General features: G+C 69.9%; 53 protein-coding genes (1 of these 53 only partly in view). 31 read left to right on the top strand and 22 right to left on the bottom strand.

Going from position 1 to position 55,808, the window contains the following annotated elements; genetic code table 11:
- Positions 1 to 64 precede the first annotated feature (64 nt).
- The 3 genes from MJ605_RS14140 to MJ605_RS14130 all read left to right on the top strand — a co-directional run bounded on the left by MJ605_RS14140 (position 65) and on the right by MJ605_RS14130 (position 4,901).
- A complete protein-coding gene (locus tag MJ605_RS14140) occupies positions 65 to 2,017 on the top strand; it encodes a serine hydrolase domain-containing protein (protein WP_243042178.1) in 1,953 nt (650 codons plus the stop codon).
- Between the two features lie 134 nt (positions 2,018 to 2,151).
- Positions 2,152 to 4,404: a DNA helicase II gene (locus MJ605_RS14135; protein ID WP_243042177.1), complete on the top strand. Its 2,253-nt coding sequence runs from the start codon at positions 2,152 to 2,154 to the stop codon at positions 4,402 to 4,404.
- A 143-nt stretch (positions 4,405 to 4,547) separates the two neighbouring features.
- Positions 4,548 to 4,901, top strand: a complete 354-nt coding sequence (locus MJ605_RS14130) for a hypothetical protein (RefSeq protein ID WP_243042176.1) — start codon at positions 4,548 to 4,550, stop codon at positions 4,899 to 4,901.
- A gap of 14 nt (positions 4,902 to 4,915) precedes the next feature.
- On the opposite strand, the gene MJ605_RS14125 is transcribed toward MJ605_RS14130, so the two are convergent.
- The 3 genes from MJ605_RS14125 to MJ605_RS14115 all read right to left on the bottom strand — a co-directional run bounded on the left by MJ605_RS14125 (position 4,916) and on the right by MJ605_RS14115 (position 8,087).
- Complete coding sequence (locus MJ605_RS14125; protein WP_243042175.1) at positions 4,916 to 6,172, bottom strand: heme biosynthesis protein HemY; 1,257 nt, start codon at positions 6,170 to 6,172, stop codon at positions 4,916 to 4,918.
- On the bottom strand, positions 6,169 to 7,254 hold the full coding sequence (locus MJ605_RS14120; RefSeq protein ID WP_243042174.1) for a uroporphyrinogen-III C-methyltransferase: 1,086 nt from the start codon (positions 7,252 to 7,254) through the stop codon (positions 6,169 to 6,171). The genes MJ605_RS14125 and MJ605_RS14120 overlap by 4 nt, the downstream gene beginning before the upstream one ends.
- 68 nt (positions 7,255 to 7,322) lie before the next feature.
- Complete coding sequence (locus MJ605_RS14115; RefSeq protein WP_243042173.1) at positions 7,323 to 8,087, bottom strand: uroporphyrinogen-III synthase; 765 nt, start codon at positions 8,085 to 8,087, stop codon at positions 7,323 to 7,325.
- 99 nt (positions 8,088 to 8,186) lie between these two features.
- On the opposite strand from MJ605_RS14115, the gene MJ605_RS14110 reads away from it, so the two are divergent.
- The 3 genes from MJ605_RS14110 (at position 8,187) to MJ605_RS14100 (ending at position 9,712) form a co-directional block, all read left to right on the top strand.
- Positions 8,187 to 8,669 carry a YiiD C-terminal domain-containing protein gene (locus MJ605_RS14110; RefSeq protein ID WP_243042172.1) on the top strand — a complete coding sequence of 161 codons (483 nt, stop codon included), beginning with the start codon at positions 8,187 to 8,189 and terminating at the stop codon, positions 8,667 to 8,669.
- A 52-nt stretch (positions 8,670 to 8,721) separates the two neighbouring features.
- Positions 8,722 to 9,135, top strand: a complete 414-nt coding sequence (locus tag MJ605_RS14105; protein ID WP_243042171.1) for a hypothetical protein — start codon at positions 8,722 to 8,724, stop codon at positions 9,133 to 9,135.
- Between the two features lie 133 nt (positions 9,136 to 9,268).
- Positions 9,269 to 9,712 (top strand): rhodanese-like domain-containing protein, encoded by a 444-nt coding sequence (locus MJ605_RS14100; protein WP_243042170.1) that lies wholly within the window; start codon positions 9,269 to 9,271, stop codon positions 9,710 to 9,712.
- Positions 9,713 to 9,805: 93 nt separating this feature from the next.
- Here MJ605_RS14100 and MJ605_RS14095 read toward each other — a convergent pair whose 3' ends face one another.
- Complete coding sequence (locus MJ605_RS14095; RefSeq protein ID WP_243042169.1) at positions 9,806 to 10,876, bottom strand: 2Fe-2S iron-sulfur cluster-binding protein; 1,071 nt, start codon at positions 10,874 to 10,876, stop codon at positions 9,806 to 9,808.
- 55 nt (positions 10,877 to 10,931) lie between these two features.
- Between MJ605_RS14095 and MJ605_RS14090 the strand changes: the two genes are divergently transcribed.
- The 5 genes from MJ605_RS14090 (at position 10,932) to MJ605_RS14070 (ending at position 16,635) form a co-directional block, all read left to right on the top strand.
- A complete protein-coding gene (locus MJ605_RS14090; RefSeq protein WP_243042168.1) occupies positions 10,932 to 11,372 on the top strand; it encodes a hotdog fold thioesterase in 441 nt (146 codons plus the stop codon).
- Complete coding sequence (locus MJ605_RS14085; RefSeq protein ID WP_243042167.1) at positions 11,369 to 12,310, top strand: serine/threonine protein kinase; 942 nt, start codon at positions 11,369 to 11,371, stop codon at positions 12,308 to 12,310. Before MJ605_RS14090 ends, MJ605_RS14085 begins: the two co-directional genes overlap by 4 nt.
- A 108-nt stretch (positions 12,311 to 12,418) precedes the next feature.
- Complete coding sequence (locus MJ605_RS14080; RefSeq protein WP_243042166.1) at positions 12,419 to 12,853, top strand: hypothetical protein; 435 nt, start codon at positions 12,419 to 12,421, stop codon at positions 12,851 to 12,853.
- Positions 12,854 to 13,934: 1,081 nt separating this feature from the next.
- Positions 13,935 to 15,107, top strand: coding sequence for a class I SAM-dependent rRNA methyltransferase (locus MJ605_RS14075; RefSeq protein WP_243042165.1), 1,173 nt, complete (start codon positions 13,935 to 13,937; stop codon positions 15,105 to 15,107).
- A 73-nt stretch (positions 15,108 to 15,180) separates the two neighbouring features.
- On the top strand, positions 15,181 to 16,635 hold the full coding sequence (locus tag MJ605_RS14070) for a DNA recombination protein RmuC (RefSeq protein ID WP_243042164.1): 1,455 nt from the start codon (positions 15,181 to 15,183) through the stop codon (positions 16,633 to 16,635).
- A gap of 599 nt (positions 16,636 to 17,234) precedes the next feature.
- Here the strand turns inward: MJ605_RS14070 and MJ605_RS14065 are convergent.
- Complete coding sequence (locus MJ605_RS14065; protein ID WP_243042163.1) at positions 17,235 to 17,657, bottom strand: hypothetical protein; 423 nt, start codon at positions 17,655 to 17,657, stop codon at positions 17,235 to 17,237.
- A 122-nt stretch (positions 17,658 to 17,779) separates the two neighbouring features.
- Here MJ605_RS14065 and MJ605_RS14060 point away from each other — a divergent pair, with 122 nt between their 5' ends.
- Entirely contained in the window at positions 17,780 to 18,658 is an 879-nt protein-coding gene (locus MJ605_RS14060) for a class I SAM-dependent RNA methyltransferase (protein WP_243042162.1), read from the top strand.
- Here the strand turns inward: MJ605_RS14060 and MJ605_RS14055 are convergent.
- Positions 18,645 to 19,511: an energy transducer TonB gene (locus MJ605_RS14055; protein WP_243042161.1), complete on the bottom strand. Its 867-nt coding sequence runs from the start codon at positions 19,509 to 19,511 to the stop codon at positions 18,645 to 18,647. The two genes, MJ605_RS14060 and MJ605_RS14055, sit on opposite strands and share 14 nt — an antisense overlap.
- Positions 19,512 to 19,654: 143 nt before the next feature.
- Here MJ605_RS14055 and folE point away from each other — a divergent pair, with 143 nt between their 5' ends.
- From folE to MJ605_RS13980, 15 genes are all read left to right on the top strand, one after another.
- Positions 19,655 to 20,257, top strand: coding sequence for a GTP cyclohydrolase I FolE (gene folE / locus MJ605_RS14050; RefSeq protein WP_243042160.1), 603 nt, complete (start codon positions 19,655 to 19,657; stop codon positions 20,255 to 20,257).
- 13 nt (positions 20,258 to 20,270) lie between these two features.
- A complete protein-coding gene (locus MJ605_RS14045; RefSeq protein WP_243042159.1) occupies positions 20,271 to 21,569 on the top strand; it encodes a hypothetical protein in 1,299 nt (432 codons plus the stop codon).
- The gene (locus MJ605_RS14040; protein ID WP_243042158.1) at positions 21,562 to 22,275 is read left to right on the top strand and encodes a hypothetical protein; all 714 of its coding nucleotides are present in this window, start codon (positions 21,562 to 21,564) and stop codon (positions 22,273 to 22,275) included. The genes MJ605_RS14045 and MJ605_RS14040 overlap by 8 nt, the downstream gene beginning before the upstream one ends.
- On the top strand, positions 22,268 to 25,060 hold the full coding sequence (locus MJ605_RS14035) for an AAA family ATPase (RefSeq protein WP_243042157.1): 2,793 nt from the start codon (positions 22,268 to 22,270) through the stop codon (positions 25,058 to 25,060). The genes MJ605_RS14040 and MJ605_RS14035 overlap by 8 nt, the downstream gene beginning before the upstream one ends.
- On the top strand, positions 25,060 to 25,392 hold the full coding sequence (locus MJ605_RS14030) for an EF-hand domain-containing protein (protein ID WP_425601014.1): 333 nt from the start codon (positions 25,060 to 25,062) through the stop codon (positions 25,390 to 25,392). The genes MJ605_RS14035 and MJ605_RS14030 overlap by 1 nt, the downstream gene beginning before the upstream one ends.
- A 131-nt stretch (positions 25,393 to 25,523) precedes the next feature.
- Entirely contained in the window at positions 25,524 to 26,873 is a 1,350-nt protein-coding gene (locus tag MJ605_RS14025; RefSeq protein WP_243042156.1) for a TCR/Tet family MFS transporter, read from the top strand.
- Positions 26,870 to 27,376 carry a DUF1993 domain-containing protein gene (locus tag MJ605_RS14020; RefSeq protein ID WP_243042155.1) on the top strand — a complete coding sequence of 169 codons (507 nt, stop codon included), beginning with the start codon at positions 26,870 to 26,872 and terminating at the stop codon, positions 27,374 to 27,376. Before MJ605_RS14025 ends, MJ605_RS14020 begins: the two co-directional genes overlap by 4 nt.
- Positions 27,377 to 27,455: 79 nt before the next feature.
- Positions 27,456 to 28,109: a DsbA family oxidoreductase gene (locus MJ605_RS14015; protein ID WP_243042154.1), complete on the top strand. Its 654-nt coding sequence runs from the start codon at positions 27,456 to 27,458 to the stop codon at positions 28,107 to 28,109.
- 114 nt (positions 28,110 to 28,223) lie between these two features.
- The gene (locus MJ605_RS14010; RefSeq protein WP_243042153.1) at positions 28,224 to 29,873 is read left to right on the top strand and encodes an NAD(P)/FAD-dependent oxidoreductase; all 1,650 of its coding nucleotides are present in this window, start codon (positions 28,224 to 28,226) and stop codon (positions 29,871 to 29,873) included.
- Between the two features lie 6 nt (positions 29,874 to 29,879).
- Complete coding sequence (dinG, locus tag MJ605_RS14005) at positions 29,880 to 31,982, top strand: ATP-dependent DNA helicase DinG (RefSeq protein WP_243042152.1); 2,103 nt, start codon at positions 29,880 to 29,882, stop codon at positions 31,980 to 31,982.
- Positions 31,979 to 32,542, top strand: coding sequence for a HutD/Ves family protein (locus tag MJ605_RS14000; RefSeq protein ID WP_243042151.1), 564 nt, complete (start codon positions 31,979 to 31,981; stop codon positions 32,540 to 32,542). The genes dinG and MJ605_RS14000 overlap by 4 nt, the downstream gene beginning before the upstream one ends.
- A 138-nt stretch (positions 32,543 to 32,680) precedes the next feature.
- Complete coding sequence (locus MJ605_RS13995; RefSeq protein WP_243042150.1) at positions 32,681 to 33,259, top strand: NnrU family protein; 579 nt, start codon at positions 32,681 to 32,683, stop codon at positions 33,257 to 33,259.
- Between the two features lie 70 nt (positions 33,260 to 33,329).
- Positions 33,330 to 33,527, top strand: a complete 198-nt coding sequence (locus tag MJ605_RS13990; RefSeq protein ID WP_243042253.1) for a hypothetical protein — start codon at positions 33,330 to 33,332, stop codon at positions 33,525 to 33,527.
- Complete coding sequence (locus tag MJ605_RS13985) at positions 33,528 to 34,121, top strand: DUF938 domain-containing protein (protein WP_243042149.1); 594 nt, start codon at positions 33,528 to 33,530, stop codon at positions 34,119 to 34,121.
- 53 nt (positions 34,122 to 34,174) lie between these two features.
- Positions 34,175 to 34,624, top strand: coding sequence for a YchJ family protein (locus tag MJ605_RS13980; protein WP_243042148.1), 450 nt, complete (start codon positions 34,175 to 34,177; stop codon positions 34,622 to 34,624).
- A gap of 44 nt (positions 34,625 to 34,668) precedes the next feature.
- Here the strand turns inward: MJ605_RS13980 and MJ605_RS13975 are convergent, their stop codons facing one another.
- From MJ605_RS13975 to gltB, 4 genes are all read right to left on the bottom strand, one after another.
- Positions 34,669 to 35,433, bottom strand: coding sequence for an NRDE family protein (locus MJ605_RS13975; protein ID WP_243042147.1), 765 nt, complete (start codon positions 35,431 to 35,433; stop codon positions 34,669 to 34,671).
- Positions 35,434 to 35,489: 56 nt separating this feature from the next.
- Positions 35,490 to 36,359 (bottom strand): methylglyoxal synthase, encoded by an 870-nt coding sequence (locus MJ605_RS13970; protein ID WP_243042146.1) that lies wholly within the window; start codon positions 36,357 to 36,359, stop codon positions 35,490 to 35,492.
- 173 nt (positions 36,360 to 36,532) lie between these two features.
- Positions 36,533 to 37,972: an FAD-dependent oxidoreductase gene (locus MJ605_RS13965; protein WP_243042145.1), complete on the bottom strand. Its 1,440-nt coding sequence runs from the start codon at positions 37,970 to 37,972 to the stop codon at positions 36,533 to 36,535.
- A gap of 136 nt (positions 37,973 to 38,108) precedes the next feature.
- The gene (gene gltB, locus MJ605_RS13960; protein WP_243042144.1) at positions 38,109 to 42,554 is read right to left on the bottom strand and encodes a glutamate synthase large subunit; all 4,446 of its coding nucleotides are present in this window, start codon (positions 42,552 to 42,554) and stop codon (positions 38,109 to 38,111) included.
- A 368-nt stretch (positions 42,555 to 42,922) separates the two neighbouring features.
- Here gltB and MJ605_RS13955 point away from each other — a divergent pair, with 368 nt between their 5' ends.
- Both MJ605_RS13955 and MJ605_RS13950 read left to right on the top strand, forming a co-directional pair.
- Positions 42,923 to 44,119: a murein hydrolase activator EnvC family protein gene (locus MJ605_RS13955; protein ID WP_243042143.1), complete on the top strand. Its 1,197-nt coding sequence runs from the start codon at positions 42,923 to 42,925 to the stop codon at positions 44,117 to 44,119.
- Between the two features lie 130 nt (positions 44,120 to 44,249).
- The gene (locus tag MJ605_RS13950; protein WP_243042142.1) at positions 44,250 to 45,584 is read left to right on the top strand and encodes a S41 family peptidase; all 1,335 of its coding nucleotides are present in this window, start codon (positions 44,250 to 44,252) and stop codon (positions 45,582 to 45,584) included.
- A gap of 40 nt (positions 45,585 to 45,624) precedes the next feature.
- Here the strand turns inward: MJ605_RS13950 and MJ605_RS13945 are convergent, their stop codons facing one another.
- The 5 genes from MJ605_RS13945 to MJ605_RS13925 form a co-directional block, all read right to left on the bottom strand.
- Positions 45,625 to 46,098, bottom strand: a complete 474-nt coding sequence (locus MJ605_RS13945; RefSeq protein WP_243042141.1) for a cupin domain-containing protein — start codon at positions 46,096 to 46,098, stop codon at positions 45,625 to 45,627.
- Positions 46,095 to 46,862, bottom strand: coding sequence for a twin-arginine translocase subunit TatC (gene tatC, locus MJ605_RS13940; protein ID WP_243042140.1), 768 nt, complete (start codon positions 46,860 to 46,862; stop codon positions 46,095 to 46,097). Before tatC ends, MJ605_RS13945 begins: the two co-directional genes overlap by 4 nt.
- Positions 46,849 to 47,202, bottom strand: a complete 354-nt coding sequence (gene tatB / locus MJ605_RS13935; protein WP_243042139.1) for a Sec-independent protein translocase protein TatB — start codon at positions 47,200 to 47,202, stop codon at positions 46,849 to 46,851. Before tatB ends, tatC begins: the two co-directional genes overlap by 14 nt.
- 15 nt (positions 47,203 to 47,217) lie before the next feature.
- Entirely contained in the window at positions 47,218 to 47,442 is a 225-nt protein-coding gene (gene tatA, locus MJ605_RS13930) for a Sec-independent protein translocase subunit TatA (RefSeq protein ID WP_243042138.1), read from the bottom strand.
- 66 nt (positions 47,443 to 47,508) lie between these two features.
- Positions 47,509 to 48,198, bottom strand: coding sequence for a lipid-binding SYLF domain-containing protein (locus tag MJ605_RS13925; protein ID WP_243042137.1), 690 nt, complete (start codon positions 48,196 to 48,198; stop codon positions 47,509 to 47,511).
- Positions 48,199 to 48,306: 108 nt separating this feature from the next.
- On the opposite strand from MJ605_RS13925, the gene hemH reads away from it, so the two are divergent.
- Both hemH and MJ605_RS13915 read left to right on the top strand, forming a co-directional pair.
- Positions 48,307 to 49,362, top strand: coding sequence for a ferrochelatase (gene hemH / locus MJ605_RS13920; RefSeq protein ID WP_243042136.1), 1,056 nt, complete (start codon positions 48,307 to 48,309; stop codon positions 49,360 to 49,362).
- Positions 49,363 to 49,364: 2 nt separating this feature from the next.
- Complete coding sequence (locus MJ605_RS13915; protein ID WP_243042252.1) at positions 49,365 to 50,210, top strand: alpha/beta fold hydrolase; 846 nt, start codon at positions 49,365 to 49,367, stop codon at positions 50,208 to 50,210.
- A gap of 19 nt (positions 50,211 to 50,229) precedes the next feature.
- Here MJ605_RS13915 and MJ605_RS13910 read toward each other — a convergent pair whose 3' ends face one another.
- The 7 genes from MJ605_RS13910 to MJ605_RS13880 form a co-directional block, all read right to left on the bottom strand.
- A complete protein-coding gene (locus MJ605_RS13910; RefSeq protein WP_243042135.1) occupies positions 50,230 to 50,727 on the bottom strand; it encodes a hypothetical protein in 498 nt (165 codons plus the stop codon).
- An 84-nt stretch (positions 50,728 to 50,811) separates the two neighbouring features.
- Positions 50,812 to 51,312, bottom strand: a complete 501-nt coding sequence (locus MJ605_RS13905) for a hypothetical protein (protein WP_243042134.1) — start codon at positions 51,310 to 51,312, stop codon at positions 50,812 to 50,814.
- Between the two features lie 199 nt (positions 51,313 to 51,511).
- Entirely contained in the window at positions 51,512 to 51,967 is a 456-nt protein-coding gene (locus tag MJ605_RS13900; protein WP_243042133.1) for an REP-associated tyrosine transposase, read from the bottom strand.
- A gap of 123 nt (positions 51,968 to 52,090) precedes the next feature.
- On the bottom strand, positions 52,091 to 53,788 hold the full coding sequence (locus MJ605_RS13895) for a dipeptidyl-peptidase 3 family protein (protein WP_243042132.1): 1,698 nt from the start codon (positions 53,786 to 53,788) through the stop codon (positions 52,091 to 52,093).
- 76 nt (positions 53,789 to 53,864) lie between these two features.
- Complete coding sequence (locus MJ605_RS13890) at positions 53,865 to 55,070, bottom strand: ABC transporter permease (protein ID WP_243042251.1); 1,206 nt, start codon at positions 55,068 to 55,070, stop codon at positions 53,865 to 53,867.
- 2 nt (positions 55,071 to 55,072) lie between these two features.
- Positions 55,073 to 55,807, bottom strand: coding sequence for an ABC transporter ATP-binding protein (locus MJ605_RS13885; RefSeq protein ID WP_243042131.1), 735 nt, complete (start codon positions 55,805 to 55,807; stop codon positions 55,073 to 55,075).
- A protein-coding gene (locus tag MJ605_RS13880; RefSeq protein ID WP_243042130.1) for an alpha/beta hydrolase crosses the window boundary here: on the bottom strand, positions 55,804 to 55,808 show its 3' portion. 1,579 nt of this gene lie beyond the right edge of the window; only the last 5 of its 1,584 coding nucleotides appear in the window; the start codon falls outside the window, past its right edge; the stop codon is at positions 55,804 to 55,806. Before MJ605_RS13880 ends, MJ605_RS13885 begins: the two co-directional genes overlap by 4 nt.

Here is a 55,808-nt window from a genome sequence, read left to right as displayed (position 1 = left end):
GCCTGGAACGGCACGGCATACTTGCCCTTCGCCTCGCCATCTCGGCCGCCACGGGAGCCACACGATGAATGCAGTCGCCGCCGGACGATGCCCGCATTGGCTGCATCGAGGCGTCGCCTGGCTGGCGCTGGCATGGGCGGCATCGGCGCAGGCGCAGGCACCGATCCAGATCACCCCGCTGCCGGAAAGCCGGGCGGCCACGGTCACGCCACTGGGCGCGCACGACTTGAGCGCGGCGGACGTACAGCCGTGGCTCGACGAACAGATGGCCAAGGGCATGGCTTCGGGCAATCTTGCCGGCGCCGTGGCGGTGGTGGTGAAGGACGGCAACGTGCTGGTGGCCAAGGGCTATGGCTATGCCGACGTGGCGGCGAGGAAGCCGGTCGACCCGGCCACCACGATGTTCCGCGTGGCCTCGATCTCCCAGCTGTTCACCTGGACCGCGGTGATGCAGCTGGTGGAACAGCACAAGCTCGACCTCGACGCCGACGTCAATCGCTATCTCGACTTCGCCATTCCGCCGCGCGACGGCAAGCCGGTGACGCTGCGGGACCTGATGACGCATACGGCGGGCTTCGAAGATGTGCTGCGCGACCGCTACGCGACCGACCCGGCCGCGCTGATGGGCAACGAGGCGTGGCTGAAGCGCTGGGTGCCCGCGCGGATCCATCCCGCGGGCGAGGTGCCGGCCTGCTCCGCCTACGGCGCGGCACTGGCGGGCTACATCGTGCAGCGCGTCTCCGGCCTGCCGTTCGACGCCTACATGGAGCAGCGCATCTTCGCGCCGCTGGACATGCGGCATGCCAGTTTCCGACAACCCTTGCCAGCGGCCTTGCAGGCGGATGCGGCGCCGGGCTACCGCCGCGCCGATGCGCCGCCGCAGCCTTTCCAGTTGCGCACGGCGGCGCCGGCAGGCGGCTTGTCGATCAGCGGCGGGGACATGGCTCGCTTCATGATCGCGCACCTGCAATTCGGCCGCGCCGGCGAGGCGCAGCTGCTGGAACAGGCCAGCGTGAAACAGATGCAGGGCTACCAGCGCACGGCCATCCCGGGCCTGCCCGGCATGGCGCTGGGCTTCATGCGCCTGGACCGCGACGGCCAGGTGATCCTCGGCCACGGCGGCGACCTTCCCGATTTCCACAGCCTGCTGGCACTGTTTCCCGAGCCGCACGCGGGCCTGTTCATCGCCATCGACGGCAACCCGGAACCGCGCCTGCTGCGCCGGCTGGTCGATGATTTCAGCCAGCGCTACTTCCCGCCGCTGCCGCAGCTGAAGCAGCCGACGCTGGCGACCGCGAAGCAGCACGCCGGGCAACTGGCGGGCCGCTATACGTCCAGCGTCACCTCGCGCAGCAACGTGCTGGCCCTGCGCGAGCTGTTCCATCCGGTGTGGATGCGCGTGGCGCCGGACGGCACGTTGCGCGTGCCCCAGCTCGGCACCGAACCGTGGCGCGAGGTGAAGCCCTACGTCTGGGTGGACGACGCCACGGGACACCGCCTGGCGGCGCGGGTGCGCGATGGACAGGTGCTCATGTGGTCGACCGATACGCTGTCGCCCGTGCAGGTGTTCCTGCCCGCCAGGGACTGGTCGCCGGCACGCGTGGCCCTCGTGGTGATGGTGCTGCTCGCGGTCTTCGCGCTGGTCGTGCTGTCCTGGCCGGTGCTGGCGCTGCTGCGTCGTCGCGGCCTGTCCGCCGCCCTGCCGGAAGGTGACGAGCGCTGGTATCGCCTCAGCCGCGCGACGCCCCTGCTCTACCTGCTGTTCGCCGGCGGCTGGTACCTGATGCTGCCGCGGCTGGGCATGCCTCGACTGGAGACGCGGCTGCTGTTGCTGCAGCTGATCGGCGTGCTGGCCGTGCTGGGCACGCTTCCCGTGGCCATCGAGGCATGGCGCGCCTGGCGCACGCGCGGCGCCTGGTGGCGGCGTATCAGCGGCAGCCTGTTGCTGCTGGCCTGCCTGGCCGCGATCGCCTTCATCGCGACGTTCCATCTGCTGGGCCCCCATTTCGATTACTGACCCACCCTTCCCTTGTGGGAGCGCACTCTGTGCGCGACTGCGAACCGTAGCATTGCCGCGCCATAGGCTTGTCGCGCACAGGGTGCGCTCCCACAGGGAAGGTCCAGGCATGCCAGGACCGCTACAATGGCCGGATGGATGTTTCCCACCTGATCGACAAGCTCAACGACGCGCAGCGCGAGGCGGTATGCGCGCCGCCCGGCCACTATCTCGTGCTCGCCGGCGCCGGCTCCGGCAAGACGCGCGTGCTCACCCACCGCATCGGCTGGCTCACCGAGGTGATGGGCGTGCCGCCGTGGGCCATCCTCGCCGTCACCTTCACCAACAAGGCCGCGGGCGAGATGCGCGCGCGCCTGGACCAGCTGATCCCCGGCCACACGCAGGGGCTTACCGTCGGCACCTTCCACGGCATCGCGCATCGCCTGCTGCGCCGCCACTGGCGCGAGGCGGGGTTGCCGGAAGGTTTCCAGATCCTCGACGCCGACGACCAGCAGCGCATCGTCAAGCGCGTGGTCGCCGGGCTGGGACTGGACGAGGCGCGCTTCCCGCCGCGCCAGGCCACCTGGCAGATCAACCAGTGGAAGGACGAGGGCAAGCGCCCCGACAACATCGAGCACCGCGACCACCCGATGACGCGCACCCTGGTGCAGATCTACCAGGCCTACGAGGACGCCTGCCGCCGCGCCGGGCTGGTCGATTTCGCCGAGCTGCTGCTGCGCGCGCACGAGCTGTGGCTCAACAACGCGCAGGTGCTGGAGCACTACCGGGAGCGCTGGCGCTACCTGCTGATCGACGAGTTCCAGGACACCAACACGCTGCAGTACGCGTGGATCCGCGTGCTGGCGGGCCACACCGGCCAGGTGTTCGTGGTGGGCGACGACGACCAGGCCATCTACGGCTGGCGCGGCGCCAAGGTGGAAAACGTGCAGCAGTTCCTCCGCGATTTCCCCGGCGCCAGGACCATCAAGCTGGAGCAGAACTACCGCTCCACCGCCACCATCCTCAAGGCGGCCAACAGCGTGATCGCGCGCAACGGCGGCCGCCTGGGCAAGCAGCTGTGGACCGACGGCGGCGACGGCGAGCGCATCGCGCTGTATGCCGCCTACAACGAGCAGGACGAGGCGCGCTTCGTGATCGAGCGCATCCGCGAATACATCGCCGAGCACGGCTCCGCGCGCGACTGCGCCATCCTCTACCGTTCCAACGCGCAGTCGCGCAATTTCGAAGAACAGCTGATGCAGCGGGACATCCCGTTCCGCGTGTACGGCGGCCAGCGCTTCTTCGAGCGCGCGGAGATCAAGGACGCGCTGGCCTACCTGCGCCTGTCGGCCAACCGCCACGACGATGCCGCCTTCGAGCGCGCGGTGAACACGCCGCCGCGCGGCATCGGCGACCGCACGCTGGACGTGCTGCGCCGCCGCGCCCGAGCCGAGGGCAGCTCGATGTGGGAGGCCGCGCTCGGCGAACTGGGCGGCAAGGAACTGGCCGGCCGCGCGAAGAACGCGGTCAAGGCGTTCCTCGCGATGATCGAGGACATGGCACGCGCCTTCGCCCCCCTGCGGGATGAGCCGGGAAGCCTGGCGGGTACCGCTCCGGATGCCGCCTCACCCAACCCTCCCCCCGCGGAAGCGATGACCCTCGCGGAGCAGATCGAGCACGCCATCACCCATACGGGCCTGCGCGACTTCTACGAGAAGGACGGCCGCGGCAACGGCGAGGCGCGGGTGGAGAACCTGGACGAACTGGTCAACGTGGCCAGCCGTTTCGAACCCACGCCCGAGGACGTGGAGGCGGGCCTCGGCGAACTGGCCGCCTTCCTCTCGCACGCCGCGCTGGAGGCCGGCGAGGGCCAGGGCGAGGCCTGGGACGACTGCGTGCAGCTGATGACGCTGCATTCGGCCAAGGGCCTGGAATTCCCGGTGGTGTTCCTGGTGGGCATGGAGGAAGGCCTGTTCCCCAGCCAGCGCTCGGTCGAGGACGAGGGCCGGCTGGAGGAGGAGCGCCGCCTGGCCTACGTGGGCATCACCCGCGCCCGCGAGCGGCTGTTCATCACCTACGCCGAATCGCGCCGCATGCACGGCGTGGAGATGCTGGCGCGCCCCTCGCGCTTCCTCGCCGAGATCCCGCCCGAGCTGATCGACGAGGTGCGCCCGCGCGTGCAGGTCAGCCGTCCGCTCTATGGCGCGCGTCCCGGCAGCTCCGGCCCGGCCTCGCTGGAAGAGACCCTGCCGCTCAAGCTCGGCCAACGCGTCAGCCATCCCAGCTTCGGCGAGGGCGTGGTGGTCAGCGCCGAAGGCAGCGGCGCGCATATGCGCATCCAAGTGAACTTCGCCTCCAGCGGCAGCAAGTGGCTGGTCTATGCGTATGCCAACCTGACGCCGGTGTAGAGTCAGCGCTTGTGGGAGCGCACCCTGTGCGCGACTCGGATGGCGATACCAAGTCGCGCACAGGGTGCGCTCCCACATGACAGGGAGGATGTGGAGCGCCGCATCGTGGCACCATGCTCCCGGCATCCAGCGACGGTCCCGCCATGACCCCGAACCCAGACCCGGCTTCCAGCCCACGCCGCCAGCGGCTCGACGACGACCTCTGCGTGCACATCTTCACCGCCTCGGCCGCCATGGTGGGCGTCTGCCTGACGGTGATCGGCATCCTTCGCGTGGTGATCTCGCTGCGCAAGGAGGACCTGCTCGGCGACGACCTGCTGGCGGTGAACTCCCTGCTGTACCTGGCTTCCTGCCTGCTTTCCTACTGGGCGCTGCGTACCCGCAGCGTGCGCCGCAACCATCGCCTGGAACGCGTCGCGGACGCCATCTTCCTGGTCGCCCTGGTGTTCACCGCGATCAACGCCGGCTTCATCACCTGGGCCATCTCGGTCGGCTGACCCGCTCCCACAACTTATTCCGGCAGACGCGGCACGCCGTGTTCGCTGCGTTCCTCGACCGCGATGGGACGGGTGTCCAGGCGCGTGGCGCGCGTACCCTGCGGCAGCGGCTGCACCGGTTCGCCGCGGGCCAGCGCGAGGGCGTTGCGGTAGCAGCGCTGGGCCATCGCCGCGTCGTCCTGGCCGGCGTAGACGTCGCCCAGCGTCTCCCAGGCGCCGCTGCCGGGCGACAGCGCGAGCGCGCGTTCCAGGTATTGTGCGGCCTTGCCCCACAGCTGCTGGCGCGCGCACATGCGGCCCAGGGTGAGCAGCAGCGCGGCATCGTTGGGATGCGCGTCCAGCCAGGATTCGGCGCGGCGCAGGCGTGCCTCGACGTCGTCGCCGCCGAGCAGGCCGTAGGTATCGACCAGCAGCGGCGACCATTCGCGGCGCAGCGCCGATTCCACCTCGTCCATCGCCGGCAGCACCATGCCGTACGACGCGGCCTGGCGCGCATAGGCGTCGATCGCGGCGGGCACGCGTCGCTGCGTCTTGGGCAACTGGGACCACAACGCGTTGAGCGCCGCCGCATCCGGCGCGGCGCGCAGCGCGGCGGTGAGCACCTGGGCTTCCAGCGCGTTGTAGCCGCGCGCGCCCAGCGCGCCGCTCTTCTGCAAGGGTTCCAGGGCCTGGCGCGCGCGCCGCGTGTCGCCGCTGGCCAGGGCGGCCAGCGCCAGCTCGCGCCAGCCGCCGGGGGTGAGGCTGGCGGTGTCCGCGTCGGCGGCCAGCAGGTTCACCGCTTCGCCCGGACGGCCTTCGCGGCGCAGCACCCGGGCGCGCAGCACGCGCGCGGCGCGCGGCACCACCTGGCCCGCTTCATCCAACGTGGTGAGTGCGCGCGCATGCTCGCCGCGCCGCGAGGCCGCCTCGGCGGCGGCCAGCAGGGCGGGACCGCGCAGTGCATCCAGGCGCGAGGCGCGGTGCAGGTCGCGCTCGGCATCGCCATGGCGGCCCTCCGCCAGCGCCACCAGGCCCTCGCCCATCTTCTGCCGGCTGAGCCGGCGATGGCGGCGGGTGAGCGCGCCGAACGGCCAGCGCACGGCGTACCACAGCGAACCCAGCACCGCCCAGGCCAGCAGCAGCAGCACCGCAGCGGCCACTACGGTGGTCTCCGCCTGCCAGCCGCGCAGTTGCACCAGCACGTAGCCCGGATCCTGGGCGATCCAATGCCAGCCGAACGCGGCCAGCGCGGCCACGACCGCCAGCAGCAATATCCAGCGCCACAACTTCATGGCTTGGCCCCATTGCCGCCGACCGGCTTGAGCGCATGCACGGCGCGCAGGTTGCGCAGCTCGCCGAGGGCGGCGCCCAGCTGCACCGATGCGGCGGGCTGCCGGGCGAGCAGCGCGGCCAGCTGCGCACGCGCCTGCTGCACGGCCGGCGCGGCGGTATCGAACTGCGCGGCGATGCCTGCATCGGCGCGCTGGAGCGCGGCCACGAAGGCATCGCGATCGAAAGCCAGCAGGGCGGCCTGGGCCTGGGCCAGGTCGATCGCGGCCAGTTCGCGTGCAAAGCGCGCGTCGGCCACCGACAGCGGCGCGCCATTGGCGCGCTGCACCTTCACCACGTCGCCCAGCGCCGCCGCGATGCGCGACCAACCACCGGCCGCATCGCCGGAAGCGGCGGTATCCAGCGGCTTCAGCGGCAAGGACTGCATCGCGGCGCGCAGGCCGGTCAGCGCCGCCAGGGAGGCATCGAGCGCGGCGGGCTGGCTCCTGGCCAGCGCCTCGCGCTCGGCGCCGATGCTCTGGCGCAGGCCGGAGAACGCGCCATCGTCCACCGCCGACAACGCCTGGTCGGCCAGCGCATAGGCGGCGAGCGCGCCCTGCGCATCGTGGAACAGTTCGTAGCGCTCCTTGGCCATGCGCAACAGCGACTCAGTCTCGTCGAGCAGCAAGGCGTCGTGGCCCGACAGGGTCTTTTCCGACAGCTTGGCCACCGCGTCCTCGAGGTTGCGCGTGCGCTCGGCCTGGCCCAGCAGTTCCTCGCGCAGCGAGCGGTTGACCTGATCGGCATCGCCCAGGCGCTGGCGCAGCAGGTTGCGCTCGCTCTCACTGGCGCCGAAGGCGCTTTCCAGGCTGTCCACGCGCTGCTTCAACACGCGCAGCGCCTCGTCGCCGGCGGCATGGCCCTGTTCCTGCTGCCATTGGCGCCAGCCCACATAGCCGGCGCCGCCGATGGCCGCCAGCGACAGCAGCAGCGCCACCGCCAGCGTGCCGCCGCCACGGCGCGCAGGCCCCGGACGGCGGGAAGAAGCGGGAGAAGGCGCGCCCGTGGCCGCGCCGGTGTCGGTGAAGGAGTCGTCTTGGCTCATGGACGACATGCTAACAGCCCACGGCGGCGGCCCCACATCAAGCGGGCGTGAAGAAACCCCATGCCGCGTCAACGCGCGGCGGCGGCCAGCATGTCGCCGCCCATTGCGGAGGCGGCCAGCGTCACACGCGCGAACCCGGCGGCGCACGCCGCCTCCGCCAACCGTTCGCTGCTGGCCACCGCCACCGCCGCGCGCAGGCGCGCAAGGGCATCGGCGGGCAGTCCGCGGCGCAATTGCTCCAGCGCCTCGGCGCTGGACAACAGCACCCGGGCGTCGGCAGGCAAGCGCATGAGCGCCTCCAACTGGCGGCGGTTCCAGCGGGGCGCGCCGCGCCGGTACACATGCACCTCGCGCAGGCGCGCGCCGCGTGCGGCCAGGACCTCGCGCAGCAGGCCGCGTCCGCCCGGCGCGCCGACCAGGGCCACGCGCATCCCCCGCAGGTCGGCCAGTGCGGGATGCGCCAGCAGCCCTTCGCTGTCCTGGCGCTGCGCGGGTGCCTGCGCGGACACGCCATGCCGGCGCAGGGCCTGCGCCGTGCCCTGCCCCACCGCGAACACCAGCGCTTTCGTACGTAGCGGTGCGAGGCGCGCGGCGAAGCGCACGGCGGCCGGGCTGGTGAAGGCCAGCACGTCATCGGCCAAGGCCTCGCGCAGGGCCGCCGCGACCTCGCCGCCTGGCGCGCCACGCAGCGACAGCCCCGGCAGCAGCAGCGGCACGCCGCCCAGCCGCCGCACGCGCCGCGCCAGTGGCGAGCCGGTGCCCGCCGGCCGGGTAATCACCACGATGCGCCCTTGCAGCGTGGATGCGGTGGCGCTCGGCGGTGGCGCGGTCATGGCCCTCTCCCTGGAAACCGGGGCAGTGTAGCCGCCGGCGGACAAGCCGGTGGCATGGATGCGTACACTATGCGTTTCCCCATCCGCCCTCGGCACCGAATGAGCAGCAACGATCGACAGACCCTGGCGCGCAAGCTGGTCGACTTCATGCGCGAGGAAATCCCGCTGGCCCGCAGCATGGACCTGGGCCTGCGCGGCTGCGGCGAGGACCACCTGTCCATCGCCGCGCCGCTGCTGCCCAACGTGAACGACAAGGGCTGCGCCTTCGGCGGCAGCCTGGTGAGCACGATGACGCTGACCGGCTGGGGCCTGGTCGAGCTGGAGCTGCGCCTGCGCGGCGAGGACTGCGACGTGTTCGTGGCCGATTCCACCGTGCGCTACCTGGAACCGGTGTGGACCGACTTCGTCAGCGAGGCGCGGCTGGCCGAGGGCGCCGACTGGACGAGCTTCTTCGACACGCTGGCCACCCGCGGCCGTGCCCGCATCGACGTGGCGTGCCAAGTGCCCGGCACCGGCGACAGGCCCGCCGCCACGCTGGCGGCCCGCTTCGTGGCCAAGCGCCGCCCGCCCGACGCGGTATGAAAACACCGCCGGCCTTGGGCACAATGGAAACCTCGCCCAAGGGGGAAACCTTATGCGCCGCGTCCTGACCACGTTCGTCATGCTCGCCTCGCTGTCGCTCGGCGGCTGCGCCACCGACCAGCGCAACGATTCGCTCACCAACACGCTCAACGCCTACGCCGGCGCCGTGCGCTGGGGCGATTTCCAGAGCGCACTGCAGTTCGTCGATCCGCAGGTGCGCGCGGCGCACCCGCTGTCGCCACTGGAGTTGTCCCGCTACCAGCAATACAAGGTGAGCGGCTACGACGAGGGCAACGGCCCGGTGCCGCATGGCCAGGACGAGGTGAGCCAGGTGGTGCAGATCAACCTGGTCAACGTGAACACCCAGTCCGAACGCACCATCACCGACCACCAGACCTGGCGCTACGACGCCCAGAGCAAGCACTGGTGGCTGACCAGCGGCCTGCCGGACATCAGCCGGCAGTAGGGGACGGGGGGACGGGCAAAGCATCGGCACCGGCATCTCCCCGCCCATCCCCACCCCCAGGCGCTCCCACACCCTATAATCGCCCGTTCCCTCCACCCCGCGCGGCCGTGCCCGCGCCTGCGGAAGCCTTCGAATGAGCGACGTCCTGCACAAGCTGCCCGAGTTCATCAGCCACCACCTGGCGCTGGTGGCGCTGTTCCTGGCGCTGCTGGTGGCGATCATCGTGATGGAGATACTCACGCTGTTCCGCAAGTACAAGGAACTCACCCCGGCCGGGCTGACCCTGCTGATCAACCGCGAGGGGCCGCTGCTGGTGGATCTTTCCGCCTACGCCGATTTCGAGAAGGCCCACGTGCCCGGCTCGCGCCACGTGGCGATGAGCCAGTTCGATCCCGAGCACAAGGACCTGGCCAAGGCCAAGGACGTGCCGGTGGTGCTGATCGACAAGGACGGCCGCACCACCGGCAAGGCCGCGCAGCGCCTGGTCAAGGCCGGCTTCGAGAAGGTGTACGTGCTGGGCGGCGGCGTACTGGCGTGGCAGCAGGCGCAGTTGCCGGTGGCCAAGGGCAAGAACTGACTCCGCTTGTAGGAGCGCACCCAGTGCGCGATTGGCCTTGCCGCCACGCAGACCGGTCGCGCACTGGGTGCGCTCCTACAGGGAGGGTTGTGGTCAGAGCGCCGAGGCGATGCCGGCGCGCGCGCCGATGATCTGCGCCAGCACGTCCGGCGCGTAGTCGAACGAGTCGTAGTACAGCCGGTCCTCCGGCAGGCCGGCCTCGACGAACAGCTTGCGCCCGGCGTCGATCATCGCCGGCGGGCCGCTCATGTAGACGTCGAAGCCGGACAGGTCGGGGTGGTCCGCCAGCACGGCCTCGTGCACCAGGCCCATGCGCAGCCCGCCGATGGCGGCCTGCTCCGGGTCGGACAGCACCGGCTGGAACGACAGCTCGTGCGCCTGGCGCGTCCAGCCCTCGGCCAGCCCGCGCAGGTACAGGTCCGCCATGCTGCGCGCGCCCCAGTACACGTGCATCGGCCGGCGCGTGCCCAGCGCGATGAAGTGCTCCACGATCGCCTTCACCGGCGCGAAACCGGTGCCGCCGGCCATGAAGATCATCGGCCGCTCCGAATCCTCACGCGGCACGAAGGTGCCCAGCGGCGCCTCGATGCGCAGCCGGTCGCCTTCCTTCAGCACCTCGGCCACCCACGAGGTGAACCCGCCGCCCGCCACGTGCCGCACATGCAGCTCGACGGCGCCGTCGGCCTGCGGATGGTTGGCGATGGAGAACGGCCGGCGCCTTCCCTCGTCCAGCAGCACGTCCAGATATTGCCCGGGCAGCCACGCCAGCCTCGCCTGGCCCGGCGCGGGCCGCAGCGCCACGCCCACCACATCCGGCGCCAGCGTCCACTTGCGCGACACCACCACGTCGAGCTGTCGGCGCGCGATGTCCTCCACCGAGGTGACCTCGCGCGCCTCGATGCGCAGGTCGCTGGCCGGCACGGCCTGGCACAGCAGGATGGCATGCTGTGCCGGCGGCGTGCCGCTCAAGGCCAGCGGCGGATTGCGCGGATAGGTGCAGCGCCCCTCCAGCAGCGTGGCCTTGCAGCTGCCGCACACGCCCGAACGACATGAGTACGGCAACGCGATGCCGGCCCGCTGCGCGGCCTCCAGCACGGTTTCGCCCGGCGCCGCAGTGAAGTGGCGGCCGGTGGATGGAATGGTGACGGTAAACACGTTGCGCATTGTCGCGGCACGGCAGTCAGCCGACAATGAGGGCCTTGTCGCCAGGAATCAACCTATGGCCATCTGGAAGCAGGACACCTCGCTCGAACGCCTCAACGGCTGGAGCGCCAACACCATGATGGAGACGCTGGGCATCCGCATCACCGAGGTCGGCGACGACTGGCTGCGCGGCACCATGCCGGTGGATCATCGCACGCACCAGCCCTATGGCCTGCTGCACGGCGGTGCCTCGGTGGTGCTGGCCGAGACGCTGGGCAGCACCGCCGCCATGCTCACGCTCGATCCGGCACAGGAAGTGGCGGTGGGCCTGGACATCAACGCCAACCACGTGCGCGGCGTGCGCAGCGGCATCGTCACCGGCACCGCGCGCATGGTGCATGTCGGCCGCACCACACAGGTGTGGGAGATCCGCATCGAGACGGAAGCCGGCGAGCTGGTATGCATCTCGCGCCTCACCATGGCGGTGATCCCCGCCCGCGCGGTCGCGCCGCGTTGAGCCAGGAGCCTTACGCCAGCCTCGATCCCGACTGTGTGCTCGACGCGGTCACCGCCTGTGGATTATGGCCGGATGGACGGCTGCTGGCCCTCAACAGCTACGAGAACCGCGTGTGGCAGGTCGGCGTCGAGGACGCCTCGCCGGTGATCGCCAAGTTCTATCGCCCGCAGCGCTGGAGCGACGCGGCCATCCTGGAGGAACACGCCTTCGCGCTGGAACTGGCCGCCGAGGACATCCCCATGGTGGCCCCGCTCGCGTTCGGCGGACGCACCCTGCTGCACCACCAGGGCTTCCGCTACGCGCTCACCCCGCGCCGCGGCGGGCGCGCGCCCTCGCTGGAATCGGCCGAACAGCTGGAATGGCTGGGGCGACTGATCGCGCGCATCCACGGCGTCGGCGCGCGCCGGCCGTTCCAGCATCGCGGCCGCATCGACCGCGCCACCCTGATCGGGCAGCCCATGCATGCGGTGCTGGCATCCTCGCTGCTTCCCGCCGGCCTGCACGACGCCTACCGCGCCGCGGCCGAGCGCGTGGACCACGCCGTGGCCGGCCGCTTCGAAGCGCTCGGCCCGCTGCGTCAGTTACGCCTGCACGGCGACTGCCATCCCGGCAATGTGTTGTGGACCGACGCTGGCCCGCATTTCGTCGACCTCGACGACGCGCGCATGGGCCCGGCGGTGCAAGACCTGTGGATGCTGGCCAACGACGAGGCGGCGATGCAGGCCCTGCTGGACGGCTACCAGCAGATGCGCGACTTCGACTACGGCGAACTGGCCCTGGTGCCCGCGCTGCGTGCCATGCGCCAGCTGCACTACGCCGGCTGGATCGCCGCCCGCTGGCAGGATCCCGCCTTCCCCGCCGCCTTCCCGTTCGCGGCGGAGGCCCGCTGGTGGGAGCAGCACATCGCCGACCTGCACGAACTGGCCGAGGAACTGTAGCGTTCAGTGAGGGCTCGCTGTACGCGACCCAACGAAACGCCAACTCGCACCGGCTACAAGGCCACGCCGATCCGCTAAGCTCCGCGCTTTCGAACCCGGGACGGGCACGTGCGCAATTTCCTTTTCCGACTGATCGGCATCCTCGAAGTGGCCGGCGGCTTCATGGGCCTGGTCGCCATGCTGCGCCGCCTGCTGCCGTTCGGCTCCCACGATTCGCTGGTGGCGGTGATCGGCCTGGTGCTGTACGCCTTCATCCTGGTCGCCGGCGTGTTGCTGCTGGAAGGCAGCGAGCGCGGCGTCTCGCTGTCGGGCTGGGCGCAACTGCTGCAACTGCCGCTGGTCGCCACGCCGGTGCTCAGCTACGCGCTGCACAGCGGAGGTTTCGTCAACGTCTACGCCACGCTGCACCTGCCGGTGCGGCTGGGGCTGGACTGGCACTTCGGCAGCGAGGGTTTCCTGCTGGCGGTGGCGGGGCCGGCGGTGGCGAGGGTGGGGATCAACCTGCTGGCGCTGTTGTCGTGGCTGGCGCTGAGGCTGAGGTAAGGTTTTTCATTCACCCCTTCTGTAGGAGCGCACCCTGTGCGCGACCTGCTCGTCATCCCGGCGCACCCCGGGGCGAGGGCCGGGATCCAGTAGCGCCGGTCTCCGGTTGTCGCGTTATCGCCAGCGTGCCGCCTACGCGGCGGGCGTTTCGATCGCCTGCCGGCGCTCGAGTCACTTTTCTCTTGCTGGCCCAAGAGAAAAGTAACCCAAAGAGAATGGCCTTAAAGGCTCGCAGCGCCGTGGTGAATACAAGCCCGGACGATTGAGGCTAGCCGGATCAGTGACGTGCTACCTCAAACGGCGCCGCTACCCCGCAACGCGCCATGGCGGTGAGGAAACGCAGCGCTGCCTGACCTACAAGCCTTGAAGGTTTGGGCAGTCGAGTGAGGTTGCTTCTCTCGCGAAACACAGCGGCTACCCCGCGGGGCGTCGATGTACTAAGGACTTAAAGCCGAGCCTCGCGTCTCGCTCCCTCTCCCCGCCGTGGAGAGAGAACCGAAGCACGGGCGACGCCATACCGCCCATGCCTTAAGTCCTCAATCCATCGACGCCCCGCGGGGTAGCGGCTATGTGTGGCTAGAGGAGAAGCTGATTCGGCTTGCGAGGCCTGCAGGGCTTGTATCTATCGCCGTGCTGCGCTTCCTCACCGCCACGGCGCGTTGCGGTGTAGTGGCGCCGTTTGAGGTAGCACGTCACTGATCCGGCTAGCCTCAATCGTCCGGGCTTGTATTCACCACGGCGCTGCGAGCCTTTAAGGCCATTCTCTTTGGGTTACTTTTCTCTTGGGCCAGCAAGAGAAAAGTGACTCGAGCGCCGGCAGGCGATCGAAACGCCCGCCGCGTAGGCGGCACGCTGGCGATAACGCGACAACCGGAGACCGGCGCTACTGGATCCCGGCCCTCGCCCCGGGGTGCGCCGGGATGACGAGCAGGGCGGACCGAGGCGAAAGGAGGTCGCGCACAGGGTGCGCTCCTACAGGGGACGCGCTCTTGTCCAGAGGGCCAACTGCCCCATCCCAGTCAAAATCCTGCCCCACGCATAAAACCAAAAAAGACCGAGACCCACCCGGTATCATGTCCGGATGAACATCCCCTTCCCCCTCCCCATCATCCGCCTCAAGTCCGACCGCTCCCCCGGCCATCCCTGGGTATGGTCCGCGCAGGTGCACAAGCCGGAAACCCGCCTGCCGCCCGGCAGCGTGGTGGCCGTGGAGGATGCCAAGGGGCGCTTCGTCGGGCACGGCTTCTGGAATGGGCATGCGCGCATCGCATTGCGCCTGCTCACCGCCGATCCGGCCGAGGCCATCGACGCGGACTGGATCGCCGCGCGCATCGACCGCGCCGTCGCGCTGCGCCAGGAGCTGCTGCAGCTCGACCGCGTGAGCGATGCCTGGCGCGTGGTGCACAGCGAAGGCGACGGCTTGTCGGGACTGGTGGTGGACCGCTATGCCGACATCCTGGTGATCGAGTATTTCGCCGCCGGCATGTGGCGTTTCCGCGAGGCGATCCATGCCGCGCTGCTGCGCCACTTCCCGCAGGCACGGCTGTACTGGTTCGCCGAGAACCATGTGCAGAAGCAGGAGTCGTTCGACTGCCGCCCGGCCGAGGCGCCCGAGCCGGTGGAGGTGCATGAGCATGGCCTGCGCTTCCATGCCGCGCCGGGCTATGGCCACAAGACCGGCTTCTTCGCCGACCAGCGCGAGAACCGCCACCGCTTCTCGCAGTTGGCCAGGGGCCGTCGCGTGCTCGACCTGTGCTGCAACGCGGGCGGCTTCGCCGTGCATGCGCTGGCGGCGGGCGCGCAATCGGCCACCGGGGTGGACATGGACCCGGGCATCCTGGAGATCGCCCGCGCCAACGCGGCGGCCAACGCGGTGCCGGCGGTGTTCGAGGCGGCCGACATCTTCGACTGGCTGCGCGGCGCGGTGGCGCGCGGCGAGCAGTACGACGCGGTGATCCTGGATCCGGCCAAGCTCACCCGCGACCGCAGCAAGGTGGTCGATGCGCTGAAGAAGTACTTCGCCATGAACCGGCTGGCGCTGGACGTGATCCCGCCGGGCGGCCTGCTGCTGACCTGCTCGTGCACGGGCCTGGTGAGCGAGGCGGATTTCCTGGAGATGCTGCGGCGCGTGGCGCTCAACGCGGGCCGCGAGATCCAGGTGCTGCACGTGGCCGGCGCAGGCGCCGACCATCCGTTCCGCAGCGACGTGCCGGAAGGGCGCTACCTGAAGGCGGTGTTCTGCCGCGTGATGTAGCGGCGGCCCGGGAAATCCGGGTATCTGAGACGCCGGCGCGTACACTTGGCGCCCTGTGCCATCGGGTATCGCCATGTCCCTGACTGAAATCCTGTTGATCGTGCTCGTCCCCGCCGTGCTGGCGCTGATCGTGCTGCACGTGGCGAGCCTGCTGCGCTCGCGCGACGACGGCCGCCTTGCCGCGCGGCTGGATGCGCTCAAGGACGACAACCGCCACCTGCGCGAGGCGCTGGCGCAGGAACAGCGCGCCGGTCGCGGCGAGATGGCGCAGGCGCTGGGCCAGTTCCGCGCCCAGCTGCAGGACCAACTGGGCGGCATGGGTACCCAGCAGCACGAACGCCTGGGCCACTTCGGCCAGCGCCTGGACACGCTGACCGAGCGCACCGACAACGGCCTGGCGCAGCTGTCCCAGCGGCTCACCGAGGATGCCCGCCATAGCCGCGAGGAACTCACGCTCGCCCTCAACCGCTTCGGCGAGCAGCAGCAGCAGCGCCTGGCCGCGCTCACCGCCGACAACGAGAAGCGCCTGGGCGAAGTGCGCGCCACGCTGGAGACCAAGCTCAAGGCGATCCAGGACGACAACGCCGCCAGGCTGGAACAGATGCGCGCCACCGTGGACGAGAAGCTGCAGGCCACGCTGGAAACACGCCTGGGCCAGTCATTCGCGCTGGTGTCCGAGCGGCTGGAACAGGTGCAGCGCGGCCTGGGCGAGATGCAGAGCCTCGCCACCGGCGTGGGCGACCTCAAGCGCGTGCTCACCAACGTGAAGACGCGCGGCATCCTGGGCGAAGTGCAGCTCGGTGCCCTGCTGGAACAGTTGCTCACCATCGAGCAGTACGACGCCAACGTGGCCACCGTCCCGGGCAGCAGCGAGCGGGTGGAATACGCCGTGCGCATGCCCGGCCCCGGCGAGGACACTACGCTGTACCTGCCGATCGACGCCAAGTTCCCGGTGGAGGACTACCAGCGCCTGCTCGATGCCCAGGAAAACGCGGATGCCGAGGCCGCCGCGCTCGCCGGCCGCGCGCTGGAAACGCGGGTACGCGAGGAGGCCAAGCGCATCCGCAGCAAGTACGTGGCGCCGCCGCACACCACCGACTTCGCCGTGCTGTTCCTGCCCACCGAGGGCCTGTACGCCGAGGTGATCCGCCGCCCCGGCCTGTTCGAGACGCTGCAGCGCGAGCACCACGTCACCGTGGCCGGGCCCACCACGCTCACCGCCCTGCTCAACAGCCTGCAGATGGGCTTCCGCACGCTGGCCATCGCCAAGCGCAGCAGCGAGGTATGGACCTTGCTGGGCGCGGTGAAGACCGAGTTCGGCAGGTTCGGCGCGGTACTGGAGAAGACGCGCAAGAAACTCAGCGAGGCCAGCAACGTGATCGACCAGGCCAGCGTGCGCACCCGCGCCATCGAGCGCAAGCTGCGCGGAGTGGAGACGCTGTCGGGCGACGAGGCCAAGCAGTTGCTGGGCGACAGCCTGCCGGCCATCGAGGAGGGCGGCGAGGACGATGTCGCGACCGATGCCTGAGCGGCGGACGCTGAACGCTAATCGCCCCCTTCTGTAGGAGCGCACCCTGTGCGCGACCTCTTTTCGCCTCGGTCTGTCTTGCTCGTCACCCCGGCGAAGGCTGGGGTCCAGGGCGATATCGCTCGGTTGTCGCGTCTGCGCCAGCGTGCCGCCTACGACCGAAGGAAGTCCCCGTGGGACGCGGCGGGCGTTTCGACGCCCTGCCGGCGACGCGAAGCTAGTCCCCGTGGGGCCGCCGAGTCACTTTTCTCTTGCTGGCCCAAGAGAAAAGTAACCCAAAGAGAATGGCCTCAAAGGCTCGCAGCACTGTGTTGGATACAAGCCCGGTGGACCGAGGTCAGCTGGATTGGTTGCGTGCTACCTCGGACGACGCCGCTACACCGCAACGCGCCATGGCGAAGAGAGGGCGCAGCACGGCGATAGATACAAGCCTTGCAGATAGAGGTCAGCCTTATAGGTGCTCCCTCCGCGATATACAGCGGCTACACCGCGGGGCGGCGATGCACTGAGGGCTTAGAGCGTGCTCAAAATCCCTATCGCACGCAGAGGGAGGTTGAGAGGGGGCGACTCGGGGGCATGTCGGGATTTTGAACAGGCTCTCAGGCCGTGGTGCTGACCAGGCCGCCGCTGCTGCCGCCGCTTTCGGCCAGCATCGCGGTGGCCAGTTCGTTGACGGCGATCTCCAGCTGGCTGTTGAGGGTGGTCACCGTCGATTCCAGGCTGGCGACGCGTGCCATGTTCGCCGGATTCTGCGCCTGCTTGCCGGCGGTCGCGGCACGCAGTTGCTGCTCTTCCTGGGCGAGCTGCTTCTGCAATTGCGCGATCAGCCGCTGCAGGGCCTGTACCGTGGCGCTACCGCTGCCGCTGGAATCGCCGCTCGCAGAACTGGCCGAGCTTGCCGCATTGCCACCCGCCGGGGCGGCTTTCGAAGCCGGGGCCGAGGATGAATCCGAGGCGCCCGTTGCGGCGCCAGCGATATGCACCGGGATGCTGGCCTCGTCCGTCGCGGGGCTGATGTTCACGCACTGTCTCCATGCCGGCTCGCCCCATGCATCGGCCGCCCCGCGTGAAACTTGACCGGCGCAAGCCATGCCGGGACGGCCGTTCAAGCTTGGGCAGGCCGGCGCATGGCAGCATGCGGACCATGCCTTGCCCGGAATCCTCGTCGCTGCACGATGCCCTGCACGCGCTGGTCGCGCGGCTGGAGCAGGATCCCACCCCGCTGCAGCCGGCACGGCTACGCGAGCGCGTCGGGGCGATGGATCGCCTGGAGGACCTGCTCGACGCCACGGCGGCGTCGCCCGGGCTGGCGCCGCTGCGCGAACGCGCCTCGGCGCGGCTGGCGGCGCTTGGCGAGGTGCAGCGCCGACTCGGCCAGGCGGTCCGGCTGGCGATCATGCACGGCGCCGGCGCGCATGCCTTGCGCGGATGGTCGCCGGACGACGAGGGCGACCCGCTCGCCTACGACCATCTCGATGCCCTGGTGGCCGACGTGCTGGCGTTGCGCGATCCCTGCGCGGAGGGAACCGCGCCGGACGCGGAGATGGTGTTCTATCAGCCGACGCCGGCACGCCATGTGCTGGACCTGATCGCACGCGCGGCCATCGGTCCTGGCGACGTGCTGGTCGACCTGGGCTCGGGCCTCGGCCACGTACCGCTGCTGGTGTCGGCCTGCACCGGCGCGCGCTGCCTCGGCATCGAGCGCGAGGCGGCGTATGTGGAAAGCGCTCAACGCTGCGCGCAGGCGCTGGGGCTGGAACGGGTGCGCTTCATTGCACAGGACGCGCGCGAGGCCGACCTTTCCACCGGCACGCTGTTCTATCTCTATACCCCGTTCACCGGCCGCCTGCTGCGCCAGGTGCTGGACCGGCTGGCGCGGGAGGCCGCGCATCGCCCTATCCGCCTCGCCACGCTGGGCCCCTGCAGCGAGTCGGTGGCCGCCGAGCCCTGGCTCAGGCCGCGGGGCGAACGGCGCCCCGACCGCGTGCAGGTCTTCGAGCCGCCCGGCGTCAGCTTCCGGTGAGCGGCGTGGCCAGCTTCAATGGGCCGTCGCCGGTATCGATGCCGCCTTCGGGCATGGCGTCGGGCGCCTCGCTCAGCAGTGTCTGGGTCGCCCACGGCGGGCTTTGCCGGGGACCCGGGATATAGCCCTGCCAGCTGCCGTAGGCACGATGCGGGGCGGGATTGCCGACATCGCGCAGGTAGAAATTCACCGGCACGCGGGCAACCCAGTAGGGATCGTCCGCGCTCTTGCCCCGCATCGGCACGCTGTATGTCCACTGCCGGGCCGCCTCGATCGAGGCATCCGCGAACAGCTTGCGGTAGCGCGCCATCTGCGCCTGCGTACCGTACTGGTCCAGGTTGACTTGCTCGGCGATGGCCTCCCGCACCGTGCCATCGCGGCCGATGCGCAGCATCAGGTAGGCCGTGCCGCTGACCCTGGACCGCACTGCCGCCTCGGGATAGCGCGGCGCGGGCGAGTGCGACTTGAAGCTCACGGTTTCGCCGTCGCGCGGACGATTGTCGCCGAAGGAGGCACTGGCGATGCTGACCGCGTACTGCCCCTCGCCCGTCGGCTTGGCGACGAGCCGCAGGTTCATCGGTGCCTTGATGATCTCGTCCGTCGCGCCGGACAAGGTGAAGGTCCAGCGCGGGACGTACTGGTCGATCACCTGCCGCGCGGGAGCCGGCAGCTTGTCCGGCTGGTCGATGGCGAAGCCGTGCAGGCTGCCATCCGGATTCACCTCCACCGTGCCGGTCACCAGCATGGTGGCCTCGGCGGTCTGCCGCACGCTCTGCGGGCCGGCCGCGACGGCGCTCGTCGCCACCGCCAGCCACGCCACCCCTGCGGCGCTTGCCGCCATCGCCTTCCTCATGCCCGCGACCTCCTTATGGTGTGGCCCGAGTCTAGCCGGCCGGCGGCGCGGGAATCGAGTGTCGCCCCGCCGGGCTCCTCCGCCCGGGACTTGACGGTGGCGTTACACTGGGCAGTCCGAATGCCGTACCCGAAGGAATCCGCATGAGCGAGCGTCACGAGCCGACCGAAGTCACCCGCGAGCAGGCCGAGGAAGCCGTGCGCGTCCTGCTGCGCTGGTCGGGCGAGGATCCTGGCCGCGAGGGCCTGCTCGATACGCCCAAGCGCGTGGTCAAGGCCTACCGCGACTGGTTCGCGGGCTACCAGGTCGATCCGGGCGAGTACCTGCGCCGCACCTTCGAGGAAGTGGCCGGCTACGATGAGATGGTGGTGCTGCGCGATATCGAGTTCGAAAGCCACTGCGAGCACCACATGGCGCCGATCATCGGCCGCGCCCACGTGGGCTACCTGCCGACCCACCGCGTGGTGGGCATCAGCAAGCTGGCCCGCGTGGTCGATGCGTATGCGCGCCGCTTCCAGGTACAGGAGAAGCTCACCGCGCAGATCGCGCAGTGCATCCAGGAAAACCTGCATCCGGCCGGCGTGGCGGTGGTGATCGACGCCAGCCACGAGTGCATGACCACCCGCGGCGTGCACAAGCGCGGCGTGTCGATGGTCACCAGCCAGATGCTGGGCGCCTTCCGCGACGACGCCCGCACGCGCGCGGAATTCCTGCAGTTCATCGGCATCCACGGCGCCGGCCGCTGAGCGCAGCGCACGGATGTCGATGATCGATAGCGCGGACGCCGACGAGCGTCTGCAGGACGTACTGCGCGAGGGCGTCAGCGCCGAGGACCTGCCGGCGGTGTTCCCGTTGCTGCGCGGCCGCGCCCTGCTGCGCGCCTTCAGCGCGTTGTTCCACGGTGGCGAGGCGCAGGTGCTGCTGCGCCTGCTGGTGCTGCGCACGCTGGGCGCGCGCGCCCACGCGCCGGAATGGACGCCCGCCGAGATCCGCGACCAGCTCGCCTTCGTCGAGCCGGTGAAGCTGGAAACCGTGGTGCAGCGCCTGAAGGAACACGAACTGCTCGGCTGGGACAGCGAGACGCTGCGCTACCGCGTGAGCCCGCTGGGCCGCAAGGCGCTGGCCGCCGTGTCCACCCTACTGGAATTCGAGCGCGACGACGAGGACGGCCTGGGCTACCTCACCGCGCAATTGGCCGCCGGCCAGGCGGTGGGGCGCGTCGCCGCCGACGAACTGGGCCACCTGCTGTCGCGCCTGTCGGAGCTGAAGGAAGACTTCGACCGCGCCGTGCTGTCCGGTTCCGAGCACCGCATCCGCCGCGCCGCATTGCACCTGGAATCGGTGTGGACCTGGGTGGAGAAAGGCACCGAAGTGGTGCGCGCCATCGCCGACAGCGAGGACCTCGATCCTGCCACGCATCGCCTGGCCCAGGCGGTGGGCCGCGCGCAGAGCGCGCTGCTGCGCCAGGCCGGCGTGTTCCAGCGCGAGCTCAACAAGATCGACCAGCACCGCGTGCACCTGGGCCGCACCGGGCTTTCCTCTTCCGACCTGGTGGCCTGGCTGCGCTCGCTCACGCCCGAGGCGCTGGCCGGCTATGCCGGCGAGGCACACCTGCTGCCGCTGCAACCGCCCTTCCTGCAGGACCAGATCGCGCTCGACGTGGCCGAGTACGAACTGCTGGAACGCGAGCGCGCCGCCGCCGAAAGCGGCGCACTGCCCGGCGCCGAGGCCACGCCCACCACGCACGACCTGCCCATCGACGAGGAGGACCTCTCGCCGCTGCTGGCCTGGCACGGCGAACTGGCCGCGCTGCAGCAACCGCTGGAGCTGGCCGACGCGCTGCGCGGCGGCGACTACGCGCTGAGCGCTTACCGCCTCTCGCTGCTGGGCCTGCTCGGCGATCCCGAATCCTCCGCGCTGCAGGGCCCCACCGCCGACCTGGCGCGCCTGCCGCTGAAACTGGAAATCGAACCCCGCCTGGTCGACCCGGGCCTGGCGGCGATCGCGCTGGTCAGCGCGGGCCGCCTGCATCCACGCAAGGACAAGAAACATGCATGACGAGACCGCCGCGCTGGTCGCGCGCCTGCTCTCGCAGCGCTGGCTGCCGCGCGACGACGCGCAGGCGCGCAAGGCGTTGCTGGACGAAGCCTTCCGCGAGGACCTGGACCGCCGCCTCGCCGCGGTCGGGCTGGAGCTGCGCGAGCATCCCTACGCCGCCCACATCGGCGTGGCGGTAGCACGCGGCGCCGAGCGCCACGTGTTCGGCGGCAGCGACAGCTGGATCTCCAACACGCTGCAGCTGGACCGCGACGCGGTGGCCCTGCTGGTGGTGCTGTGGGCGCTGATCGTGCTGCCCAAGCGCCAGCGCCAGCTCGAACGCCAGCGGGCCGAGGGCGACGCCTCGCAGACGCAGATGTTCGCCGAGGCCAAGCCGATCTCGCGCGACCCTTCGTTGTCGCCGGTGGTGGCCGAGCGCACCCTGCTGGCCGACTTCGGCGACCGCCTGGGCGGCAAGACGCGCGTCAACTTCAACCTGGGCGTGCTGAGCCGCCACGGCTTCATCGTGCGCCGCAAGGGCGAGCTGGCCGAGGGGCCGCTGCTCGACCTGGTGTTCGACTACGAGCGCACCGCGCGGCGCATCCTCGACGGCGCGCTGGGCGACCTGCTGGCCGGGCTCGCCCCGCGCGAGGACCTGGGCGCCGACGAGCCGCCGTACGACGACACCGACGAAACCGCAGACAGCGAAGTGATCCACGATGTTTGATTTCCGCAGCCTCGAAGTCATCCACTGGGACTACTGGCAGCGCTTCAGCCTGCCGCTGGACACCAACATCGTCACCGTGGTCGGCCCCAATGGCTCGGGCAAGACCACGCTGCTGGACGCGCTGCGCACGCTGCTCACCATCGACTGCGCCGGCAACCGCGACTACAAGAGTTACCTTCGCCACAACGGCAAGCCGTTCGCCTGGCTGCGCGCCCGCGTGGGCAACGTGCCGGGGCCGCGCGGCGAACGGCCGTTCTTCCCCATCATGGACAGCGAGGTCACGCTGGCCGTGCGCATCCAGAAGAAGGGCGGCGAGTGGCAGCGCCAGTACGCCGTGCTGGGTGGCGACGTGAGCGTGGACGAGATCGAGGCGCGCGGCGACTGGCTGGGCCTGCGCGAGTACCGCGTGCGGTTGGAAGGCGCCGGCCTGTCGCAGGCGATCCGCCGCGTGCTGACGCTTGAGCAGGGCGCCACCGACAAGCTGTGCCAGCTGCCGCCTAAGGCGCTGCTCGACCTGGTGTTCGACGTGTTCGGCGACAAGGGCGTGCTGGAGGACTACCAGCGCGCACGCAACGAGCAGGGCGAGGCGGACCGCGAACTGCACGGGCTGGAGCACCAGCTCTCGCTGATCGGCGTAAGCCTGCAGGAAGCCGAGGGCCGCGTGCGCTCGTGGCAGGAATGGGACGGCCTCAAGCGCGAGCATGCCGACCTGGTGGCCGAGACGTTGCCGCGCACGGAACTGGCGGAGCTGCATGCCGCGATCCGCGGTGCGCGCCCGCAGCTGCTTGGCCTCAAGCGCAAGTGCCGCGACCTTTCCCTGCGCGATGCGGAACTGCAACTGCGCCTGCAATCGCTTGATGCCGGCGAGGAATCGCTGCGCGGCGAACAGCACGTCGCCGACCAGGCGCGCCAGCGGGCCAAGCAGCAGCTCGACGAGGCGCGCCGCGCCGAGACCGAGAACGCCACCCTGCTCAAGCAGGAACAGCACCTGCGCAAGCTGATGACCGAGCAGGACGGCGCCGACCACGAACGCCTGGGCCAGCAACTGGTCGAGGCGCGCAGCCAGCTCGGCCGCCTGCAGGGCGAGGAAACCCGCCTGCGCGAACAGCTCAGCACGCTCACCGCGCAGCTGGGCGCCTGGCGCCGCGGCCAGCGCTACACCCCGGAATTCGAGCAGGCCTTCCGCCGTGCGCTGGACGAGGGCGGCATCGGCCACAGCATGCTGAGCGAAGTGGTGGAGATCTCCGAGCCACGCTGGCAGGCCGCGGTGGAGGCCGTGCTGGCAGGCTACCGCCATGTGGTGCTGCTCGATCATCCGCGCGACCGCGAGGCCGCCTGGAAGCTAGGCGAGCAGCATCGCTACAAGCACTTCGTGGTGGCCGAGCGCGCGCCCGCCACGCCGCCAACGCGCGGCTCGCTGCTGGAAGTGGTGGACTTCACCGCGCCCGCGCCGGAATGGCTGCTGCGCCAACTCGACCGCATCCGCCGCGTCGAGGACGTGGCCGAGGGCGCCAGGCTCGGCAAGGAGCAGGACTGGATCACCCCGCAGGGCTATTTCCGCGAGCGCCGCGGCGGCCGCCACCTGGGTGTGGACGACGTCTATTTCGGCAGCGCCGCGCGCGAACGCCAGCTGCGCGAGGGTGAGGCGCGCCTGCAGGCGATCGAGCAGCAGCTGCGCACCATCACCGGGCAGCGCAGGCAATGGCAGCAGCAGGCCACCGACGCCGAAAGCCTGCTGCGCGGCGCCAATGCCAGCGGCCAGCTGGCCGACCGCGCCGACGAATTCGCCGAGGCGCACGAGGCGCAGGCCGCCCTGCAGGACGACGTGCAGCGCTGCGCCGACAGCTACGCCGCCGCCGAGGCGCACTACGAACGCATCCGCGAAAAACGCCAGCAGAACTCGCGCCAGCGCGACAACGAGGCGCGCGAGCACAAGCTGGCGCAACAGCAACTGGCCGACAGCGCACGCCAGTACCACCAGTTGCGCAATGAACAGATCGAACGCCTGAAGGCTTTCCGCCACAAGCGCAGCCACGTACCGCCCGCGCTGCGCGGCCGGCGCGCCATGGCCGCGCTGCGCGAACGCTACGAATCGCCCGCCGCGGTGCGACGGGAAATCGACCGCATCGAACGCCGCCTCGCCGAAGGCCACTGGGAAACCGACGACGGCTGCGTGCCGCTCCGCGACAAGTATGCCAACGACCACGAGGGCCTCAGGCAGGACCTGCAGCGCCGCCGCGTGCACCTTGAGCGCGCCGCGCGCATCACCCACGAGGCGCGCGCGGCCTACCTCAACGTGTTGCGCAACACGGTCAAGCGCTACGCGCGCAACCTCAAGGTGCTGGCCGACCTGGCCGGCATCGGCGTGGAGGTGGAACTGCCGGAGCTGTCCAACGAGGACCTGGCGCTGGCCCAGGCCGGCCTCACCGTGCGCTTCGAGTTCGACAAGAAGGGCTGGATCGGCATGGACGACGGCGAGGCCTCCGGCGGCCAGCAGGTGATGAAATCCCTGCTGCTGCTGGTGGCGCTGATGCGCGACGAGGACCGTCCCGGCGGCTTCGTGTTCATCGACGAGCCGTTCGCGCACCTGGACATCTTCAACATCGACAAGGTGGGCGCCTTCCTCAAGTCCACCCGCGCCCAGTACATCCTCACCACGCCGGCCACGCACAACATCAACGTGTTCCAGCCCAGCGACCTGACCCTGGTCACCAGCAAGCGCCGTCCCGGCGCCACCTGGGCGCAACCCCTGGCCGTGCTGCGCCGCCGCCACGAAGCCGCCTGATGCTCCGCCACGCCCTGCTCATCGCCACCGTACTGCTGCCGCTCTGGGTGCATGCCCAGGGCACGCCCGCCGACTACCTGCGCGAGTTCGACAGCGACGGCGACGGACGGGTAAGCGAGGTGGAATACGTGGCCCATATGAGCCAGGGGTTCTACCGGCTCGACCGCAACGGGGATGGCGTGCTGGAAGCGGACGAGTTACCGGGCGGCCACGGCCGGCCGGTCACGCTGCGGCAGTTCCAGGACAACCTGCGGCGGCAGTTCCACAAGCTGGACCGCAACCATGACGGGTATCTGGACGCGGGGGAGTTGGCGCAGCCGCCGCAAGGGTGATGAGGCGCCCGCCTACGACGCCACACGCCCCCTCCCCCAAAACCCAACCCCACCCAAATCCTTACCGCAACCGCACACACCCCGTCACACGCAATCGGCTATCGTGTCGCCCTCGCCGCCAGCCCTTCCCCATGGACCAGCCAGCCGTCAACGAGCCTCCCTCGCGCCGCCGTGCCGCGATCGCGCTGATCTACGTCACCGTGGTGCTGGACATGCTGGGCTTTGGCATCGTGATTCCGGTGCTGCCGCACCTGGTCGAGCAACTGGCCGGCGGCGGCATCGCCAACGCGGCCTGGTGGGTGGGCGTGTTCGGCACGGTGTTCGCCATCGTGCAATTCGCCTTCTCGCCGGTGCAGGGCGCACTGTCGGACCGTTTCGGCAGGCGGCCGGTGATCCTGGTCTCCAACGCCGGACTGTCGTTGAACTTCGCGCTGCTGGCGCTGGCGCCGACGCTGTGGCTGCTGTTCGTGGCGCGCGTGCTGCTGGGCATGACGGCAGCCAGCTTCACCACCGCCAACGCCTATATCGCCGACATCACGCCCAAGGAGAAGCGCGCCGCCGCCTACGGCATCCTGGGCAGCGCGTTCGGGCTGGGCTTCATCATCGGGCCGGGCGTGGGCGGGTTGCTCGGCCATTACGACCTGCGCCTGCCGTTCTGGGTGGCATCGGCGCTGGCGGCCTGCAATTTCCTGTACGGGTTGTTCGTACTGCCCGAATCGCTGCCCAGGGAACGGCGCACGGCGCGCTTCGAACTGCATGCCGCCCATCCACTGGGCTCGCTGGCGCTGCTGCGGCGCTATCCGCTGGTGCTCGGCCTGGCGATCGTGATGTTCCTGGTCTATCTCGCCCATTACGTGCTGCAGACCACCTTCGTGCTCTATGCGGACTACCGCTATGGCTGGGGCACGCAGGCCGTGGGCTACGTGCTGATGCTGGTGGGCGCCTGCGACGGCTTCGCCCAGGCGGTGCTCACCCGCCGGCTGGCGCCGCGCCTGGGCGAGCGGCGGCTGATGCTGGGCGGCATGCTGTGCGGCGTGGGCGCCTTCCTGGTGATGGGCCTGGCCGGCAGCGGCGCGGTGTTCCTGCTCGGCGTGCCGCTGATGGCGCTGTGGGGCTTGTCGCAGCCACCGATCCAGTCGCTGATGACCCACCAGGTCGATCCCTCGGAGCAAGGGCGCCTGCAGGGCGCGATCAGCAGCCTGGCGAGCTTCGCCGGCATCTTCGGACCGTTCCTGTTCGCCCAGGTGTTCTCCTTCTCGATCTCCGATGCCTCGCCGCTGCATCTGCCGGGCCTGGCCTTCGTGCTGGCCGCCGTGCTGCTGGCGGTCGGCGCGGTGATCGCCCGGCGCGTTACCCGCCATGCGCACGACCTGGCCAGGCCGGCCGAATCCATCCGCGCGGAGGTGACCGCCGAGCTGTCCTCGGTGGCGCCGCTGCAGGGCCCCGTCAATCCCACTGAACCATCGGAACATTCCCCATGACCTTGTCGATGTACCACGCATCCGTCCCCGTCTTCCTGCGTGCCTTGCACAACCTGCAGCACGTGCTGCGCAGGGGCGAGGCGCATGCCGAGGCGCGCAAGTACGATCCCTCGCTGCTGCTGCAATCGCGCCTGACCGTGGACATGCTGCCGCTGACCCGCCAGGTGCAGATCGCCACCGACATGGCCAAGAACGGCTGCGCCCGCCTGGCCGGCGTGGAGCCGCTGAAGTTCGAGGACAACGAGACCAGCTTCGCCGAGCTGCATACGCGCATCGAGCGCGCCGTCGAGTACATCAAGAGCTTCAGGCCCGACCAGATCGACGGCAGCGAGACGCGCGCGATCACGCTCAAGACGCGTTCCGGCGAGCAGCACTTCGAGGGCCAGAGCTATCTGCTGCACTTCGTGATCCCCAACCTGTTCTTCCACTGCACCACCGCCTACGCGATCCTGCGCGAGGCCGGCGCGGACCTGGGCAAGTCGGACTTCATCGGCAAGGCCTGACCTCGCCCGCGCAGCCCGCCCTTGAGAATGGCGGGCTGCACGCCCACAACAGGGGGACTTGCACCCCACGGAGCTTCCCATGACCGCCGCCGCGACCCTCAAGATCGACTTCGTCTCCGACGTGGTCTGCCCCTGGTGCGCCGTGGGGCTGAAGTCGCTGGAGCACGCGCTGCGCAACCTCGGCGACGAGGTGGCGGTGGAGCTGCATTTCCAGCCGTTCGAGCTGAATCCGCAGATGGCGCCGGAAGGCGAGGACGTGGCCGAGCACCTGGCGCGCAAGTATGGCAGCACGCCGGCGGAAATGGCGCAGAATCAGGAGGCGATCCGCCAGCGCGGCGCGGCGGTGGGCTTCACCTTCAACATGGACAGGCGCACGCGCATCGTCAACACCTTCGACGCGCACCGCCTGCTGCACTGGGCCGCGCTGGAAGGCCGCCAGACCGAGCTGAAGCAGGCGCTGCTGGCGGCCTACTTCACCGATGGGCGCGACGTGAGTTCGCACGAGGTGCTGGCGGATGTCGCGGCCAGCGTGGGCCTGGACCCGGCCAAGGCGCGCCGCGTGCTGGCCGAGAACCGTTATGCCCAGGACGTGCGCGCCCAGGAACAGTTCTACCAGGCGCAGGGCATCCGCGCGGTGCCCTCGGTGATCGTCAACGACCGCTACCTGATCCAGGGCGGGCAGCCGGCCGAGGTGTTCGAGGAAACCTTGCGCCGGATCGCGGCCGGGAAATAAGGCGTCGCGCACAGGGTGCGCTCCCACAGGGCGGTCGCACCCTTGTGGGAGCGCACCCTGTGCGCGACACCCGGACATGCGAAAATACGCAGTCACCGCTATCCGCCGCCCCGCATGCTCCGACTCACCGATATCAAGCTTCCGCTCGATCACCCCGAAGGGGCCATCGAGGCCGCCGTGCGCGCGAAGCTGGGTCTGGGCAAGGAAGCGCTGCGTGCCGTCCACGTGTTCCGCCGCGGCTACGACGCGCGCAAGCGCGGCGCCATCCAGCTGATCTACACGCTGGACGTGGAACTGGCCGACGAGGCCGGCGTGCTCCGGTGCCATGCCGGCGACAGGCACGTGCAGCCCACGCCCGATACCAGCTACCGCTTCGTGGCAAAGGCGCCGGAGAACCTGGCCCAGCGCCCCATCGTGATCGGCATGGGTCCCTGCGGCCTGTTCGCCGGCTTGCTGTTGGCGCAGATGGGCTACCGGCCGATCATCCTCGAGCGCGGCAAGGCGGTGCGCGAGCGCACCGTGGATACCTGGGGCCTGTGGCGCCAGCGCAAGCTCGATCCCGAGTCCAACGTGCAGTTCGGCGAGGGCGGCGCGGGCACCTTCTCCGACGGCAAGCTGCACAGCCAGATCTCCGACCCGCACCACCACGGCCGCAAGGTGCTCAGGGAGTTCGTGCGGGCCGGCGCGCCGGAGGAAATCCTCTATGTCAGCAAGCCGCACATCGGCACCTTCCGCCTGGTGACGATGGTGGAAGCCATGCGCGCGACCATCGAGTCGCTGGGCGGCGAGATCCGCTTCTCCGAGCGCATGGAGGACCTGCTGGTCGACGCCGGCGCCGATGGCGCGCACCGGTTGCGCGGCGTGGTGCTGGCCAGCGGCGAGCGGCTGCTTAGCGACCACGTGGTGCTGGCCGTGGGCCACAGCGCGCGCGACACCTTCTTCAAGCTGCACGAGCGCGGCGTCCACATGGAGGCCAAGCCGTTCTCCATCGGCTTCCGCGTGGAGCACCCGCAGTCGATCATCGACCAGGCGCGCTTCGGCCCGCAGGCGGGGCATCCGATCCTGGGCGCCGCCGACTACAAGCTGGTGCATCACTGCAAGGGCGCGCATGAAGGCCAGGGCCGCTCGGTCTACAGCTTCTGCATGTGTCCCGGCGGCACCGTGGTGGCGGCCACTTCCGAGCCCGGGCGCGTGGTCACCAACGGCATGAGCCAGTATTCGCGCAACGAGCGCAACGCCAACGCGGCCATCGTGGTGGGCATCGAACCGGAGGACTTCGCCGACTTCGACGACAGCGGCAGCCCGCTGGCCGGCATCGCGCTGCAGCGCGCGCTGGAATCGCGCGCCTACGAACTGGGCGGCGGCGACTACAGCGCGCCGGGCCAATTGGTCGGCGACTTCCTCGCCGGCCGGCCTTCGCGCGAGTTCGGCAGCGTGCAGCCCTCGTACAAGCCCGGCGTGCATCTCACCGACCTCGCATCCGCGCTGCCGGCCTATGCGATCGAAGCCATCCGCGAGGCATTGCCGGCCTTCGAGCGCCAGCTCAGGGGCTACGCCATGCACGACGCGATACTCACCGGCGTGGAGACGCGCACCTCCTCGCCGGTGCGCATCCGCCGCGGCGAGGATTACCAGAGCCTCAACACACGCGGCCTGTACCCGGCCGGCGAAGGCGCGGGCTATGCGGGCGGCATCCTCTCGGCGGCGGTCGACGGCATCCGCGTCGCCGAGGCCGTGGCGCTGTCCATCAACGCGGGCCACTGACGGCGCATGCTGACCGACGCCACCAAGGACGCCATCCGCGCCGCCTACACGCGGCTGAAGGAGGGCCTGCCCGGCTTCCGCGCGCGCGCCTCGCAGGGGCGGATGATCGCCGAGGTGGCCAAGGCGCTGGCGCAGGAGGGCGGCGCCGCCGCGATCGAAGCGCCCACCGGCACCGGCAAGTCGATGGCCTACCTGATCGCCGGGGTGGAAGTGGCCCGCGCGCAGAAGAAGAAGCTGCTGATCGCCACCGCCACCGTGGCGCTGCAGGAACAGCTGGTGCAGCGCGACATCCCGCTCTATCTCAAGCTCAACGGCAGCGAGGCCAAGGTGGCGCTGGCCAAGGGCCGCGCGCGCTACCTGTGCCCGCGCAACCTGGCCATGGCGGCCAATAGCCTGAGCGAAACGGCGCAGATGGGCCTGGGCTTCGACGCCGACCTCGCGCTGTGGAGCAAGCCGCCGCAGGAGCGCGACAAGAAGGCGCTGTCCAAGCTGGCAGGCCTGTTCGAACGCGGCGAGTGGGACGGCGACATCGACGCCGCGCCCGAGCCGGTCAGCGACGTGCTGCGCCCGATGATCACCACCAGCGCCGGCGGCTGCACCGGCCGCAAGTGCATCCACTTCATGCAGTGCCCGTTCTTCGCCGCGCGTCGCGCGGTGGGCGACGCCGAGATCATCGTGGCCAACCAGGACCTGGTGCTGGCCGACCTCACCATGCCGCGCGAGGAGGACGGCTTCGGCGGCGTGATCCTGCCCAAGCCCGACGAGACGCTGTACATCTTCGACGAAAGCCATCACGTGCCGTCGAAGGCGATCGACCGCGGCGCGGCGGAGGTTTTCATGACCGCCGCGGTGCGCCAGCTCAGCCGGCTGGGTCGCCAGATCCACGCCGCCTATTCGCTGACCGACAAGGAAGTGATCGGCAAGCTGTCGCTCGATGCGGGCGACACGAAGCTGCAGGAACTGAGCGACGCGCTGGAAGAACTGGAAAAGGAGATCCGCCTCGGCTGGCTGCCCTCGCCGGACGAGGACGAGCCGATGTACCGCGGCTCGCTGGGCCAGTTGCCCGAGGCGTGGGTGGAGCATGCCCGCGCGCTCTACGTGTTCACCGCCGAGGTGGAGCGCTGGGTGGGCGCGGTGCGCCGCGCCGTGCTGGAAATGACCGAGGGCGGCCCCACCCACGAGGCCCTCTCGCGCGAGCTGGGCATCGCGCTGGAACGCATCGACCGCCAGGTGCGCACTTGGCGCGCCTGGTCCGCCAGCGATGGCGAGGACCATCCGCCGCTGGCGCGCTGGGTCACCCTGGGCGTGGACCAGCAACTGATCTGCCATGCCTCCTCGGTCTCGGCCGGCGGGCTGCTGCGCAGCGTGCTGTGGGGCAATGCCAGCGCGGTGGTGATGACCTCGGCCACCTTGAGCGCGGGCGGCAACTTCCGCGGCTTCGCCGATGCGGTGGGCCTGCCGGACGAGGCAGTGACGCTCAGCCTGCCCTCGCCGTTCGACCTCGCCGCGCAGGCGCGGCTGGAAGTGCCGGCGATGCGCGCGCTGCCCGACGCGCGCGAGGAACACGTGCAGGAGATCTGCGACTGGCTGGCCGACCACCTGGACTGGGACGCGGGCAACCTGGTGCTGTTCACCTCGCGCGCCAAGCTCGACCGCGTGCTGCAGAAGCTGCCGATCGAATACGTGCGCAAGGTGCGCGCGCAGGGCTCGCTGGGCAAGGCGCAACTGGTGGCCGAGCACATCGCCGACATCGAGGCCGGCAAGGGCAGCACGCTGTTCGGCCTGGCCTCGTTCGGCGAGGGCCTGGACCTGCCCGGCAAGCTGTGCGAGACGGTGGTGATCACCCAGCTGCCGTTCGCCGTGCCCACCGACCCGGTCGGCGCCACCTATGCCGAATGGCTGGAATCGCGCGGGCGCAATCCCTTCATCGAGGTCACCGTGCCCGACGCCACACGCCTGCTCACGCAGTATTGCGGCCGCCTGATCCGCACCGAGACCGATCGCGGCCGCATCGTGCTGCTGGATCGTCGCGTGGTCATCAAGCGCTACGGCGAGCGCATGCTCAGGGCGTTGCCGCCGTTCACCCGGGTGATCGAGAAGGTGGCATGAGCCTCCACATCATCCGCGCCGCCGAACTGGCACCCCAGCCGTGGAAGAACGGCAAGGGCGTGACGCGCGAGATCGCGCGCTTTCCCGCCAACGCCGGCGGCGAGGATTTCCTGTGGCGCGTCAGCATCGCCGAGGTGGACAGCGCCGCGCCGTTCTCCACCTTTCCCGGCATCGACCGGCAGATTGTGCTGCTGGACGGCGCGGGTTTCCATATGACGCTGGACAGTGAGCGCACCCATGCGTTGACCACGCCATTCGAACCGTTTGCATTCCCCGGCGAAGCACGCGTCGAGATCGCCATGGCCGGCGGCGCCACGCGCGACTTCAACCTGATGGTGCGTCGCGCCTGGGGACGTGGCGAGGTGCGTGCCTGCCGCGAACCGGGCCGCCATATGCCCGATCCTTCCTGCGTGCTGGTCTACGTGGCGCAAGGCACGGCGACCGTTGCCGGCAACGTGCTGCGGGCCGGCGATGCATGGCAGCCGGACCGCACCGCCTTCGAGCTGGCCGAAGCCGGGGTGGCGCTACTGGTCCTCGCGCAACCGCACGTATACCGCTGAATGCCTCCCTGTGGGAGCGCACCCTGTGCGCGACTGGCTTGCGCGACGACGTCGCTGATCGCCGTCGCGCACAGGGTGCGCTCCCACAAAACAAACTGCGTATGATCGGCCTGTTACGCCAACCTTCAAGGTGAGCCCATGACGTTGCTGATCCTCGGACTGCTGTTGTTCCTCGGCGCGCATTCCATCCGCATCGTCGCCAGCGACTGGCGCGGCCGCCAGCTCGCGCGGTTGGGCGAGAAGGGCTGGAAAGGCCTGTATTCCGTGGTCTCGCTGATCGGCCTGGTGCTGATCGTGTGGGGCTTCGGCCTGGCCCGCCAGCAACCGGTGCCGCTCTACGCACCGCCCCTGTGGCTGCGCCATCTCAATGCGTTGTTCACCCTGCTGGCCTTCATCCTGGTCGCCGCGGCCTATGTGCCCGGCAACCACCTCAAGGCCCGGCCCGGCCACCCCATGCTGGCGGGCGTGAAGACCTGGGCCTTCGGCCACCTGCTCGCCACCGGCATGCTGCACGACGTGCTGCTGTTCGGCGCCTTCCTGCTGTGGGCGGTGGTCGATTTCATCACTTCCCGCCGCCGCGACCGCGCAACCGGCGTCACCTACCCACCCGGCACGGTCCGGGGCGATGTCATCGTGGCGGTGGCGGGCGTGGTGGCCTGGGCGGCATTCGCCTTCTGGCTGCACGGGTGGCTGATCGGCGTGAAGCCGATGGGGTGACGACAGTCATCTACGCCATGCGACGGCGCTGCGCTACAGTGGCGCCGTTTCCGGCATGAGGGTCATCGCTATGGTCGGCTTCCTGCTCTGGCTGTTGCTGCTGGTGTTCTGCTGGCCGCTCGCGCTGCTGGCGCTGGTGCTCTATCCCATCGTGTGGCTGCTCCTGCTGCCGCTGCGGCTGCTGGGCATCACGGTGACCGCGGTGTTCGCCTTCCTCGGCGCGCTGCTGATGCTGCCGGCGCGCGTGCTGCGCGGCCGGCCGGCCTGAGTGGACAAGCCCAGCGCGCCGTCCTGCGAGCGCAATCGCGATCCCATCCTGGCGGTGCTGCGCGTGCAGTTCGCCGACCGACGGCGGGTGCTGGAGATCGGCAGCGGTACCGGCCAGCACGCGGTCTACTTCGCCGCCGCCATGCCTTGGCTCGCCTGGCAGTGCAGCGAACGCGCCGAGCACCTGCCCGGCATCCGCCTGTGGCTCGATGAGGCCGCGCTGCCCAACACGCCGCCGCCGATCGAGCTGGACGCAGGCAGCCCATGGCCTGCCGGGCGCTACGACGCCGTGTTCAGCGCCAACACGCTGCACATCATGAGCTGGCCCGAGGTGGAGCAACTGTTCACGCACCTGCCCGGCGCGACCACGGATGATGCGAAGCTCGCCGTCTACGGCCCCTTCAACTACGGCGGCCGCCATACCAGCGACAGCAATGCCGCGTTCGACCAATGGCTGCAGGCGCGCGGCGCGCATATGCGCATCCGCGACGCCGAGGCGGTGGACGCGCTGGCCGAGGCGGCCGGCTTCGAACTCGTCGAGGATGTCGCCATGCCGGCCAACAACCGCACCCGCGTGTGGCGGCGCCGCCGCTGAGCCGAAGTGGCAATTTGCGCGCGAAGGCGGCACGATGCGCGCATAAGGCGCCCATGAGGCGTCCCATCCCGGCCATGCGACCCTACGTCCAAGCGATCGACACGCTGACTCCCTGCCCCTGCGGCAACGACGCGGGCTACGCGCGATGCTGCGGCCCGCTGCACGATGGCGGCATCGCCGCGACCGCCGAGCAGCTGATGCGCTCGCGCTACAGCGCCTACGTGCTCAAGCGCGAGGATTACCTGCTGGCCACCTGGCACGACAGCACGCGCCCTGCCCACCTGAAGCTCGGCGCGCAGCAGCCCTCGCCCACCTGGCTGGGCCTGACCGTCAAGCGCCATGAAAGCGAGGGCGACCACGCCCTCGTGGAGTTCGTGGCGCGCCTGCGCTATGGCGGCGGCAAGGCACAGCGCATGCACGAGATCAGCCGCTTCGTGCGCGAGCACGGACGCTGGTTCTACGTGGACGGCGAGTTTCCCAACGCCAGGTCCGCCGGCGACTGAGCCGCGCGCTTCCCGCTTCTTCCCCTGTATTGCAGGGGAGGGAATCAATGCGCCGTCAGCGGTATCGCCGTCTCGCCTTCTTCGCGTCCCCACGGCCCGAAGCGCCGCTCCACCACCACGCCGCCGCCATCATGGCCGATCGCCACCACGGTGCTGGCGCGCGTGCCGTAGTGCTCGCCGCGAATGAAGGCGGACGACAACCAGCGTTCCCGCTCCAGGCCCACGCCGGTATCGGGCAATTCGTCGTCGGGATAGCCGTGAGGGTCCGCCAGCGCGGCGAACAGCGGGGCGAATGCGTCGTCGTTGCCCGCCGCGATCCACTCGTCCAGATGGCGCATCAGCGCGCGGGTCTTGGGCCAGGGCGTGTTGAAGTCCGCGTTGGACAGGCCGTGCACGCCCGGCGTCACCGCCTGCGCGCGCGGCTCGGGGCGATTGCCGAGGTAGTAGGCGCGGTGCGTGTCGAAGGTCAGCAGGTTGAAGGGACGGTAATCGGCCGCCGTGGCCAGCAGTGCCTCGGCATGGGCCGTGGCGTCGGCGGCGCCGGCCAGGTAGTCCAGCGCCAGCAGTCCGCGCGAGCGGCCGTGCTGCGGATCGCGCGGATCGCGCACGTTGGTCACCACGCTGCAACGCCCATCGTCGGTGACGCCCAGCCAGGTGCCGCCAGCCTCCAGGTCCTTGCCGGCCACGATGGGCGGGCTGTCCCAGCGCACCAGCGGCAAGCTGGGCCGGGCGTGGAATTCATCGCGGTTGCCGATCAGCACCAGCCGCCAGCGCGGATGCCGGTTCCAGGCAAAGGCGATCACGCACATGGGTTTCTCCTTGGCATCGGACGACCGGCGCACAGTATGGACCGGCGGCGCCAGCTTCAGCGCCGGGTCCGCTGTTGCGCCGCCTCGGCCCAGCGGGCCGCCACCTTGGGCGAGGTCATGCAGACGGCCGTGTCGGTGCGCGTGGTGACGGCGCGTTCGAGCAGCTGGATATCGGCCTCGTGCTGGCGCGCCACGTGCGGGTCCTCGAAGAAGATCGCGCGCTGGCAGCGACGTTCCAGCACCAGGTCGGCGATCTGCGCGTCGCCGCCCATCGGGCCGCTCTGGTAGCGCTCCACCCACGGCAGGTCGCTGGGCCAGCCACGGCTCCAGGCCAGTTCGTTGAGGCGCTGGCCGGTGGTGCCGGTCGCCACGCGATGGGCGAAGCGCGCGAGTACGTCGAAATGCTCGGCGGCATAGGCCAGCATCTGCGGCTTCATCGCGTCGTGGGCGATCAGCGCGAGTGTCTGCGTTTCCAGGGCATGGAACGCATCGGCGCCGCGGTCGGGCGCCAGGCCGGCGTGGATGCGTTCCATCTCGATCCAGTCGCGCGCCGAGGCCACGGTGGAGATGAAGGGCTTGCCGTGGATCACGCACTGGCGCTTGAGCGCCACCGCCTCGGGAAAGATGGACGAGGGATCGACCGGATCGATCAGGTAGATCGCGCCATCCAGCACGCGACCGCCATCCAGCCCCACCACCTCGGCCACCAGCTTCATCAGGCCGCCCTCGCGGCCGTACGGGTAGCCACGCAGCTCATCGTAGCCGGCCAGGAAGCCGGTGCGCTGGATCGCATCGAAGGTGCGTCCGACCGCATGCAATCCCAGGCCCAGCTCGCGGATGCCGCCCTCGCAGGCGCGCAGCCAGCGGAACAGCGCGGCGTCGGCATGGGCGTGATGCAACTGGTTGGCGGCAAGGCCAAGGCGCATGGGTATCGTTCCGAGGAAAAGGGATCGCCAGGGTAGCGGCATGCGCATGGGAGCGCATCGGGCAAGCGCCGTCCCTGTAGGGGCGCACCCAGTGCGCGACCGGCCTCGCGATGGTCTGCGATCCCGCGGCCGCGCACTGGGTGCGCTCCTACATCAGGGAGAGGGACTGGACGTCAGGCGTGCGCCAGCGCGGGCGCGTCCGCCGTCTGCAGCATGCGCACGATGGAACCGGCCGCCTCGCGGCCGTCGTAGACCGCGCGCACCACCAGGTCGGCGCCGCGCACGTTGTCGCCGCCGGCGAAGATCTGCGGATGACTGGTCTGGTGCGGCAGCGCGCCATCAGCGCCGGTGACCACGCGGCCGCTGCCATCCAGCGCCACGCCGTGCGAGCGCAGCCAGTCGGGCGGGCTGGGCAGGAAGCCGAAGGCCTGGATCACCACGTCGGCGTCGATCACGTATTCGGTGCCCGGCACGTTCTGCGGGCGCAGGCGGCCCGTGCCGTCGTCGGTCAGGGCGGTCTCCACCACCCGCACGCCGCGCACGTTGCCGCGCGCGCCGCCGAGGATCTCCAGCGGCTGGCGCTGGAACAGGAAGGTGACGCCTTCCTCGCGGCTGTAGTTCACCTCGCGCGCGGAGCCGGGCATGTTGGCCTCGTCGCGGCGATAGACGCAGGTGACGCTGGCCGCGCCCAGGCGTATGGCGGTGCGGTTGCAGTCCATGCCGGTGTCGCCGCCGCCCAGCACCACCACGTGCTTGCCGCGGAAATCGAAGGACGGCGAGGGCGACTCGTCGCGCAGCAGGCGCTCGGTATTGGCGATCAGGAACGGCAAGGCATCGTGCACGCCATGCAGGTCGCGGCCCGGCAGCCGGGCGTCGACGTAGGTGTAGGCGCCGGTGCCGATGAACACCGCGTCGTACTCGTCCAGCAACTGTCCGAACTCGATGTCGCGACCCACCTCGCGGTTCAGCAGGAAGCGCACGCCCATGCCTTCGAGCACCTCGCGGCGCGTGCGCACGATGGCCTTGTCCAGCTTGAACGGTGGGATGCCGAAGGTGAGCAGGCCGCCGATCTCGCCCTGGCGGTCGTATACGTCCGCCGCGACGCCGGCGCGGCGCAGGCGGTCGGCACAGGCCAGGCCGGCGGGACCGGCGCCGACGATGGCCACGCGCCGGCCGGTCTCGCGTACCGCGGAAAGATCCGGCCGCCAGCCCTGGCGCAACGCCTCGTCGGTGACCCAGCGCTCGATGCTGCCGATGGTCACCGCGCCGAACGCGGTCTGCTCCAGCGTGCAGGCGCCTTCGCACAGGCGATCCTGCGGGCACACGCGGCCGCAGATCTCCGGCAGCGGATTGGTCTCGTGCATCAGCGTGGCCGCCTCGAGCAGGCGATCTTCCCGCACCAGCTTCAGCCAGTTGGGAATGTAGTTGTGCACCGGGCAGGCATGCTCGCAGTACGGGTTGCCGCAATCGATGCAGCGCTCTGCCTGGGTACCCGCCTGCGGCCCGGCGAAGTCGCCGGCGATCTCGCCATAGCCCAGCACGCGGATCGACACCGGCACCGTGCGCGGCGTCTGGCGCTGGACGTTGAGGAACTGAAAGAGCTTGTCGGTCATGGGCTGCGCGGGCATCGGGAATGGGGGATAGGGAATCGGAAAAGCTCGGAATCGGGACGTTTTCGCAAGCCCGCGAGGACTCGCCGATTCCCGATTCCCCATTCCCGATGCCCTGGGCGCGGTGACAACCGCGCCCTCACGCCGCGCTCCTCAATTCTTCGGCCAGCGCCGCCAAACTGGCCGCCTTGGGCTTCACCAGCCAGAACTTGTATTGCAGGCCGCGGAAATCGGCCAGGATGCGGCGGCCCCATTCACTGCCGGTCAGTTCCACGTGGCGCTCCACCAGGCCGCGCAGGTGCTGCATGTAATGCTCCATGCCCTCCGGCGAGATGCGCAGGATGTCCACCAGTTCGTGGTTGTAGCAGTCCACGAAGGTGCGCTCGATGTCGAGCACGTAGGCGAAGCCGCCGGTCATGCCCGCGCCGAAGTTGAGGCCGACGCGGCCCAGCACGGCGACCACCCCGCCGGTCATGTACTCGCAGCAGTGGTCGCCCGCCCCCTCCACCACCGCCAGCGCGCCGGAGTTGCGCACGGCGAAGCGCTCGCCCGCGCGGCCGGCCGCGTACAGCTCGCCGTCGGTGGCGCCGTACAGGCAGGTATTGCCGATGATGGCGGCCTCCTGCGTGGCGAACGGCGAATCGGCGGGCGGGCGCACCACGATGCGGCCGCCGGCCATGCCCTTGCCCACGCCGTCGTTGGCCTCGCCCACCAAGTCGATATGCACGCCGCCCGCGTTCCACGCGCCCAGGCTCTGCCCGGCGGCGCCGTTGAGCTTGAGCACGATGGGCTGGCCGGCCATGCCGTGGTCGCCCCAGCGGCGCGCCACCTCGCCGGACAGCCGCGCGCCTATGGCGCGGTCGGTGTTGGCGATGTCGAAGGCAAACTCGCCGCCGCTGCGGTTCGCCACCGCCTCGCGCGTGGCGGCGTGGATGCGCGTGGCCAGCGCCGCCTCGTCGCGCATCGGGTTGCGCGGCAGCGTGCAGGCGAAGTCCACCGACGAGGCCAGCGCCCCGTCGCCCAGCAGCGGCTTGAGGTCGAGCTTGTGCTGCACCGGCGTGGTGCCCTCCGCCTGCACCAGCAGGTCGGCGCGGCCGATGAGCTGGTCCAGGCTGCGCGCGCCCAGCCGCGCCAGGTGCGCGCGCACGTCCTCGGCGATGAAGCGGAAATAGTGCATCACCATCTCCGGCAGGCCGATGAAGTGCTCCTTGCGCAGCACCGCGTGCTGCGTGGCCACGCCGGTGGCGCAGTTGTTGAGATGGCAGATGCGCAGGTACTTGCAGCCCAGCGCCACCATCGGGCCGGTGCCGAAGCCGAAGCTCTCCGCGCCCAGCATCGCGGCCTTGACCACGTCCAGGCCGGTCTTGAGGCCGCCGTCGGTCTGCAGCCGCACGCGGCCGCGCAGGTCGTTGCGGCGCAGGGTCTGCTGCGTCTCGGCCAGGCCCAGCTCCCACGGCGTGCCGGCGTACTTGATCGAGGTGAGCGGGCTGGCGCCGGTGCCGCCGTCGTGGCCGCTCACGGTGATGAGGTCCGCGCCCGCCTTCACCACGCCCGCCGCCACGGTACCCACGCCCGCATGGCTGACCAGCTTCACCGAGATCAGCGCCTCGGGGTTGACCTCCTTGAGGTCGTGGATCAGCTCGGCGAGATCCTCGATGGAATAGATGTCATGGTGCGGCGGCGGCGAGATCAGGCCGATGCCGGGCTTGGCATAGCGCAGCCGCGCGATGGTGCTGTCCACCTTGTGGCCGGGCAGCTGGCCGCCCTCGCCGGGCTTGGCGCCCTGCGCGATCTTGATCTGCAGCACCTCGGCGTTGACCAGGTACTGCGGGGTGACGCCGAAGCGGCCCGAGGCCACCTGCTTGATCTTGGAGGTCTTCTCGGTGCGGTAGCGCGCCGGGTCCTCGCCACCCTCGCCGGAATTGCTGCGCGCGCCGAGCCGGTTCATGGCGATGGCGAGCGCCTCGTGCGCCTCCGGCGACAGCGCGCCCAGCGACATGCCGGCCGAGTCGAAGCGGCGCAGGATGCTTTCGGCCGATTCCACTTCCTCCAGCGGCACCGGCTCGCCCAGCGGCCGCGGCGACAGCAGGTCGCGCAGCGCGGACGGCGGGCGATGGTCCACATGGTCGGCGTAGACGCGGTAATCGGCGGCATTGCCCGTGCGCACCGCCTTCTGCAGGCTGGCGATCACGTCCGGGTTGTACATGTGGTACTCGCCGCCGTACACGAACTTGTACAGGCCGCCGGCGCGCAGCGGCAGCGCGTCGCTCCACGCCTCCGCCGCCAGCAGGCGCTGGTCGTGCTCCAGGTCGGCGAAGCCGGCGCCGCCGATGCGCGAGGGCGTGCCGGGGAAGCACAGCTCCACCACCTCCGGCGCCAGCCCCACGATCTCGAACAGCTGCGCGCCGCGGTAGCCGGCCACGGTGGAGATGCCCATCTTCGACAGGATCTTCATCAGGCCCTTGCGGATGCCGCGCCGGTAGCTGCGGCCCACCTCCAGGCGGTCGTTGGCGATATGGCCCTCGCGGCCCAGCTCGAACAGGCTCTGGTAGGCCAGCCAGGGGTAGATCGCGGTGGCGCCGAAGCCGAGCAGGCAGGCGAACTGGTGCGGATCGCGCGGCGTGGCCGTCTCCACCAGGATGTTGCATTGGCAGCGCAGCGCCCGGTCGATCAGGTGCGCGTGCACCGCGCCCACCGCCAGCAGCGAGTGGGTCGGCAGCAGGCCGCGCTGCGGATAGCGGTCGCTCAGGAACACCAGTTGGCAACCCTCGCGCACGGCCTGCTCCACCTCGCGGCAGAGCCGGCGCAGCGCGGCCTCCAGCCCTTCCTCGGGCGCATACATCAGGTCGAAGCGCGGCGTGCCGGCGAACTGCGGGAACGCCAGCAGCTGGCGCAGCTTGCGCTGGGAAAGGATGGGCGAGTTGATCAGGATCTGCCTGGCGTTCTCCGGCGCCAGCTCGAACACGTTGGCCTCCGGGCCGATCTGCGTCACCAGCGACATCACCAGCTTTTCGCGCAGCGGGTCGATCGGCGGATTGGTCACCTGCGCGAAGGCCTGGCGGAAGCGGTCGAACAGCGGGCGCACCTGGCGCGACATCGCCGCGACCGGCGTGTCGTCGCCCATCGAGCCGGTGGCTTCCTGCTCCAGCTCCACCATCACCTTCAGCACCGTCTCGCGCTCCTCGCGCGAGAGGCCGTAGAGCTTCTGGTAGCGGCGCAGTTCGTCCTGCGGCAGCGGCTCGGCAGCCAGCGAGGGGTCGATCAGGTCCGACTCCAGGTAGCTCACGCCCTCGCGCAGCCAGTCGCGGAACGGCGCGCGGCGGCGGTTGATGTCGTCGATGTCGGCGTCGCGCAGCAGGCGATGCGCCTTCAGGTCCACCGCGATCATCTCGCCCGGCGCCAGGCGGCCCTTGGCCACCACCCGCGAGGACGGCACGTCCCACAGGCCCGCCTCGGAGGCGACGATCAGGTGGTTGTCCGCCGACAGCGCCCAACGCGCGGGACGCAGGCCGTTGCGGTCCAGCGTGCAGGCCGCGTAGTGGCCGTCGCACATCACCAGGCCGGCCGGGCCATCCCACGGCTCGCTGTGCAGCGCGTAGTACTCGTAGAAGGCGGCGAGGTCCTCGTCGATGCCCTCGCGCGCGGCGAACGCCGGCGGCACCAGCACGCGCATCGCGGCGAGCAGGTCGAGCCCGCCGGCCAGCAGCACTTCCAGCGCATTGTCCAGGCTCTCCGAATCGGAACCGGTCTGGCGCACCAGCGGCCCGAGGTCGGACAGGTCCAGCAGCGGCGAATGCAGGATCGATTCGCGCGCCTGCATCCAGCGGCGGTTGGCGCGGATGGTGTTGATCTCGCCGTTGTGCGCCAGCAGCCGGAACGGCTGCGCCAGCCGCCACTGCGGCGTGGTGTTGGTGGAGAAGCGCTGGTGGAACACCACCGCGTCGGCGGCGAGTGCCGGATGGGAAAGATCGGCGAACACCTCGCGCAGGCGGCCTGGTGCCGCCATGGCCTTGTAGCCGACCACCTGGGCCGACAGGGTCACCACATAGAAATGCGCATCGTCCGCCAGCGCGGCCTCGGCGCGGCGGCGTGCGCGGAACAGCGCGCGCTCGAACTGGCCCTCGTCCATCGCACGCGCGGGCTCCGCGAACACCTGGCGCACGCGCGGCATCGCGGCGGCGGCCAGCGGACCGCAGGCCCCGGCATGGACGGCCACGTCGCGCCAGCCCGCCACGCGCAGGCCTTCCTCGCCAAGGCGCTGCTCCAGCATCGCCGCGGCGGACTCGCCGCCCTGCGGGTCGAGGAACACCACGCCCGCGGCGAACTGCTCGCCCAGCGCGATGCCCGCCTCGTCGGCAAGCGCTTTCAGCCAGTCCAGCGGACGATGGAAGAGCACGCCGCAGCCATCGCCGCTCACGCCGTCGGCGTTCACGCCACCGCGATGGGAAAGCTTGGCCAACGCCGAGAAAGCGGTATTCACCACCCATGCGTTCGCGTGCCCGTCGACGTTCGCGACCAGGCCGAAGCCACAGCTGTCGTGCTCAAACGCAGCGTCGTAAAGCGTCGCTGGTACTGCCTGCGCCATCTCGCCTCCCCGGCCGATGGATGAGGACACGTGGTCCCAGCAGTGCCAAAGGCGCTGCTGCCACGTATCCGAGTGTGGCTTCGACTACACCACAACTTGATGCGCCGCGTCAAAGCAATCTATACGTCCAAATGAAAGTTTCACATGGAAGCATGGCTTGTCCGCAGGACAACGCGCGCATCCTGCCCCGGGCGACGTATCGGCCCGGTTAGCGCGAAGTGACAACGACGGTACGCCGGCTCCTTTCCGGCGATCCATCGATGCGCCCTGCGCCTCCGCGCCACGGGGCGTAAAGACGCGATGAGCCCCCGGGACGCCACCGTCTCAGCGGCTCGCGCGCCGTCGCCGTGCTCTGTGATAATCCTCCGATGCCCAAACCCGTCCATCCTGCCTCCCCCCTTGCCTGCGCCGCGGCCGGCGCGCTCGCCCTCATCCTCGCCCTCCCGCCCGCATGGGCGCAGGACGGCAAGACCCGCGCCGAGCAGGCTGAGGCGCAGAAGAAGCTATCGGACGTGCGCAGCAAGATGGAGGCCCTGGCCAAGGCGCAGGCCGAGACCGCCGCCAGGCGCGACAGCGCCACCGCCGAGCTGGCCAGGCAAGCCAACGCCGTGGCCGGCGCCGCCAAGGCTGTGCGCGAGACCGACGCCCAGCTGGACGCCAAGCAGAAGGAGCTGGAACAGCTGCAGGCCCAGCGCGCCGAGCTGCAGAAGAACCTCGAAGGCCAGCGCGCTGCCATCGCCGACCTGCTGCGCGCCACCTACGCCCTGGGTCGCGGTTCGGACCTGCGCCTGCTGATGGGCGATGACGACGTGGCCCGCATCGCCCAGGCGCTGGCCTATTCGAAGTATTTCCAGGAGGACCGCGTGGCCCGCGTGCAGAAGCTGATGGGCGACCTGGCGCGCCTGCAGGACCTGGAAACCCGGATCACCGCCGAACAGCAGGCGCTGGAGGCGACCCGCGCCCAGCGCCAGGCCCAGGCCAAGGCGCTGGAGCAGCAGCGCGCCGCCCAGGCCCGGCTGGTGGCCGACACCGACGCCCAGTACAAGGACCAGGCCTCCCGGCTGGCCGCGCTCAAGCAGAACGAAGCCTCGCTGAACCAACTGGTGGACAAACTGCAGAAGGCCATCGACGAGGCGGCCCGCGAGGCCGAGCGCGCCGCCAAGGCGAATGCCGGCAGCGCCGCGCCGCCACCCGGCAAGGGCCTGGTCAATATCCGCGGCAACCTGCCGTGGCCGGCCAGCGGCGTGGTCAACAGCTACGGCAACGGCGTGCTTATCAAGGCGCCGGGCGGCAGCGAGGTGCATGCGGTGGCGGCCGGACGGGTGGTCTACGCCGCCTTCCTGCGCGGCTACGGCATGCTGGTGATCGTCAGCCACGGCAACGGCTGGATGAGCATGTACGGCAACAACGAAACACTGCTGCGCGGCGTGGGCGATCAAGTGTCCGCCGGCGAGGCGGTCGGCACCGCCGCCGCCCCCACCGGGGTCAATACCGGCGTCTATTTCGAGCTGCGCCAGGCCAACAAGCCCGTGGACCCGCGCACGTGGCTGAGCCAGCGCCGTTGACGCCGGGCATGCGGCGTCGCAGGCTAGGCTGCCTGCCATAGCATTGAATTTCAGCGACATCCGGCGGTCCAAGCTGTCATCGAGCCTCGCCGCCGGCCGCGCCCCCATCGTTCCCGGAGTTTCCCATACCATGCGGTTTCCCACTTTGAGCCTGGCCGTCCTGCTGCTGGCGGCACCGCTGGCGCAGGCCCAGACCGCCCCCGGCAAGCAGGCCGCTCCCGCCGCCGCCGCGTCGGCGTCCACGCCCGACCGGGTCGACCTGGACGACATCCGCAACTTCAGCCGCGTCTATGAGATCGTGCGCCAGGCCTACGTGGAGCCGGTGGACAACAAGACCCTGATGAAGGCCGCCATCAGCGGCATGCTCAGCGGCCTGGACCCGCACAGCGAATACCTGGACAAGGACGGCCTGGCCGAGCTAAGCGAGGACACCACCGGCCAGTACGGCGGCCTCGGCATCGAGGTGTTGCAGGTGGACGGCACGCTGCGCATCATCGCCCCCATCGACGACACGCCGGCCGCCCGCGCCGGCATCAAGCCGGGCGACACCATCGTCAAGGTGGACGGCAAGCCGGTGGACTCGGAGAACATCGACGAGATGTTCAAGGAGCTGCGCGGCGACCCGGGCACCAAGATCACGCTCACCGTCCTGCACGAGAAGAGCGACAAGCCGGTGGACATGCCGATGGTGCGCGAACGCATCTCGGTCACCAGCGTAAAGACGCGCGAGATCGAGCCGGGCTACGCCTATATCCGCATCAGCCAGTTCCAGGACGACACCGCGCCGGACCTGGAAAAGAAGCTGGGCGAGCTGATCCGCAAGAACGGCCCGCAGAAGGGCGCCATCCTCGACCTGCGCTCCAATCCCGGCGGCCTGCTCACCGCGGCGGTGGGGGTGAGCGACGACTTCCTCGACGCGGGCACCATCGTCACCACGCGCGGGCGCCTGCAGGATTCCAACCTCAGCTTCGAGGCGCATCCGGGCGACCTGCTCAATGGCGCGCCGATGGTGGTGCTGGTGGACAACGGCACGGCCTCGGCGGCGGAGATCGTCTCCGGCGCGCTCAAGGACAACCGCCGCGCGCTCATCATCGGCCGGCGCACCTTCGGCAAGGGCGTGGTGCAGACGGTGCTGCCGCTGGACGCCGACCACGCGGTGAAGATCACCACCGCGCGCTACTACACCCCCAGCGGCACCTCGATCCAGGCCGAGGGCATCAAGCCCGACATCGCACTGGCCGACCTGGCGGTGAACAAGGCCGACAGCGCGCCGAGCCTGATCAGCTCCGAGGCCGACCTGCCCAACCACCTCGCCAACGAGGACGGCCAGAAGCACGACATCGACAACGACGGCAGCGCCGAGAACGCCAAGCTGGCCACGCAGGACTACGCGCTGTCGCAGGCGCTGAACGTGCTGAAGGGATTGGTACTGAACCGCGTGGCGCCGGCGGCCTCCAAGCACTGAACCCCCGGCCTCCTCTCCCCGGCGGGGAGAGGGCGCAAGGCTAGAACCCGATCTCCGGCGCCAGCCCGGCCAGGTGGCCTGCCAGCGGGTCGTCCTCGGCCAGCAGCTCGAACCGGTCGTATTCGAAGCCCGGCGCCACCAGGCAGGTCGCCAGCGCATAGCGGCCCAGCGGCCGCGCCGCCTGCCACGCGCCGGCCGGCACCACCGCCACCGGCGTCCGGCCCTCGGCCAGCGGCCCCAGGCAGCGGCGCTCCAGGCGCTTGTTCCCGGGGTCGTAGATCAGCAGCTCCAGCGGTTCGCCCTCGACGAAATGCCAGGCCTCCTCGGCGTCCACGCGGTGCCAGTGGCTGAATTCGCCGGCCTGGAGCAGGTAATGGATGGCGCTCATCGCGGGACGCCCGCCACCGGCGGCCTTCAGGGACGGGTGGAAGCGGTGGTAATACCCACCTTCCACGTGCGGCTGCAGCTGCAGCAAGGTTTTCAGCTCCGCGATGCGGGCCGCGGCATCGCTCATGCCGCCTCGGCCTTCTTGGCGGGATGCAGCAGCCAGCGCACCGCCAGGATGCCCAGCTCGTAGAGCAGGCACATCGGAATGGCCAGCATGATCATCGAGGTGATGTCCGGCGGCGTGATGAAGGCGGCGATGGCGAACGCGCCAACGATGGCATAGCGGCGCCCGCTGCGCAGCTGGTCCAGGCTCACCGCGCCGATCGCGGCCAGGATCACCACCGCCACCGGCACCTCGAAGCACAGGCCGAAGGCGAAGAACATCAGCATCACGAAATCCAGGTAATGCGTGATGTCGGTCATCATCTCCACGCCCTGCGGCGTCACCGCCGTGAGGAAGCGGAACGCCGCCGGCAGCACCAGGAAATAGGCGAACGCGCAGCCCAGGTAGAACAACAGCAGCGCCGCCACCAGCAGCGGCCGGGCCAGGCGCTTCTCGTTGCGGTACAGCCCCGGGCTGACGAAAGCCCACAGCTGGTAGACCACCACCGGCATGGCGATGAACAGGGCGGCGTAGAACGCCAGCTTCAGCGGCGTCACGAACGGACTGGCCACTTCCGTGGCGATCAGGTGCGCGCCGGCGGGCAGGCGCGACACCAGCGGCGCGGCCAGCTCGGTATAGAGCCGGTTGGCGAACGGGATCAGCGCCGCCAGCACCACCAGCACGGCCACGATGGCACGCAGCAGGCGCGAGCGCAGCTCGATCAGGTGCGAGAACAGGCTTTCTTCCAGCCCGCCGTCGTCGGGGCCTTCCAGTTCAGGCGCCGCCATGCGGAGTCTCCTTGGCCGCTGCGACGTCGGCGACGGCGGCTTCCGGCGATGGTGCCGGGGCCTCCGCCGAGGCGCCGCCGGTCGGGCGCATCTTGCGCAGGGTTTCGTCCAGCTCGGCCTGGGCGGCCTGGGCCCGCGCGGCGGCCTCGCGGGCCTGGCGGCGGATTTCCTCCACCTGCAGCTCGCGCTCCACCTCGGCCTTCACGCTGTCCCAGCCGGTGCGCACGCGGCGCATCAGCGCACCGGCCGTGCGCGCCGCCTGCGGCAGCTTTTCCGGGCCAAGCACGATCAGCGCGACGAGCGCGAGCAGTATCAGCTTGCCGAAGCTGATCTCGATCATGGCCCGCCAACCGGCTTACTTGGACTCGGCGGCGTCGTGCTGGCTCTGGGTCTGGTTGGCGCCAGCCGGCGGGTCGGCGCGCAGGCGTTCGGACGGGTCGCGCTTGTCTTCGTCGCCATCCAGGCCCTTCTTGAAGTCGCGCACGGCCCCGCCCAGGTCTCCGCCGATATTGCGCAGCTTCTTGGTGCCGAAGATCAGCACGACGACGACGAGCAGGATGAGTAGATGGGTGATGCTCATGGATCTGGCCTCGAGATGTCTGGACGGCGGAACGATCCCGTCGCGCTGCCGCGCCGCCGCTCCACATCAGCGCTGAGTGTACTCCTCCAGGCGGTCCCTGAAATCGACCACCGGGCCGGGCACGTTGCCGACCCCGCCTTCGAAGATGCGGCGCGGCGTCACACCCTTTCCGTAGATCGCCTCGTTGGCGTCGTAGTCGATGCGCAGCGCCGAGCCATCCAGGGCCACGCCGGCGAACAGGCCGCGCGAGCGGGAATAGGAGTAGATCTCGGCCTTGAACTGGCTGTCGGTGGAGGCGGTGGCCGTACGGCCCACCGGGCCGGCCGCCGCCGCCGCGTCCGCGCCCAGAGTGAATTTGCCGTTGACGATGCTGTCCACGCCACGCTGGGTACGGAACACCAGGATCACGTCGGTGGACGATGCGCCGGCCTGGAAACCCACGCTGCCGCCGGTCATGGTGATGAAGCTGGGGTTGGACCAGGTGCCGTCCGGCCCCTTGACCGAGATCAGGCCCTCGCCGCGGCGGCCGCCGAACACGAAGCCGACCTTGAGCAGGTCAGGGATCACCGCGATGGCCTTGGCCTCCTTCAGCAGGTCGGTCGGGATCGACTTGTCCGGCGCCTCCATGATCTCCTTCAGCACGCGCACCGCGTTCTGCGCGCGCACCAGCGGCGGGTCCTCCGCATGGACCGCCGCCGCGGGCAGCAGCAGGACCGACAGGGCGAGCAATACGCGATGCAACGATGCCTTGAACATGGACGACTCCTGGAACATGAATTCGGATGGCGGCCTGCGGCGACGCCTTCCGCGGCGCCTGCGGCGGCTTGTGGCAGACTTGCCGCGGTCTTTCCCGCCGACGCCACGATGCCACGTAGCCATGACTATACCGGCCCGGCCGGTGATTCCCATGACCCATCCGTTCAGGCGGCAGTGCTGTTGGTGAACCTGGGCACACCGGAGGCGCCTACCGCCAGGGCGGTACGCCCCTATCTCGCCGAATTCCTGGGTGACCCGCGGGTGATCGACTACCCGCGCTGGCTGTGGTGGCTGATCCTGCACGGGGTGATCCTGCGCGTGCGGCCCGCGCGCTCGGCGCATGCCTACCGGCGCATCTGGACGCCGCAGGGCTCGCCGCTGCGGGTCGGCAGTGAGGCGCTGGCGGCCGCATTGCGGCAAGCATTGGCGGCATCCTGCGCGGCGCCGGTGCGCGTGGCGCTGGCGATGCGCTACGGCCGGCCATCGGTGCGCGACACGATCGCCCGGTTGCAGCGCGAGGGCGTGCGCCGCCTGCTGGTGCTGCCGCTGTACCCGCAGTATTCGGCCACGTCCACCGGCTCGGTGATCGACGCCGTGGCCGATGCCATAAAGGCGCTGCGCTGGCCGCCGGAACTGCGCCTGGTCAACGACTACCACGACGATGCCGGCCATATCGAGGCATTGGCGCGCGGCATCGAAACGTGGTGGGCCACGCACGGGCGCGGCGAGAAGCTGCTGCTGTCCTTCCATGGCATTCCCGCGCGCTACGTGCGGGAAGGCGATCCCTATCTCGCGCAATGCCTGGCGACCACCCGCGCCCTGCGCCAGCGGCTGGGCCTGGACGAGTCGCAATTGCTGGTGAGCTTCCAGTCGCGGGTGGGCCGCGAACAGTGGCTGGAACCCTATACCGATGCCACCGTGCGCCGACTGGCCGCCGAGGGCATCAAGACCCTGGACGTGGCTTGCCCCGGCTTCGCGGTGGATTGCCTGGAGACGCTGGAGGAGATCGCGATGCAGAACGAGGCGTTCTTCCGCGAGGCCGGCGGCGAGTCGCTGCGCTACATCCCCGCGCTCAACGATTCGCCGGAACAGGTGGCCAGCCTCGCCGCCCTGCTGCGGCGCCAGGGCGCCGGCTGGCCGGAGTTCGCGGATCGCGCCCCGTGAGCATGGCGCCCGTCGAACGCGACATCGCGCTGCCGCACCTGCGCCTGCGCGCGCTGGCCTGGGGCGGCGCGGACGCGCCGCCGCTGCTGGCGCTGCACGGCTGGCTCGACAACGCCGGCAGCTTCGCCCGCCTGGCGCCGCTGCTGGCTGGCCGCTGGCAGGTGATCGCGCTGGAGTTGCCCGGCCACGGCCATTCGGACCACCTGCCGCCCGGCATGCACTACCACTTCATCGACCATGTGCGCGCCGTGCTGGCGGCCGCCGACGCACTGGAACTGTCCCGTTGCCACCTGCTCGGGCATTCGCTGGGCGCCGGCATCGCCGCACTGGTCGCGGCCGCCGCGCCCGAACGCATCGACCGGCTGCTGCTGGTCGAGGGCCTGGGCCCGATCGGCGATGACGGCCACCACACCCTGCGCCGCTTCCGCGATGCACTGGCCAGCCAGGCCACCGGGCGCTCATTGCGCGCGTTTCCTTCCATCGAGACCGCCATCAGCGCGCGCACCCTGGCCAGCGGCCTACCCGCGGAGCAGGCGCGGCCCATCGTGGAACGCGGCCTGCGCCAAGATGCGGACGGCTGGCGCTGGCGCAGCGATCCGCGCCTGAACCGGCCCTCGCCACTGCGCCTGCCGGAGGCGCAGGTCCACGCCCTGCTGCAAGGCATCGAGGCACCCACCGCGCTGCTGCTGGCGCATCCGGCCACGCCCTACCTGCCCGGCCCGGCCATGCAGGCGCGCGCCGCCTGCGTGCGCGACATCGCGGTGACCCACCTGGACGGCGGGCATCACCTGCACCTGGAACATCCCGAAGCGGTGGCGGACTGGGCCGCTGCGCACCTGGCGGCCTGATCCAGCGAAACCAGCCAGGTCAGCGCGTGAGTCCGCCCGCCGTCATGACGGCGGCATTGGCCGAGGTCTCGACCTGCAGATCCGCCGCCGACTCGTTCCCGGCCATCCCGGGCGGACGCTGGTGGCGCGACGGGCCGAACCCTGCGGCCAAGGGCGTCGGATCGACCGTCTGGATGCGCACCGCCCGGCAGGGCAGGGCCTGGTGGTTTGCATCGTAGGAGACGATGCGTCCTTCCGCGGGTACGGGCGTGGGGCAACCGTCGTCGGTGGTCACCAGCCAGATTTCGTTGCTATGCCCATCGATCGCGTAGACGGCGATACGATGATCGCCCAAGGGATCGAGGGCGGTAACCGTCGCCGTATCCGGTATGCCCTTTACCGAGCGGCCCGCCGCCTTGACATAGGCCTGCCGCTGCTTGGCCAGCGCATCCTCGCCGCCGTCGGCCAGCGCGAGTCCCGCGCCCAGCAGGGCGGCCGCTCCGGCCAGCCCCATCACCCAACCCTTGCTTACCGTCATGGCAATGCTCCCTGGCAAGTGGATGCACAGCGCTATAACCGCGCCTCAGTGCGCTTCATACCTGGCGCCCCGGGACGGACTGGGTCAGCGCGTACGGCCGTTATCGGTCAGGGCCGCCGCCTGGAATTCGGCTCCCAGGCGCAGGTAATCCGGCGGCACCGGTTCGGCAGCCGAAGGCATGTTAGGCCGGGCATGTGCGAGCCGCAGCCCCAGCGCCAGCTGTTGTTGGTCCACCGCCTGGATGCGGACCACCCGGCAAGGCTGGGCCTGGTGGTTCGCATTGTAGGAAACGATGCGGTCCGTCGCCGGTACGGGCGCCGGACAGCCCTCGTCCGTGGTGACCAGCCAGATGTCCTTGTGCGGCCCATCGACCGTGTAGAGGGCGATACGGTGCTCGCCCAGCGGATCGAGCGACGTGACGGTCGCCGTACTCGGGATGCCCTCGACCACGCGCCCCACCGCCTTGACATAAGCCTGCCGCTGCTTGGCCAGCGCGTCCTCGCCGCTATCGGCCAGCACGAGTCCCGCGCCCAGCAGGGCGGCCGCTCCGGCCAGCCCCATCACCCAACCCTTGCTTACCGTCATGGCAATGCTCCCTGGTAGTGGTTTCACGTCGCCATTTACGACCGCGGAACAGGCCGCGTCAATCGATGACGCATGAAATCTTTGTCATCTGGGCGAGGCGGCGGGGCCGAGTATCAAACCGATGTAGGAGCGCACCCAGTGCGCGATCCAAGACAGAGCTGTGTCGCGCACTGGGTGCGCTCCTACAGGGAAGCCCGCGTCATAGCCAGACGCAGTCCCAATAGGGATAGTCGAGAACGCTGCTCACCAGTCCGGCGCGCAACGGATTAGCTACGACATAGCGTGCGGCGGCCTTGATGTCTTCATCGCATCTCAAGGCACGATCATGGAAGCCTCGCCCCCAAACCAGGCCAGGCTGAAGACAATGCAAACGCCGTGCGGTAAAGCCCTTGAAGCGGTTCATCACGGTGGACAGGCCATCTCGCATGCCAAGCTTCACCAGTCCATGCCAGTGGTCCGGCATCAGCACCCAACACAGTACGCAAGCATCGCCCCAGCAGGCGGTATCGACCATGCAACGGGAAACAGTCCGAGCCGAATCTTCGGATTTGAAAAGGGAACGGCGATAGGCCGTGGTGGTAGTGAGCAGATAGACATGACCTGGCAGCGACACGCGACCCAGGCGCAAGGCACGGTGACCGGATGACGATTTCATCCGCTGAACGTCGCATCACGCCACCATCCGGCCAATCGGGGCTCGCCGGCATGTGCTGTAGGAGCGCATCCAGTGCGCGAGGTCGAGATCACGCACTGGGTGCGCTCCTACGGTGAATTTCGGTCAGGGCCTGGCGAGGCCCAGCACGTCCAGGCCCTGCTCGAAGGTAACGTCCACCGGGATGCTGGCCTGATCCAGGCGCTTCAAGTCGCCGGCCAGGGTGGGGCTCACATTGCCCATGCTGTCGGTGAGTCGCTTGGCTGCCGCGTAGTCGCCGTCGCCCTGGATGGTCAGCAGCTTGGCCGAGAGCGCGTTCATCGCCGCGGTCATCCTGTCGAAGTCGACGCGGTAGCGGCCGGTGGCGGCGTCGCGCGTGAAGGCGCCCTGCCGCTGGAAGAAGTTGAAGCGCACCATGTTGGCCTTGGCGTGCGCGTCGCTGGCGCCGAAGCGCACCGAGCGCAGGATGCCGGCGAGGAAGGTCACGTAGTTGTCCATCAGCTTCGCCTTGTCCAGCTCGCCCTTTTCGGCCAGCTTGGCGACCATGTACAGGCCCAGGATGTCGGCCTTGCCTTCCTCGAAGCTCGATGCCTGGTCCTTCAGCGCGGTGCGCACCAGGCCCTTGCCGGTGAGCGTCTGCTTGATGCCCAGGCCGTGCGCCACCTCGTGGAACATGGTGTTCTCGAAGAAGGCGTCGAAGGTGAGGTGCGACTGCTGGTCGTCGGCGACCAGCGCCTTGGCGATGGGCAGCATGATGGCGTCGAACTTCGCCCGCATCACGTTTTCCAGCTGCAGGCGGCGTGTGCCCTTCTTCAGCTGCACCTCTTCGTCGTTGGGCAGGTTGATGGCGATGGTCTTGGCGCCGACGTTGGCGCCGCCCGCGTAGTACACCGCGAAGTAGGCGTTGAGGTCGGCGTCGGAGCCGGGCTTCTCGGCCTTGTACTTTTCCTCCACCGGCAGCTCGCGCTGCAGTTCGGGCAGGTATCTGGCGAAGCGCGCGAGCCGGGCGCTCCAGGCCTGGTCCTTCACCAGTACGTAGCTTTCGTAGCTGGCCTTGTAGCCGAACAACTGGTCCTCGTAGGTCTCGATCGGGCCGATCACGATATCGACAGGGTTGTCCTTCATCGACATCCAGGCGAAGTCGCTGGGACGGTAGTCGTCGCTGAGCAGCGCGTCGGCGCGCTTCTTCAGGTAGCCGGCGAAATCCCTGTCGGCCGACAGCGCGGCGGCCTGGCGCAGCAGGCCGGCGGCGCGATCGAGGTCGGCCTTGTACGCCTCGTGGTAGGGCACGGTGGCGAGCTTGCCCTGCGCATCGCGGCGCAGCAGGGTGTAGAGGCCGGCCTTGTCCTTGAGGTCGGCCTGCTCGAACTCGGCCTTGCTCATGTCCGCCGGGTAGAACTGCGCGCCCGGTGGACGCGGACCCACGCCGGCGACGAAGGGCTGGTCGTTGTCGAGGCGATCCCAGGGTCCATAGTTGATCTCGGCGTAGCGGCGCGTCACCTCGTCAGGGATGCGCGCCATCAGCGCGGCCTTGTCGCCCCATGACTGCTGCCAGTAGAGGTCGTTGGTGACGTCGGCCGCCTGCACCAGCAGCGCGATCATCCGCTTCTGCCTGTCGTCGAAGGCGGAAAGGTCGGCGGTGAGCTTGACCGGGGCGTAGCTGGCCATGCGCTGGGCGGCCTGGTCGGCGTCGGTGGACGGCGGCGGCACGATCGCGGCGGGCGCAGGGGCAGGCGCCGTGGACGAGGCGGCTTCGCCCTTGCCGTGCGAACTGCAACCGGCGAGGGCGGCAAGAAGGCTCAAGGCAAGCAGGCGGCGGCGCATGGGTTTCTCGGCAAGGAAAAAACCCATGGTACCGCGCCCGGGCCCCTCTCCCTTGGGAGGAGAGGAAGGAAGCGGGTCAGCCCGAGATCGCCAGCCGCTCGGACTGGTACAGGCGTGCCGTCGCCAGCACCGCCACCGCCGCGGCGACGAGGCTGCCGGCCAGGCACAGGCCCAACTGCGAGGGCTCCACGCCGTCGCCGCGCAGCAGTTGCATGATGCCCAGGTGCTGGCCCAGCAGCGGCACGGCGTACATCCAGCCCTGCGACTTGATCGGCATGCTGGCGAGCAGGATGCTCGGCAGCACCGGCACGAACATCAGCAGCGACAGATACGTTTGCGCCTCGCGGTAGCTCTTGGCGAAGGCCGCGACCATCGACTGCAGCGCGGCCAGCAGCACGATCAGCGGCAGCATCAGCAGCAGCACCTGGCCGCCGAAGCGCAGGCCCAGGTCCAGCTCCATGCCCAGCTTCTCGGTGGGAATGAAGCGCCCCACCACGGCGAACGCGCACAGGCTGATCAGCAGGCTGGCCGCCGAGAAGGTGCAGATCGCCGCCAGCTTGCCGGCCAGGATCTTCCAGCGCGGCACGGGATTGGCGAACAGCGGTTCCAGCGATTGCCGCTCGCGCTCGCCGGCGGTCAGGTCGATCGCCAGGTACATGCCGCCCATGAACACGGTGAGCACGAAGAAATACGGCAGGATCGAGAACACCAGCGCCGCGCGCGCCTGCGCGGTGGCCTGGTCCCGCCTGGCCGCCACCACCGGCCAGGCCGTGCTGGGCGACAACCCGCGCGCCACCAGCCGCATGGCGCCCTGCTCGTGCGCGTAGCTTTCCACCAGGCGCGACAGGCGCTCCACCGCGGTGTTAGCGTCGCGCTGCGAGGAGTCGTAGATCAGCTCCACCTGCACCGGCTCGCCCTTGCCCCATGCCGTGGCGTAGTCTGGGGAGATGCGCAGCACCACGTCGGCGTCCTGCCGGCGCACCGCCAGCTCGGGGTTGGCGATGGGCGGCTTGGGATCGATGCCGTTGGCCTTCAGCGCCGCCAGCAGGTTGGGCGCGCGCTCGGCACCGATCACCGGCACCGGCAGTGGCTTCTCGGCCTTGTCGAACTCGCGGTTGAGGGTGAGGTTGAGCATCATCACCAGGATCAGCGGCCCCAGCAGCGGGCCGGTGAGGAAAGCGCTGACGAGGGTGCGGCGGTCGCGCAGGTTTTCCTTCACTTCCTTGAGGAACACGGTGAGGAAGGCGCGCACGCGGATCACGGCGACGTTGGTTTTTTCCATGTTCATGCGGCCAGGCCCTCCTCGCTGCCGATGATCTTCACGAAGGCGTCTTCCAGGTTGGCCTCGCCGGTCTGCTCGCGCAGCGCCGCCGGGGATTCGTCGGCCACCACGCGGCCGTTGGCGATCACCACGATGCGGTCGCACAGCGCCGCCACCTCCTGCATGATGTGGCTGGAAAACAGCACGCAGCGGCCCTCCGCCTTCAGGCGCAGCATGAACTGGCGTAGCGCGCGCGTGGCCATCACGTCCAGGCCATTGGTGGGTTCGTCCAGGATGACGTTGCGCGGATCGTGGATCAGTGCGCGGGCGATCGCGGTCTTGACGCGCTGGCCCTGCGAGAAGCCCTCGGTACGCCGGTCGGCGAAGTCCTCCATTTCCAGCGCTTGCACCAGCGCCTCGCGCCGCGCCGCCAGCGCCGGCTCGGGCAGCCCGTGCAGCCGCGCGAAGTAGTCGATGTTCTCGCGCGCGGTCAGCCGCTTGTACAGGCCACGCGCATCCGGCAGCACGCCGAGCCGGCGGCGCACGTCCAGCGCATCGGCGGCGGCGTCGATGCCGTCCACCAGCACCTGGCCGCGGTCGGGCGTCATCAAGGTGTAGAGCATGCGCAGCGTGGTGGTCTTGCCGGCGCCGTTGGGGCCGAGCAGGCCGGTAATCTCGCCGTCGCGGGCGGCGAAACTGACGCCGTCCACCGCCTTCACCGCGCCGAACGCCTTGTGCAGGTCCTTTACCTCGATCATG

This window comes from Dyella sedimenti (assembly GCF_022760995.1).
Taxonomy (GTDB): domain Bacteria; phylum Pseudomonadota; class Gammaproteobacteria; order Xanthomonadales; family Rhodanobacteraceae; genus Dyella; species Dyella sedimenti.
The sequence above is the reverse complement of the archived record's forward strand: the minus strand, read 5'-3'. Positions and strand labels throughout refer to the sequence as shown.

Coding starts and splice junctions, on each gene's coding strand:
- MJ605_RS14140 (WP_243042178.1), top strand. CDS start 65: ATGAATGCAGTCGCCGCCGGACGATGCCCGCATTGGCTGCATCGAGGC.
- MJ605_RS14135 (WP_243042177.1), top strand. CDS start 2,152: ATGGATGTTTCCCACCTGATCGACAAGCTCAACGACGCGCAGCGCGAG.
- MJ605_RS14130 (WP_243042176.1), top strand. CDS start 4,548: ATGACCCCGAACCCAGACCCGGCTTCCAGCCCACGCCGCCAGCGGCTC.
- MJ605_RS14125 (WP_243042175.1), bottom strand. CDS start 6,172: ATGAAGTTGTGGCGCTGGATATTGCTGCTGGCGGTCGTGGCCGCGCTG.
- MJ605_RS14120 (WP_243042174.1), bottom strand. CDS start 7,254: ATGAGCCAAGACGACTCCTTCACCGACACCGGCGCGGCCACGGGCGCG.
- MJ605_RS14115 (WP_243042173.1), bottom strand. CDS start 8,087: ATGACCGCGCCACCGCCGAGCGCCACCGCATCCACGCTGCAAGGGCGC.
- MJ605_RS14110 (WP_243042172.1), top strand. CDS start 8,187: ATGAGCAGCAACGATCGACAGACCCTGGCGCGCAAGCTGGTCGACTTC.
- MJ605_RS14105 (WP_243042171.1), top strand. CDS start 8,722: ATGCGCCGCGTCCTGACCACGTTCGTCATGCTCGCCTCGCTGTCGCTC.
- MJ605_RS14100 (WP_243042170.1), top strand. CDS start 9,269: ATGAGCGACGTCCTGCACAAGCTGCCCGAGTTCATCAGCCACCACCTG.
- MJ605_RS14095 (WP_243042169.1), bottom strand. CDS start 10,876: ATGCGCAACGTGTTTACCGTCACCATTCCATCCACCGGCCGCCACTTC.
- MJ605_RS14090 (WP_243042168.1), top strand. CDS start 10,932: ATGGCCATCTGGAAGCAGGACACCTCGCTCGAACGCCTCAACGGCTGG.
- MJ605_RS14075 (WP_243042165.1), top strand. CDS start 13,935: ATGAACATCCCCTTCCCCCTCCCCATCATCCGCCTCAAGTCCGACCGC.
- MJ605_RS14070 (WP_243042164.1), top strand. CDS start 15,181: ATGTCCCTGACTGAAATCCTGTTGATCGTGCTCGTCCCCGCCGTGCTG.
- MJ605_RS14060 (WP_243042162.1), top strand. CDS start 17,780: ATGCCTTGCCCGGAATCCTCGTCGCTGCACGATGCCCTGCACGCGCTG.
- MJ605_RS14055 (WP_243042161.1), bottom strand. CDS start 19,511: ATGAGGAAGGCGATGGCGGCAAGCGCCGCAGGGGTGGCGTGGCTGGCG.
- folE (WP_243042160.1), top strand. CDS start 19,655: ATGAGCGAGCGTCACGAGCCGACCGAAGTCACCCGCGAGCAGGCCGAG.
- MJ605_RS14045 (WP_243042159.1), top strand. CDS start 20,271: ATGTCGATGATCGATAGCGCGGACGCCGACGAGCGTCTGCAGGACGTA.
- MJ605_RS14040 (WP_243042158.1), top strand. CDS start 21,562: ATGCATGACGAGACCGCCGCGCTGGTCGCGCGCCTGCTCTCGCAGCGC.
- MJ605_RS14035 (WP_243042157.1), top strand. CDS start 22,268: ATGTTTGATTTCCGCAGCCTCGAAGTCATCCACTGGGACTACTGGCAG.
- MJ605_RS14030 (WP_425601014.1), top strand. CDS start 25,060: ATGCTCCGCCACGCCCTGCTCATCGCCACCGTACTGCTGCCGCTCTGG.
- MJ605_RS14025 (WP_243042156.1), top strand. CDS start 25,524: ATGGACCAGCCAGCCGTCAACGAGCCTCCCTCGCGCCGCCGTGCCGCG.
- MJ605_RS14020 (WP_243042155.1), top strand. CDS start 26,870: ATGACCTTGTCGATGTACCACGCATCCGTCCCCGTCTTCCTGCGTGCC.
- MJ605_RS14015 (WP_243042154.1), top strand. CDS start 27,456: ATGACCGCCGCCGCGACCCTCAAGATCGACTTCGTCTCCGACGTGGTC.
- MJ605_RS14010 (WP_243042153.1), top strand. CDS start 28,224: ATGCTCCGACTCACCGATATCAAGCTTCCGCTCGATCACCCCGAAGGG.
- dinG (WP_243042152.1), top strand. CDS start 29,880: ATGCTGACCGACGCCACCAAGGACGCCATCCGCGCCGCCTACACGCGG.
- MJ605_RS14000 (WP_243042151.1), top strand. CDS start 31,979: ATGAGCCTCCACATCATCCGCGCCGCCGAACTGGCACCCCAGCCGTGG.
- MJ605_RS13995 (WP_243042150.1), top strand. CDS start 32,681: ATGACGTTGCTGATCCTCGGACTGCTGTTGTTCCTCGGCGCGCATTCC.
- MJ605_RS13990 (WP_243042253.1), top strand. CDS start 33,330: ATGGTCGGCTTCCTGCTCTGGCTGTTGCTGCTGGTGTTCTGCTGGCCG.
- MJ605_RS13980 (WP_243042148.1), top strand. CDS start 34,175: ATGAGGCGTCCCATCCCGGCCATGCGACCCTACGTCCAAGCGATCGAC.
- MJ605_RS13975 (WP_243042147.1), bottom strand. CDS start 35,433: ATGTGCGTGATCGCCTTTGCCTGGAACCGGCATCCGCGCTGGCGGCTG.
- MJ605_RS13970 (WP_243042146.1), bottom strand. CDS start 36,359: ATGCGCCTTGGCCTTGCCGCCAACCAGTTGCATCACGCCCATGCCGAC.
- MJ605_RS13965 (WP_243042145.1), bottom strand. CDS start 37,972: ATGACCGACAAGCTCTTTCAGTTCCTCAACGTCCAGCGCCAGACGCCG.
- gltB (WP_243042144.1), bottom strand. CDS start 42,554: ATGGCGCAGGCAGTACCAGCGACGCTTTACGACGCTGCGTTTGAGCAC.
- MJ605_RS13955 (WP_243042143.1), top strand. CDS start 42,923: ATGCCCAAACCCGTCCATCCTGCCTCCCCCCTTGCCTGCGCCGCGGCC.
- MJ605_RS13950 (WP_243042142.1), top strand. CDS start 44,250: ATGCGGTTTCCCACTTTGAGCCTGGCCGTCCTGCTGCTGGCGGCACCG.
- MJ605_RS13945 (WP_243042141.1), bottom strand. CDS start 46,098: ATGAGCGATGCCGCGGCCCGCATCGCGGAGCTGAAAACCTTGCTGCAG.
- tatC (WP_243042140.1), bottom strand. CDS start 46,862: ATGGCGGCGCCTGAACTGGAAGGCCCCGACGACGGCGGGCTGGAAGAA.
- tatB (WP_243042139.1), bottom strand. CDS start 47,202: ATGATCGAGATCAGCTTCGGCAAGCTGATACTGCTCGCGCTCGTCGCG.
- tatA (WP_243042138.1), bottom strand. CDS start 47,442: ATGAGCATCACCCATCTACTCATCCTGCTCGTCGTCGTCGTGCTGATC.
- MJ605_RS13925 (WP_243042137.1), bottom strand. CDS start 48,198: ATGTTCAAGGCATCGTTGCATCGCGTATTGCTCGCCCTGTCGGTCCTG.
- hemH (WP_243042136.1), top strand. CDS start 48,307: ATGCCACGTAGCCATGACTATACCGGCCCGGCCGGTGATTCCCATGAC.
- MJ605_RS13915 (WP_243042252.1), top strand. CDS start 49,365: ATGGCGCCCGTCGAACGCGACATCGCGCTGCCGCACCTGCGCCTGCGC.
- MJ605_RS13910 (WP_243042135.1), bottom strand. CDS start 50,727: ATGACGGTAAGCAAGGGTTGGGTGATGGGGCTGGCCGGAGCGGCCGCC.
- MJ605_RS13905 (WP_243042134.1), bottom strand. CDS start 51,312: ATGACGGTAAGCAAGGGTTGGGTGATGGGGCTGGCCGGAGCGGCCGCC.
- MJ605_RS13900 (WP_243042133.1), bottom strand. CDS start 51,967: ATGAAATCGTCATCCGGTCACCGTGCCTTGCGCCTGGGTCGCGTGTCG.
- MJ605_RS13895 (WP_243042132.1), bottom strand. CDS start 53,788: ATGCGCCGCCGCCTGCTTGCCTTGAGCCTTCTTGCCGCCCTCGCCGGT.
- MJ605_RS13890 (WP_243042251.1), bottom strand. CDS start 55,070: ATGGAAAAAACCAACGTCGCCGTGATCCGCGTGCGCGCCTTCCTCACC.
- MJ605_RS13885 (WP_243042131.1), bottom strand. CDS start 55,807: ATGATCGAGGTAAAGGACCTGCACAAGGCGTTCGGCGCGGTGAAGGCG.